The sequence below is a fragment of the Flavisolibacter ginsengiterrae DSM 18136 genome, from assembly GCF_059568575.1.
The window spans coordinates 57,672-115,342 of record NZ_JCANTR010000014.1 but is presented as its reverse complement, the minus strand read 5'-3'; the positions used below and the strand labels follow the sequence as shown (position 1 = coordinate 115,342).

Annotated in this window: 54 protein-coding genes (2 of these 54 cut by a window edge); 23 read left to right on the top strand and 31 right to left on the bottom strand. The window is 40.3% G+C overall.

The genetic code is table 11. From position 1 onward, the window contains the following. The 6 genes from BP74_RS15210 to BP74_RS15185 form a co-directional block, all read right to left on the bottom strand. Positions 1 to 385, bottom strand: partial view of a M1 family metallopeptidase gene (locus BP74_RS15210; protein WP_496375210.1) — the beginning only. It extends 1,625 nt beyond the left edge of the window; the window shows 385 of its 2,010 coding nt (coding positions 1-385); it begins with the start codon at positions 383 to 385; its stop codon lies off the left edge, out of view. A gap of 162 nt (positions 386 to 547) precedes the next feature. Beyond that, positions 548 to 991 (bottom strand): PepSY-like domain-containing protein, encoded by a 444-nt coding sequence (locus BP74_RS15205; RefSeq protein ID WP_496375209.1) that lies wholly within the window; start codon positions 989 to 991, stop codon positions 548 to 550. A gap of 37 nt (positions 992 to 1,028) precedes the next feature. Then, a complete protein-coding gene (rsmI, locus tag BP74_RS15200; RefSeq protein ID WP_496375208.1) occupies positions 1,029 to 1,712 on the bottom strand; it encodes a 16S rRNA (cytidine(1402)-2'-O)-methyltransferase in 684 nt (227 codons plus the stop codon). Between the two features lie 24 nt (positions 1,713 to 1,736). Continuing rightward, the gene (purS, locus tag BP74_RS15195; RefSeq protein WP_496375207.1) at positions 1,737 to 1,982 is read right to left on the bottom strand and encodes a phosphoribosylformylglycinamidine synthase subunit PurS; all 246 of its coding nucleotides are present in this window, start codon (positions 1,980 to 1,982) and stop codon (positions 1,737 to 1,739) included. A 99-nt stretch (positions 1,983 to 2,081) separates the two neighbouring features. Continuing rightward, positions 2,082 to 2,888 carry a CDP-alcohol phosphatidyltransferase family protein gene (locus BP74_RS15190; RefSeq protein WP_496375206.1) on the bottom strand — a complete coding sequence of 269 codons (807 nt, stop codon included), beginning with the start codon at positions 2,886 to 2,888 and terminating at the stop codon, positions 2,082 to 2,084. Between the two features lie 73 nt (positions 2,889 to 2,961). Next, positions 2,962 to 4,251 (bottom strand): aminopeptidase P N-terminal domain-containing protein, encoded by a 1,290-nt coding sequence (locus BP74_RS15185; RefSeq protein WP_496375205.1) that lies wholly within the window; start codon positions 4,249 to 4,251, stop codon positions 2,962 to 2,964. Positions 4,252 to 4,522: 271 nt separating this feature from the next. Between BP74_RS15185 and pckA the strand changes: the two genes are divergently transcribed. Together pckA and BP74_RS15175 are read left to right on the top strand one after the other, a co-directional pair. Beyond that, positions 4,523 to 6,127, top strand: coding sequence for a phosphoenolpyruvate carboxykinase (ATP) (gene pckA / locus BP74_RS15180; protein WP_496375204.1), 1,605 nt, complete (start codon positions 4,523 to 4,525; stop codon positions 6,125 to 6,127). A 313-nt stretch (positions 6,128 to 6,440) separates the two neighbouring features. After that, positions 6,441 to 7,040: a DUF922 domain-containing protein gene (locus BP74_RS15175; protein ID WP_496375203.1), complete on the top strand. Its 600-nt coding sequence runs from the start codon at positions 6,441 to 6,443 to the stop codon at positions 7,038 to 7,040. Between the two features lie 27 nt (positions 7,041 to 7,067). Here the strand turns inward: BP74_RS15175 and BP74_RS15170 are convergent, their stop codons facing one another. Both BP74_RS15170 and trpS read right to left on the bottom strand, forming a co-directional pair. Further along, positions 7,068 to 7,703 (bottom strand): deoxynucleoside kinase, encoded by a 636-nt coding sequence (locus BP74_RS15170; RefSeq protein ID WP_496375202.1) that lies wholly within the window; start codon positions 7,701 to 7,703, stop codon positions 7,068 to 7,070. A gap of 91 nt (positions 7,704 to 7,794) precedes the next feature. Beyond that, positions 7,795 to 8,796, bottom strand: a complete 1,002-nt coding sequence (gene trpS, locus BP74_RS15165) for a tryptophan--tRNA ligase (protein ID WP_496375201.1) — start codon at positions 8,794 to 8,796, stop codon at positions 7,795 to 7,797. A gap of 230 nt (positions 8,797 to 9,026) precedes the next feature. Between trpS and gatC the strand changes: the two genes are divergently transcribed. Genes gatC through BP74_RS15150 form a run of 3 tightly spaced genes read left to right on the top strand, consistent with a single transcriptional unit; the run spans position 9,027 to position 10,606 of the window. Continuing rightward, complete coding sequence (gene gatC / locus BP74_RS15160) at positions 9,027 to 9,323, top strand: Asp-tRNA(Asn)/Glu-tRNA(Gln) amidotransferase subunit GatC (protein WP_496375200.1); 297 nt, start codon at positions 9,027 to 9,029, stop codon at positions 9,321 to 9,323. A gap of 8 nt (positions 9,324 to 9,331) precedes the next feature. Beyond that, positions 9,332 to 10,033, top strand: a complete 702-nt coding sequence (locus tag BP74_RS15155) for an ABC transporter ATP-binding protein (RefSeq protein WP_496375199.1) — start codon at positions 9,332 to 9,334, stop codon at positions 10,031 to 10,033. A gap of 9 nt (positions 10,034 to 10,042) precedes the next feature. Next, positions 10,043 to 10,606 (top strand): cob(I)yrinic acid a,c-diamide adenosyltransferase, encoded by a 564-nt coding sequence (locus BP74_RS15150; protein ID WP_496375198.1) that lies wholly within the window; start codon positions 10,043 to 10,045, stop codon positions 10,604 to 10,606. A gap of 28 nt (positions 10,607 to 10,634) precedes the next feature. On the opposite strand, the gene BP74_RS15145 is transcribed toward BP74_RS15150, so the two are convergent. After that, a complete protein-coding gene (locus tag BP74_RS15145; RefSeq protein ID WP_496375197.1) occupies positions 10,635 to 11,306 on the bottom strand; it encodes an ABC transporter ATP-binding protein in 672 nt (223 codons plus the stop codon). Between the two features lie 208 nt (positions 11,307 to 11,514). Between BP74_RS15145 and BP74_RS15140 the strand changes: the two genes are divergently transcribed. Then, the gene (locus tag BP74_RS15140; RefSeq protein ID WP_072836228.1) at positions 11,515 to 11,736 is read left to right on the top strand and encodes a DUF2795 domain-containing protein; all 222 of its coding nucleotides are present in this window, start codon (positions 11,515 to 11,517) and stop codon (positions 11,734 to 11,736) included. A 93-nt stretch (positions 11,737 to 11,829) separates the two neighbouring features. Here the strand turns inward: BP74_RS15140 and BP74_RS15135 are convergent, their stop codons facing one another. The 5 genes from BP74_RS15135 to BP74_RS15115 form a co-directional block, all read right to left on the bottom strand. Beyond that, positions 11,830 to 13,782: a protein-disulfide reductase DsbD family protein gene (locus BP74_RS15135; protein ID WP_496375196.1), complete on the bottom strand. Its 1,953-nt coding sequence runs from the start codon at positions 13,780 to 13,782 to the stop codon at positions 11,830 to 11,832. Positions 13,783 to 13,849: 67 nt separating this feature from the next. After that, positions 13,850 to 14,305 (bottom strand): protein-disulfide reductase DsbD domain-containing protein, encoded by a 456-nt coding sequence (locus BP74_RS15130; RefSeq protein ID WP_496375195.1) that lies wholly within the window; start codon positions 14,303 to 14,305, stop codon positions 13,850 to 13,852. A gap of 71 nt (positions 14,306 to 14,376) precedes the next feature. Further along, a complete protein-coding gene (gene purQ / locus BP74_RS15125) occupies positions 14,377 to 15,054 on the bottom strand; it encodes a phosphoribosylformylglycinamidine synthase subunit PurQ (protein WP_496375194.1) in 678 nt (225 codons plus the stop codon). A gap of 48 nt (positions 15,055 to 15,102) precedes the next feature. Beyond that, positions 15,103 to 16,086 (bottom strand): hypothetical protein, encoded by a 984-nt coding sequence (locus tag BP74_RS15120; RefSeq protein ID WP_496375193.1) that lies wholly within the window; start codon positions 16,084 to 16,086, stop codon positions 15,103 to 15,105. 12 nt (positions 16,087 to 16,098) lie between these two features. Further along, positions 16,099 to 17,619 carry a hypothetical protein gene (locus tag BP74_RS15115; protein ID WP_496375192.1) on the bottom strand — a complete coding sequence of 507 codons (1,521 nt, stop codon included), beginning with the start codon at positions 17,617 to 17,619 and terminating at the stop codon, positions 16,099 to 16,101. Positions 17,620 to 17,867: 248 nt separating this feature from the next. Here BP74_RS15115 and BP74_RS15110 point away from each other — a divergent pair, with 248 nt between their 5' ends. The 4 genes from BP74_RS15110 (at position 17,868) to BP74_RS15095 (ending at position 22,835) form a co-directional block, all read left to right on the top strand. Continuing rightward, entirely contained in the window at positions 17,868 to 19,838 is a 1,971-nt protein-coding gene (locus tag BP74_RS15110; RefSeq protein WP_496375191.1) for a KUP/HAK/KT family potassium transporter, read from the top strand. 32 nt (positions 19,839 to 19,870) lie between these two features. After that, a complete protein-coding gene (locus BP74_RS15105; protein ID WP_496375190.1) occupies positions 19,871 to 20,659 on the top strand; it encodes an alpha/beta hydrolase in 789 nt (262 codons plus the stop codon). 145 nt (positions 20,660 to 20,804) lie between these two features. After that, positions 20,805 to 21,941, top strand: a complete 1,137-nt coding sequence (locus BP74_RS15100) for a hypothetical protein (RefSeq protein WP_496375189.1) — start codon at positions 20,805 to 20,807, stop codon at positions 21,939 to 21,941. A gap of 132 nt (positions 21,942 to 22,073) precedes the next feature. Further along, positions 22,074 to 22,835, top strand: a complete 762-nt coding sequence (locus BP74_RS15095) for an alpha/beta hydrolase (protein WP_496375188.1) — start codon at positions 22,074 to 22,076, stop codon at positions 22,833 to 22,835. On the opposite strand, the gene BP74_RS15090 is transcribed toward BP74_RS15095, so the two are convergent. Beyond that, positions 22,829 to 23,743, bottom strand: a complete 915-nt coding sequence (locus BP74_RS15090; protein ID WP_496375187.1) for a S66 peptidase family protein — start codon at positions 23,741 to 23,743, stop codon at positions 22,829 to 22,831. The two genes, BP74_RS15095 and BP74_RS15090, sit on opposite strands and share 7 nt — an antisense overlap. A gap of 152 nt (positions 23,744 to 23,895) precedes the next feature. Here BP74_RS15090 and metG point away from each other — a divergent pair, with 152 nt between their 5' ends. The 8 genes from metG (at position 23,896) to BP74_RS15050 (ending at position 32,523) form a co-directional block, all read left to right on the top strand. Further along, complete coding sequence (gene metG / locus BP74_RS15085) at positions 23,896 to 26,055, top strand: methionine--tRNA ligase (protein WP_496375186.1); 2,160 nt, start codon at positions 23,896 to 23,898, stop codon at positions 26,053 to 26,055. 157 nt (positions 26,056 to 26,212) lie between these two features. Continuing rightward, positions 26,213 to 26,932, top strand: coding sequence for a c-type cytochrome domain-containing protein (locus BP74_RS15080; RefSeq protein WP_496375185.1), 720 nt, complete (start codon positions 26,213 to 26,215; stop codon positions 26,930 to 26,932). A 2-nt stretch (positions 26,933 to 26,934) separates the two neighbouring features. Then, a complete protein-coding gene (locus BP74_RS15075; protein ID WP_496375184.1) occupies positions 26,935 to 27,300 on the top strand; it encodes a hypothetical protein in 366 nt (121 codons plus the stop codon). A gap of 95 nt (positions 27,301 to 27,395) precedes the next feature. Beyond that, on the top strand, positions 27,396 to 27,833 hold the full coding sequence (locus BP74_RS15070) for an OB-fold protein (protein WP_496375183.1): 438 nt from the start codon (positions 27,396 to 27,398) through the stop codon (positions 27,831 to 27,833). Between the two features lie 21 nt (positions 27,834 to 27,854). Further along, positions 27,855 to 28,409 (top strand): YceI family protein, encoded by a 555-nt coding sequence (locus tag BP74_RS15065; RefSeq protein WP_496375182.1) that lies wholly within the window; start codon positions 27,855 to 27,857, stop codon positions 28,407 to 28,409. Between the two features lie 7 nt (positions 28,410 to 28,416). Next, positions 28,417 to 29,292 carry a DUF5777 family beta-barrel protein gene (locus BP74_RS15060; RefSeq protein ID WP_496375181.1) on the top strand — a complete coding sequence of 292 codons (876 nt, stop codon included), beginning with the start codon at positions 28,417 to 28,419 and terminating at the stop codon, positions 29,290 to 29,292. Between the two features lie 167 nt (positions 29,293 to 29,459). Further along, positions 29,460 to 31,841 carry a 3-hydroxyacyl-CoA dehydrogenase NAD-binding domain-containing protein gene (locus BP74_RS15055; RefSeq protein WP_496375180.1) on the top strand — a complete coding sequence of 794 codons (2,382 nt, stop codon included), beginning with the start codon at positions 29,460 to 29,462 and terminating at the stop codon, positions 31,839 to 31,841. 22 nt (positions 31,842 to 31,863) lie between these two features. Continuing rightward, the gene (locus BP74_RS15050; protein ID WP_496375179.1) at positions 31,864 to 32,523 is read left to right on the top strand and encodes a zinc metalloprotease; all 660 of its coding nucleotides are present in this window, start codon (positions 31,864 to 31,866) and stop codon (positions 32,521 to 32,523) included. 2 nt (positions 32,524 to 32,525) lie between these two features. Here BP74_RS15050 and BP74_RS15045 read toward each other — a convergent pair whose 3' ends face one another. Further along, the gene (locus BP74_RS15045) at positions 32,526 to 33,446 is read right to left on the bottom strand and encodes a TIGR01777 family oxidoreductase (RefSeq protein WP_496375178.1); all 921 of its coding nucleotides are present in this window, start codon (positions 33,444 to 33,446) and stop codon (positions 32,526 to 32,528) included. Between BP74_RS15045 and BP74_RS15040 the strand changes: the two genes are divergently transcribed. Both BP74_RS15040 and BP74_RS15035 read left to right on the top strand, forming a co-directional pair. Continuing rightward, on the top strand, positions 33,394 to 34,467 hold the full coding sequence (locus tag BP74_RS15040; protein WP_496375177.1) for an ABC transporter ATP-binding protein: 1,074 nt from the start codon (positions 33,394 to 33,396) through the stop codon (positions 34,465 to 34,467). The genes BP74_RS15045 and BP74_RS15040 overlap by 53 nt on opposite strands. Positions 34,468 to 34,514: 47 nt before the next feature. Then, the gene (locus BP74_RS15035) at positions 34,515 to 35,330 is read left to right on the top strand and encodes a DUF2705 family protein (protein ID WP_496375176.1); all 816 of its coding nucleotides are present in this window, start codon (positions 34,515 to 34,517) and stop codon (positions 35,328 to 35,330) included. A gap of 825 nt (positions 35,331 to 36,155) precedes the next feature. Here the strand turns inward: BP74_RS15035 and ftsZ are convergent. The 13 genes from ftsZ to mraZ all read right to left on the bottom strand — a co-directional run bounded on the left by ftsZ (position 36,156) and on the right by mraZ (position 53,071). Beyond that, entirely contained in the window at positions 36,156 to 38,057 is a 1,902-nt protein-coding gene (ftsZ, locus tag BP74_RS15030) for a cell division protein FtsZ (RefSeq protein ID WP_496375175.1), read from the bottom strand. Positions 38,058 to 38,263: 206 nt separating this feature from the next. Continuing rightward, entirely contained in the window at positions 38,264 to 39,634 is a 1,371-nt protein-coding gene (ftsA, locus tag BP74_RS15025; RefSeq protein ID WP_496375174.1) for a cell division protein FtsA, read from the bottom strand. A gap of 109 nt (positions 39,635 to 39,743) precedes the next feature. Beyond that, the gene (locus BP74_RS15020) at positions 39,744 to 40,856 is read right to left on the bottom strand and encodes a cell division protein FtsQ/DivIB (protein ID WP_496375173.1); all 1,113 of its coding nucleotides are present in this window, start codon (positions 40,854 to 40,856) and stop codon (positions 39,744 to 39,746) included. After that, positions 40,853 to 42,226, bottom strand: coding sequence for a UDP-N-acetylmuramate--L-alanine ligase (gene murC / locus BP74_RS15015; RefSeq protein ID WP_496375216.1), 1,374 nt, complete (start codon positions 42,224 to 42,226; stop codon positions 40,853 to 40,855). Before murC ends, BP74_RS15020 begins: the two co-directional genes overlap by 4 nt. A gap of 127 nt (positions 42,227 to 42,353) precedes the next feature. Continuing rightward, positions 42,354 to 43,457: an undecaprenyldiphospho-muramoylpentapeptide beta-N-acetylglucosaminyltransferase gene (murG, locus tag BP74_RS15010; protein WP_496375172.1), complete on the bottom strand. Its 1,104-nt coding sequence runs from the start codon at positions 43,455 to 43,457 to the stop codon at positions 42,354 to 42,356. 3 nt (positions 43,458 to 43,460) lie between these two features. Further along, the gene (locus BP74_RS15005; RefSeq protein WP_496375171.1) at positions 43,461 to 44,795 is read right to left on the bottom strand and encodes an FtsW/RodA/SpoVE family cell cycle protein; all 1,335 of its coding nucleotides are present in this window, start codon (positions 44,793 to 44,795) and stop codon (positions 43,461 to 43,463) included. Positions 44,796 to 44,853: 58 nt separating this feature from the next. Further along, positions 44,854 to 46,197 carry a UDP-N-acetylmuramoyl-L-alanine--D-glutamate ligase gene (gene murD, locus BP74_RS15000; RefSeq protein WP_496375170.1) on the bottom strand — a complete coding sequence of 448 codons (1,344 nt, stop codon included), beginning with the start codon at positions 46,195 to 46,197 and terminating at the stop codon, positions 44,854 to 44,856. A 115-nt stretch (positions 46,198 to 46,312) separates the two neighbouring features. Beyond that, positions 46,313 to 47,590, bottom strand: coding sequence for a phospho-N-acetylmuramoyl-pentapeptide-transferase (gene mraY, locus BP74_RS14995; protein ID WP_496375169.1), 1,278 nt, complete (start codon positions 47,588 to 47,590; stop codon positions 46,313 to 46,315). Between the two features lie 39 nt (positions 47,591 to 47,629). Further along, entirely contained in the window at positions 47,630 to 49,096 is a 1,467-nt protein-coding gene (locus tag BP74_RS14990; protein WP_496375168.1) for a UDP-N-acetylmuramoyl-L-alanyl-D-glutamate--2,6-diaminopimelate ligase, read from the bottom strand. Beyond that, positions 49,097 to 51,205 carry a penicillin-binding transpeptidase domain-containing protein gene (locus BP74_RS14985; protein WP_496375167.1) on the bottom strand — a complete coding sequence of 703 codons (2,109 nt, stop codon included), beginning with the start codon at positions 51,203 to 51,205 and terminating at the stop codon, positions 49,097 to 49,099. A 38-nt stretch (positions 51,206 to 51,243) separates the two neighbouring features. Continuing rightward, entirely contained in the window at positions 51,244 to 51,570 is a 327-nt protein-coding gene (locus tag BP74_RS14980) for an FtsL-like putative cell division protein (RefSeq protein WP_496375166.1), read from the bottom strand. Between the two features lie 89 nt (positions 51,571 to 51,659). Beyond that, the gene (gene rsmH, locus BP74_RS14975; RefSeq protein ID WP_496375165.1) at positions 51,660 to 52,565 is read right to left on the bottom strand and encodes a 16S rRNA (cytosine(1402)-N(4))-methyltransferase RsmH; all 906 of its coding nucleotides are present in this window, start codon (positions 52,563 to 52,565) and stop codon (positions 51,660 to 51,662) included. 35 nt (positions 52,566 to 52,600) lie between these two features. Next, entirely contained in the window at positions 52,601 to 53,071 is a 471-nt protein-coding gene (gene mraZ / locus BP74_RS14970) for a division/cell wall cluster transcriptional repressor MraZ (protein ID WP_496375164.1), read from the bottom strand. Between the two features lie 253 nt (positions 53,072 to 53,324). Here mraZ and BP74_RS14965 point away from each other — a divergent pair, with 253 nt between their 5' ends. After that, positions 53,325 to 54,542, top strand: a complete 1,218-nt coding sequence (locus tag BP74_RS14965; protein ID WP_496375163.1) for an S-adenosylmethionine:tRNA ribosyltransferase-isomerase — start codon at positions 53,325 to 53,327, stop codon at positions 54,540 to 54,542. A gap of 59 nt (positions 54,543 to 54,601) precedes the next feature. On the opposite strand, the gene BP74_RS14960 is transcribed toward BP74_RS14965, so the two are convergent. Next, positions 54,602 to 55,939: a sensor histidine kinase gene (locus BP74_RS14960; RefSeq protein WP_496375162.1), complete on the bottom strand. Its 1,338-nt coding sequence runs from the start codon at positions 55,937 to 55,939 to the stop codon at positions 54,602 to 54,604. A gap of 107 nt (positions 55,940 to 56,046) precedes the next feature. On the opposite strand from BP74_RS14960, the gene BP74_RS14955 reads away from it, so the two are divergent. Both BP74_RS14955 and BP74_RS14950 read left to right on the top strand, forming a co-directional pair. Beyond that, positions 56,047 to 56,598, top strand: coding sequence for a YqgE/AlgH family protein (locus tag BP74_RS14955; protein WP_496375161.1), 552 nt, complete (start codon positions 56,047 to 56,049; stop codon positions 56,596 to 56,598). A gap of 64 nt (positions 56,599 to 56,662) precedes the next feature. Then, the gene (locus BP74_RS14950; protein ID WP_496375160.1) at positions 56,663 to 57,097 is read left to right on the top strand and encodes an RDD family protein; all 435 of its coding nucleotides are present in this window, start codon (positions 56,663 to 56,665) and stop codon (positions 57,095 to 57,097) included. A gap of 49 nt (positions 57,098 to 57,146) precedes the next feature. Here the strand turns inward: BP74_RS14950 and BP74_RS14945 are convergent, their stop codons facing one another. Continuing rightward, on the bottom strand, positions 57,147 to 57,671 hold the end of the coding sequence (locus BP74_RS14945) for an amylo-alpha-1,6-glucosidase (RefSeq protein ID WP_496375159.1). 1,641 nt of this gene lie beyond the right edge of the window; 525 of the gene's 2,166 nt are visible here — the last part of the coding sequence; its start codon lies beyond the right edge, outside the window — the gene reads right to left on this strand; it ends in the stop codon at positions 57,147 to 57,149.

Sequence of the window (57,671 nt, the reverse complement as noted above, 5' to 3'; positions counted from 1 at the left end):
TTTTTATAATAGAAACTTTCTCATACCCTATCTCCTCCGGTGTAAGATTCAAAATTCGGTCTTCTACCCTGGGATCCCAATCTGGTATTTCGTTTCCATTCCTGTCCCTTCCAATGATAATGCTTCCCTGCCTGCGACTGCGCACATCCATCATGCTGTTTGGTTGAAAGGCGTTCCAGTATAAATGAAAAAATACCCTGTGAAGTGTGTCCGGGGAGTTGTTCCAATATTCGACATTCTGCTTCCCCTTATATTGATTGGTTTGTACGTTCATATCAATATTCATCGTGTATTTCACACGCTGCTGCCATCTATCAGGCTGGGCAAAAAGGGAGGAGGTAATAAATAATAAAAAGGTGAGTAACGGAAAAGAGGGTCTCTTCATGTTTATTGATTGTCTATTGATTAAGCATAAGGTTACAAACTGTTACCATCAATCACATAATACAATGGTGATCAAGGGCAATAGCGGTAAATTTCGCCAAATGAGTGTTATAATAAAAATAAAAACCCTACATCATGCAGGGTTCATTTATTTATATAAGTATCAGAGAGCTATTGAGTCTTCCACCAGTTGACCATTTTCATTGAAATACAGGTATTTCTTTTGAAGATCATTCTTCCGTGTTTTCAGGCGATACCTTTCTGTTCCCCCGGCCCTATAAATGATCCTGGTTTCTTCCACTTCCCTATCAGCGTATTTACTTTTTGCAAATCCATCTTTAACTGTAGGGGGTAATTGATCAAATGTTATCGTTTTCTCTGTATTTTCCCAAACACCTTTTTTAGTATAATTAGCTTTTAAAGTATCTCCATTCAGTGTAAAATTTACCCAAACCTTCAAAAGGTTGTCCTTGTATTCTACATTTTCGGCACCAGGGTATTGTCTGGTGAATGTTTCTTTAACCGCCTGGGGAACATTTTCACTTTGAGCAATAGCTGAAGCCCCAAGGGAGAATAGAATAATCAGCATTAACAACATTCTTTTCATAGTTTATTTTACAAAACCAAATGAAATTTTAATGCCATTATGCTTCCTGGCCTTCAACAATTATTACAATTTCACCTTTTACGGTTTTAGATTGAAAATGATCATGGACTTCCTGCAATGTGCCCCGTGCATTTTCTTCAAACATCTTTGACAGTTCCCTGCTTACCGAGCATAGCCTTGAAGCACCAAAATAAGAGATAAGGTCGGCCAATGTTTTTACCAGTCTTAACGGTGACTCGTAAAAGATCATCGTTCTTTCTTCAGTTGCCAATTTGGTGAGCAGGGTATGCCTTCCTTTTTTTAAAGGCAAAAACCCTTCGAATACAAACCTGTTGGTGGTCAAACCACTATTGACCAATGCAGGAACAAATGCTGTAGCTCCCGGCAAGGTTTCCACTTTTACAGCATTGCGAATACATTCCCTTACCAATAAAAAAGCAGGGTCAGAGATACCCGGGGTACCCGCATCGGTAATCACTGCCATGGTTTTACCCGCCAACAGTTGGTCAACAAGGTGTTGCAATATTTTATGTTCGTTGTGCTGGTGATAGGGAGACAGGGGTTTGTTGATCTGGTAATGGTTCAAAAGTTTAGATGACGTCCGGGTATCTTCAGCAAGAATCACATCCACCTGCTGTAATACCTCCAGCGCTCTTAAAGTAATGTCTTTCAGGTTGCCGATAGGCGTAGGTACAAGATAAAGCATGCCGGTTGTTGCCATTATATCTTAATTGGGATACCGGTATCAGGAAGCAGTGATCTCAAAATATTCCATAACAGGATTGGCCAATAATTTTTTACTGGCTTCTTCAGCTATTTGCCTGGCCTCTTCTGCTGAATTGGCTTCAACCTGTAGACTGATATTTTTGCCGATACGTACATCCTCAATAGATTTCAATCCTAAATTTCCGAGCCCTGTCATAACAGCTTTCCCTTGTGGATCGAGCAATTCTTTTAAGGGCATTACTTTAACCTGTACGGTGAACTTCATTTCTCAAAAAATTTATCCGGCAAACCTAAGAAAAAGTTTGGCTACCCATGTTTATTGTACTGAAGGAACTCTTTTTTGTAATTATAAGCGCTACGCATGTTATACTGTCACATCCAGCGTTTGCCTGTGAATGTCAGAAACCATAGGAGGAGGTTCTTTGGAAAACATAGAGAAAACAAGGTATAAAACAAAAATAACAGGTACGGCCAGCCACTTCAGCCAAATAATGCTTATCACTGATATTACCAGCAAGGTGTACTTAACAGCATTATTCTTGAATGTGTAGTCAGTGAATTTAAAAGCCATAAAACTCCTGTTGCTTACCATTAAATAACTCACTGCGACTATAACAAAATAAAGGAACCAAACATTGATAAATAATTGTTGAAGACCAAGTGTTTGGTACCATATTATCAGGGGAAAAGATGCTATAAGCAAGCCGGCGGCGGGACAGGGAACACCTTTGAAACTGTAAGTTTGATTAGTGCTGATATTAAATTTAGCCAGTCGCCACGCCACAGCAGCAGAAAAGATAAACGCGGGTAATAAAGCCATTAATGAAACATCAAGACCATTTTCTTCCTTTGCAAAGCCTATACGTAATAACTGGTACAAAATCATTCCGGGTGCAACGCCAAAACTGACCACATCGCACAATGAGTCCAGTTGTTTTCCTTTTTCAGAATTCGCTTTTAGCATGCGGGCCAGGAAGCCATCAAGAAAGTCAACTATAGCAGCCCCAAAGAGAAAAAGTGAACCTTGCCAGATCTTCTCAGGTAAGGTAACCTGGGAAGCACCCATATTATCCAGAACCACTATGGTTTCACCTGTTTGAAGTATGAGCACTATTGCGATACAACCAAAGATCAGATTGATAAGCGTAAAAATATTAGGTATCTGTTTCATGCTCTTTCCCCCGCAGGGTATATTATTAGTCAACAAATATATAAGAAAGCCCCACTTCCGGTGGGGCCAAAGATCATTTTGCCATTATAGCTTCTATTTCTTCAACAGTAATTGGAATGCCCTCAAAAAGATCAATGTTTCCATTTTCAGTGATCCATAAGTTGTTCTCGATCCTGATTCCCATTCCTTCTTCTTCAATATAGATTCCTGGTTCAGCAGTAAAGAGCATTCCAGCTTTAATAGGTTCAGTACGTGTGCCCAGATCATGCACGTCAATGCCCAGGTGATGGGAAATACCATGGTAAAGATATTTTCTGTAGGCCCTGTTTTCAGGGTCTTCGTTCTTTACATCACTTTCTTTTAATAGTCCTATATGGATAAATAGCCTGGTAGCCTCATCCCCTACTTTTTCGGTATAATCATTAATAGTAATGCCGGGTTTCAATAATGATTTGGCATAATTATGCAATTGGAGGCAGGCATTATAAACTTCTTTCTGACGTGGTGAGAATTTTCCATTTACCGGTATAGTGCGTGTGAGATCAGCATTATAACCACCATAAGAGGCTCCGAAATCCATTAAAACCAATTCACCATCTTTACATTCCTGGTTATTGGACACATAATGAAGTGTCCTGGCCCTGTCACCACTGGCTATTATGCTGCCATATGCTTCCCCTGAAGCTCTCTGGGAGAGAAAAGAATGGATGATCTCCGCCTCAATTTCATATTCCATTACGCCAGGATGAATAAACTTCATTACCCTTATAAAGGCATTATGTGTTATTTCAATTGCTTTCTTTGTTACTTCAACTTCATATTCAGTCTTAATGGCCCTTAATTCCTTCATCAGCTTTGCAGCCCTTTCGTATTGGTGCAAAGGATACCTGCTTTTCATTTCATCCACAAAGCGGTAATCCCGGGAGCGCACTAAACTTGATTTGCGATCATTTTCATTCGTATCCAGGTAAATGATATCAGCCAGGTGTATCCAGGTTTGTAACAAGGCATCAATGGAATCCAGCCAGACTATAGTTTGTATACCACTCATTTCGATGGCTTCTTCCTTACGCAACCGTTTGCCATCCCATTTTTCCTTTAGTTCCACGGGCCTTACAAGAACCAGCACTTCCCGGAATTTGGGATCGGGGTTGCCCGGAAATAAGACGACCATTGTATCTTCCTGCGTAACCCCGCAAAGCCAATAAAGATCACTGTTTTGTTTGAAAGGATGCAATGCGTCGCCATTGCTGGGCACTTCATCATTACTCACAAAAATGGCAATAGAATTGGGCTTCATCTTTTCTATAAAGCGTTTCCTGTTCGTTTTGAATAACTCCGGATTTAATGGAAGATTTTTCATGAGCGTTTTATTTTAACACGGGGCAAAGTAACCGAAATGATGAATCTTATTTACTGACCACCTTCTTTTTTTTCATTTTTAGCCAATTGGGCCTCTTAAAAAAAGCTAAATAATTAATAAAATTGAGGATAGCGTTTCCATGGTTGTGCAATTGTCTCAGCATTTTATGCAATACGTATTGCATTGTTCAATGTGTATATAAGACACGTGTGGAAGGCATGAAATTATTATAGACTTAACTTTGTACTTTATTTAAAACGATTGCTATTATATGTCAGTACCTACAATTACTATCTCGAAAGAGAAGTTAGTGAAGCTTGGTTTGCAAAGAACTGAAAGCGTTCACTACCAATCCACACCCGAAGAATTGATACAGGACACACTTCGCTTAGGAGAAGGCCAATTGACCGACACAGGAGCCCTGGCCATTTGCACAGGTGAATTCACCGGACGATCACCCAACGACAAATTCACAGTAAAAGATGAGATCACAGAAAACACTATCCATTGGAACAATTTCAATATCCCAATTGAAGAGAAGTATTTTCTTGTCATCCATAAAAAGATGATGGATTACCTGAATGAGAAAAAAGAAGTGTGGGTTCGTGATTGCTTTGCCTGCGCAGATCCCAGCTATCGGCTGAATATCAGGGTCATCACGGAGAGACCTTCCACTAATTTATTCGCTTACAATATGTTCCTGAGGCCAACAGAGGAAGATTTGGATAGTTTTAAACCGGAGTGGCATGTTATATCTGCCCCTGATCTGCGCCTGGACCCAAAAGAATGCGGGATCAGGCAATACAATGCAGTAATCGTTTCTTTTAAACACAGAACCGTTCTGATAGCCGGAACCGGATATACTGGCGAAACCAAAAAAGGAATATTTGGAGTTCTTAACTACATCCTACCACAGGAAAGAAATGTTTTAAGCATGCATTGCTCGGCCAATATTGGCGAGAATGGAGACACTGCGATATTTTTTGGTTTAAGCGGCACAGGTAAAACTACGCTCAGTGCCGATCCCAACAGGAAACTTATAGGCGATGACGAGCATGGCTGGGCACCTGATTGTGTATTTAATTTTGAAGGTGGGTGTTATGCCAAGCTGATCAACCTTTCACCTAAGAACGAACCAGAGATCTATAATGCTATCAGGCCAGGTGCTATTGTGGAGAATGTAAAATTTTATGAAGGGACCAATCAAATCAATTTTGAAGATGGCTCCATAACTGAAAATACAAGGGTATCTTATCCAATTGATTTTATAAGCAACGCCCAGGAACCTTCCATTGGAAATATTCCCAAAAACCTTTTCTTTTTGACCTGTGATGCCTATGGTGTGTTGCCTCCCATCGCTAAATTGACCAAAGAACAGGCGATGTATCAATTCATTTCTGGTTATACCGCCAAAGTTGCTGGCACCGAAGAAGGTGTAATTGAACCCAAACCCACATTCAGCGCCTGTTTCGGAGCCCCATTTTTACCCTTGCACCCAGGTAAATATGCCGAAATGCTTGGACAGAAAATGGAAAAGCATGATGTTAATGTGTGGCTTGTAAATACCGGTTGGAGTGGTGGTCCTTATGGCATTGGCAAACGAATGAAACTTGCCTATACCAGGTCTATGATCACCGCGGCCATATCTGGAGCACTAGACAATGCCGAAATGCAAGTAGATCCTATATTTAATTTAGCCATTCCAAAGGAAGTACCCGGAGTGCCTTCAGGGCTTTTATTCCCGAGAAATACCTGGGGGGATAAGGATGCTTATGATGAAAAGGCCATATTCCTTGCCGGGCTATTTAAAAAGAACTTTGAGAATTATGCATCCGGTGTAAAAGAAGAAGTAAAAGCTGCAGGACCGAAAATCTAACACTCTGTCTTTATAGTACTAAAGAACCCTCCCGATAGAGGGTTTTTTAGTACCAGGGAATGATATAATTCCTGTTTCAAAAATTTCAAGGGTTTATTTTAGATAAACCTGTCTGGTCATAACATGGCACCATAACCTGGAAATCGAAGGAATCACAAACGCTTTTAACTATAAAATTGGGGGGTAGAACGATTCCCCCTACCCTTTTCATCTTCATTTAACGTAGGATACAAATACTCTTTTTTATTTTTATTTTAACCTAATTGCACTAAGCCCATCATAATTTTTAGAATCTGATAAGCGTTAGACTACTATGAGCTACCACCACCTACTTTTTGTTTTAATCCTTGCTCTAAACTTTTCCGGTAAACCTGCACCGGTTCTGAAAACTAAAACAGTTAGCCCCCGCATTGAAAAGATATCCAGTCCAAGAGAGGAGAACGAGGAGTTTATCCCCTGGACGTTTAGCCGTCGCCTGGAATGGGAAGACTTTTTGTGCGCACCCAAAAACAATTCTGACGCTGTGGCTTCAACCAGCACTTCATTGGGAATTGCTTACCAGGTTGAAGACGGACAACTTACTTATTCCATTAGTTGTAATTTTTCAAAGCATAAGTCCTGGGGATTGCTTAAAACAGAATATATTTTAGCTCACGAACAAGGCCATTTTGATATTACAGAGATCTATGCCCGCAAACTTTATAAAGCTCTTTCAGAGTACCAATTTAACCGAAGAACTTATCGCAGGGACGTCAACGAGATCTATAAGGCCATAGTGGAAGAAAAGGAAAACATGCAGGCGCGGTATGATGGAGAATCCGATCATAGCCGTAACAGGAGGATCCAGTATGACTGGTTACAAAAAATAGATCAAATGCTGGATGAAACAGCCCCTTACGCCAATTACCCGTAAAAGAATATGGACCTGCCTCCAGATTACTTAGAAGAGGCCATATAACTGTGCGTCTATTTTGCTCATAATAATTCCCAGGTCTTCTTCTTTTTCCCCGAATTTATTTTCATCTACATTAATAATGAGAAGTGGTCCTTCTTTGTAAGTATCGATCCACTTTGTATAATATTCATTGAGACGCTTTAAATAATCGAGGCGAATGTTTTCCTCATACTCCCGCCCTCTTTTCTGAATCTGTCCCACAAGGGTAGGTACAGAAGCCTGCAGGTAAATAAGCAGATCGGGAGGCTGAACCATCGTTTTCAGGGTTTGGAAAAAACTATAATAATTTTCGAAATCCCTTTTGGTCATCAATCCCATTTCATGAAGGTTGGGAGCAAAAATATTTGCATCCTCGTAAATGGTCCTGTCCTGGATAATGGTCTCGCTGCCTCTATGTATCTCTAACAACTGGTTGATGCGGCTATTTAAAAAATATATCTGCAACTGAAAACTCCAGCGAGGCATGTCTTCATAGAAATCATTCAAGTAAGGGTTGTGGTCCACGTCCTCGAAATGTGGTATCCACTTGTAATGCTTACTAAGAAGTTCCGTAAGCGTAGTTTTTCCTGCACCAATGTTTCCAGCTATTGCAATATGCTTTGGTTTTTTAGATTTTGCCATAATAAAAGGTGGGGACTGATTATTTCAGTTATTCAAGGCGCACAAAATAGAATATAGTACCGAGATTTATAAGGTAAAGTTTATTTTTTGTCTAGTAGTATTTCAGCCCTGCTAATTCCCTGGCAGCTTCAATTGTTTTATTGGCACTGATGCGGGCTTTTTCCGTTCCTTCATTCATCAGTCTTTTTAAAAAACTTTCATCATTCCTGATCTCGTTTGCTTTTTCCCGGATAGGGGCAATGAAACTGACCATATCTTCAGCCAACTGTTTTTTCATATCTCCATACCGGATACTAGCTGAATTGAAATCTTCCCTGAATTTATTTACTGTTTGCTCCTCGCTTACCAGGCTCATGATCTGGAAGATATTTCTTATATAATCAGGCATTTCAGAATTGGGTTCTGTGGGCCCACTGTCTGTTTTAGCCTTCATTACTTTTTTCCGTATCAGGTCATCGTCATCAGCCAGGTACAAAGTAGCATACTGGTTCTCGCTTTTACTCATTTTACCTGCACCGTCAAGGCTGGGAACTTTTACCAGTTCAGCCCCGAAATTGAAAGCCTGCGGTTCAGGAAACAAATCACCATACCTGTGGTTAAAGCGTTGTGCAAAATTTCTTGCCATTTCAAGGTGTTGTTCCTGGTCTTTGCCCACAGGCACATATTTAGCCTTGTGTATCAGGATATCAGAGGCCATTAGTACCGGGTAAGTCAACAGCCCGGAATTTACATTCTGGGGATTCAGGCGCACTTTATCCTTGAAGGTTACTGTTTTTTCTAATTCTCCTTTGTAAGCCAGCATGTTCAACAGAAGGTATAATTCTGCGATCTCTGGAACAGAGCTTTGAACATACAAGCTGACTTTGGAAGGATCAAGGCCTGCTGCAATGTTTTCGGCTATTACCCTTAATACACTTTCCCGTAACCCTTTTGTATCGGGGTGAGTAGTAAGGGAGTGCCAGTCGGCAACAAAAAAATAGCATTCATAGTCTTCCTGCATGCGCACATAGTTGCGCATGGCACCAAAATAATTTCCCAGGTGTAAAAAACCAGTAGGTCTTATTCCACTTACAACGATCTCTTTTGCAGCCATAAATCCTCATTTCGGACCGCGAAGATAAGGAGTCTATATAGTCAATGAATCTTCTTTGGCCCTATAGGTGAAGAGATTCAACCAACTTGCGCTTTCAACTATTTGAAAGCCACGGATAGATCAAAAAACAGCTAACTGGCATTACATAATGTAAAACAAGGGGCAGTGATTACATTACCAGCTATCCAAAAGCATAAATTCTAAAGTCAATCTGTACTTATATTTGTTTAATGCAGGTAGATGATGCCCTTATTACAAAATTATCCCGTCTGGCTATGCTTGATTTCAATGAAGCAGAAAAAGAAGAGATCAAGGCAGATCTGGAAAAAATGATCGGGTTTGTGGACAAGCTCAGAGAACTTGACACTACTGGTATTGAGCCCTTACTGCATATGACAGGAAACAATAACATGCTTCGTGAAGACGAAGTAAAGAACATGTTGTCACAGCAGGAGGCTCTAAAAAATGCGCCTTTGCATGACAACCAGTTTTTTAAAGTACCCAAAGTGATCAAAAAACCAGAATAATCTTACACATGGAGGCTATCATACACCTTGAAAATATCACAAAGAACTATTACCTGGGTAAACAAGTAATTGAAGTATTAAAAGGGATCTCTTTTGATATTTTAAGGAATGAATACGTTGCTTTAATGGGACCTTCAGGATCTGGGAAAAGCACCTTAATGAATATCCTGGGCTGTCTTGACACACCTACTGGTGGAAGGTATATATTGAATGGCCATGATGTCAGCTCCATGGCGGATAATGACCTGGCTGATGTAAGAAATAAAGAGATCGGTTTTGTGTTCCAGCAATTCAACCTGCTTCCCAGGCTGACAGCGGCGGAAAATGTAGCCCTACCCTTAGTTTATGCCGGCGTTCCCCGGAAACAGAGAATAGAAAAAGCACTGGAGGTGCTTTCCAGAGTAAACCTGGCTGACAGGAGTCATCATAAACCTAACGAAATGAGTGGGGGACAGAATCAAAGAGTGGCCATCGCGAGAGCCCTTGTAAATGATCCATCTATCATCCTGGCAGATGAACCAACAGGTAATCTGGACTCAAAGACCTCTCACGAGATAATGGAGATTTTCAGTAAAATACATGAAGGCGGCAATACAGTAATCCTGGTAACCCACGAGGTAGATATTGCTGAATTTGCACATAGAATAGTGCGTTTAAAAGATGGCATCATTGAAAGTGATGTACGGAAAGAGCAATTGCTGGTTAAATAATTAAATAAAATGTCATTTAAGATCTACACTAAAACAGGAGATAAAGGAAATACTTCTTTGATAGGCGGTACTAAAGTGCCTAAAAGTGACATCCGCATAGAAACTTACGGGACAGTTGATGAATTAAATTCCTGGATCGGACTGGTAAATGACCAATTGCATGATGAAGAATTTACCAGTGAATTAAAGGAGATCCAGGACAGGCTTTTTACCATTGGATCTGCCTTGGCAACAGATGCTGAGAAAGAAACCAAAATGAGATTACCTGGTCTTTATCAATCAGATATCACCAATCTTGAGAACAGCATTGACCGCATGACATTAAGATTGCCCGAGATGAAATCTTTCATTCTTCCCGGGGGCCATCCCTTTGTATCATCTATTCATATTGTACGCTGTGTTTGCCGCCGCGCTGAAAGGCTGGCCGTAAATATGCAACAACATGAATTATTTATTGATGAAAAAGTAATCCAATACCTTAACCGGTTAAGCGATTATCTTTTTACCCTGGCGAGATATGTAGGTCAGAAGCTTGGTGTAGAAGAAATTAAGTGGACCGCAAGGATCGACTAACAAGTCTCTTAATAAAGAATATTACTATCTAGCTTTCAAGGTCAACCTCTGAAACAATCTTCCCATCTTTCATTGTGAGTTTGCGATCGCTTAATTGGGCCAGTTCTTCATTATGGGTAACTATCAGGAATGTTTGATTGAACTCCTGTCTTAGTTTAAAAAAAAGCTGGTGAAGTTCGCGGGCGTTAGCGGTATCAAGGTTACCGGTTGGTTCATCGGCAAAGACAATGTCCGGGTTATTGATAAGTGCTCTTGCCACAGCCACCCTTTGCTGCTCACCTCCGGAAAGTGCGCCGGGCTTATTTTGCAACCTATGGCCAAGTCCCAATAGCTTAAGCAGGTCCTCGGCTCGTTTTTTTACACCGTTTTTATTATTTCCGGAGATCCACCCTGGGATACAAACATTTTCCAGTGCGGAAAATTCTGGCAACAAATGGTGAAACTGGAATACAAAGCCGATATGCGTGTTGCGAAAATCAGCTAGTTTTTTACCTGCCAGGTTGGTTACGTTGATATCATGCAACATAACTTCACCTTTGTCGGGCTTATCCAGTGTGCCTAAAATATGTAATAAAGTGGATTTGCCAGACCCAGAGGGGCCAACAATACTTACAATTTCACCAGCATTTATAGAGATTTCAACACCTTTCAATACTTCTATAGTCCCGTATTTCTTATGTATATCCCTAGCTGTAAGCATCTTTAGAATTGTTCAAATATCTATAAACAATACGTCCCGGCAAAGTTCATCCCCTGTTTTTAACCATATAATATTCAACATTTGGAAAATTGGTTATTACACCTACATTTGCGAAAAATTTGAGGGGTTCGGTATAATCTCCTGTTGCAGGAAAGTGGCATGGAAATTATACTTCACCATTTCAATAAATCATCAAAAACTTACAAAGATGTTTTGGACGTTAGAATTAGCATCCTACCTGGAAGAAGCACCCTGGCCAGCGACTAAGGACGAATTGATCGATTATTCAATCCGTTCAGGGGCGCCTATTGAAGTAATCGAGAACCTCCAGGAGCTTGAAGATGAAGGAGAGGTCTATGAAAGCATTGAGGATATCTGGCCTGACTACCCTTCCCAGGATGATTTCCTTTTCAATGAAGACGAATATTAATTGCACTTCTATAAACAGGAAAGCCACTCCAAAATGAGTGGCTTTCTTATTTCTAATCTATTGATCACTACAAGGTTGGATCAAAAGATTGATCTACTTCTTAGTTTTTTTATACGCATCAAGTCCGCATTGCAACCAATCCCTGAACTGGCCGGCAGAAGGCGTATAGGCCTTGGTTTTAGTTAATGCCACTTCATCTGCACTAATAATGGCATACTGCGGCTGTGATACGGCATTGAAATTCTCCGATTGGAATGTAGCCCATTTATCGCCCACTGTTATAATTGGCTTGTCGGTACCTGACTTGGTTTTGTATTCAAATTGTTCTGAAGCTGGCAGTTTTTGTCTTTCATCCACATAAAGAGAAACGACAATAAATTCATTTTTCATTAATTCCCTTACGCCCTGATCTGTCCAGACATTTTCTTCCATTCTGCGGCAATTGACGCAAGCCCATCCAGTGAAATCTATCAAAACAGGTTTGTTTTGCTCCCGGGCCAGTTGTAATGCTTTCTCATACTGGTTATGAAGCGGCTCTACGCCTGTTTCATAATTCACGGGATGCTGGTATATACTATATCCATAGGGAGGCGGAAATCCACTGATAAGAGTAAGTCTTGCCCAATTGGTATTTGTTACCCCTGGCATTAAGTATAGGGTAAATAATCCGAATAAAGCAATGAAAAAGATCCTTGCCTTTGAAAAACGGGGCTTACTATCATGCCCAAACCTGATAACACCCAACAGGTAAAGGACGATAGCGATACCAATCAATACCCATAAAGCAATGAACACTTCTCTTTCCAAAAGGTGCCATTGTTTTACAAGGTCCGCATTGGAAAGGAATTTAATGGCCAAAGCTAGTTCCAGGAATCCCAGTACTACTTTAACGGAATTAAGCCACCCTCCAGACTTGGGAAGCGATTGAAGCCAATGGGGAAATAAAGCAAAGAGTGCAAATGGAAGCGCCAACCCCAACCCGAAACCTGACATGCCAAAGGTCAATTGTGTAGCACCATTATCACTGGTGAGGACACCCGCAAGTAGAGAACCTAGTATAGGACCTGTACAGGAAAAACTAACTATGGCAAGGGTAAGCGCCATAAAGAAGATCCCCCAGAAGTTACTCATACCGGCTTTGGAATCTATTTTACTGGCAAACCCACTGGGCAGGCCAATTTCATAAAGACCAAAGAAAGAAAGTGCGAAAAATATAAATACCACGAAGAAGGCCAGATTTAACCACACATTGGTTGATATATTATTTAATATCTCCGGATTTACACTATTTAAAAGATGGAATGGTACGCTTAATAATGCATAGATCAGAAATATGCTAAGCCCATATAATAATGCATTTTGTATGCCTTTTTTCCTTGTTCCGGATTTCTTTGTAAAAAAAGAAACCGTCAATGGTATTAAAGGAAATACACAGGGAGTAATTAGTGCAATCAATCCCCCGATAAAACCTAATAGAAAGATCGAAAACAAACTTTTGTCGGCTGTATCATCATCACCGCAATTATTCACCGGGTTTTTAAGGTCAATGGAGGACACTTTTATTTTGGTAGTTGTGCTAACACCACCTTCCAATGAAACATTGAATGGGACTGCAGTAGAAGGGTAAAATTCTTCGCCCTTACCATATGTGTATAAGAAAGTTCCTTGTAACTGGCCCGGAATAATACCCGGTATAGTTATGGTCCGCTTCCAGGAAGTAGGCCCCTGGTAGACTTTTACAATGGTATCAAATAAGGCACTTTTAGCTTTTTTGAACGAACCAGAATCAGTAAAAGCATTTGCCATTTGTATGGCTGAATCAGTTAACTGTAATTCGGTTGTTGGCACTTCGCTCAAGATCTGATCCGGAGCGTATAGTTCCCAACTTTTATTTCCATCAGTAGAAAAAACCAATTCGTATTGGTTGGCACTGATCTTTTTGCTGGTAATTTTCCATTTAAATGGTTGGATGGAGTCCTGCGCCTGGCTTAAAAATCCTGTCAGTAGAAAGAAAAGTATGAACCCGGTCTGAATAATTGCTTTCATCTTCCTGTTTTTAAAGCAAAACGAGTCCTTTGAAAAAGAACTCGTTTTACTGAACTATTGCTTCATATTATTTTAGGGCAATTGAGAAATTCACAGATTTAGGGGGAAGACATTTTTCATCGTTGCAAGTCTGAAACTCAAGCTTACCCGTTACGTTGGTCTTTGCCTTTCCTTTTATTTTCACTTTCTGCACAAATAAAACTTTGTTACTGTATTGATTAGCTGAAACATCAAGTGTTTTATCTTTAAACTTTTCCAGTTTTCCCACTTCCTTTACTTTCCCATTCATATCCAATAAAGGGTTTTTATTGAATTGAAAAGATGTGGGCTGTGCTATGGCATCTTCTGGCTGTGATTGCGAATACAAATGCCAACCTTGCTGAATAGTTGCCAGCATCTGGATCTCATATTCCTTATCACCCAATTTTTTACTGGTAAAAGACCAACTAACAGGATTGATGTTTTGAGCTGAGGCGATAGCTACTGTAAGGAAAGCTGCTATAATTAATGAAAATCTTTTCATGTACCGGTTTTATGTCTACAAATTTCCCATATAAAACTTTGAGAACTTGTTAAAGTGGGGATAATGAAACCTTAAATGACGCCTTCCATAACCTGGGAAAATAATATCTCGAATATTTTCCTGCCATCGGTATTTCCTAATAAAGAGGAACACGCCCTTTCAGGATGTGGCATCATTCCAAATACATTCCTTGCTTCATTGCATATGCCGGCAATGTTTCGGACTGAACCATTTGGATTTGCTTCAGGTACTACATTACCTTCCTCATCGCAATAATGAAAGAGTACCTGGTTGTTCTTTTCAAGCCTGTCAAGGGTGGCTTCGTCGGCGTAATACCGGCCTTCTCCATGTGCAATCGGTATTTTAAAAACTTTGTCCTGTGCGTCTTTTATAAATAAATTCTTACAAACATATTGCTGGTTGTTATTGCGCAATAAAGCCCCGGGCAATAAATGTGATTCGCATAAGATCTGGAAACCATTGCAAACTCCCAACACCTTTCCACCATTCCGGGCAAATTCTATAATGCTTTGCATGATGGGGCTAAAACGTGCAATGGCGCCCGTGCGCAAATAATCTCCGTAAGAAAATCCCCCTGGGAGAACAATGCAATCTTCTGTGGTAAAGCCAGAAAGGTCGCTGTCCTTGTGCCACAACATTGTACATTCCTGCTTAAGGTCATCAACCAAAGCGTTGTACATATCTCTATCGCAATTGGAGCCCGGAAAAACAACAACACCAAACTTCATATAATCAAATTTGAGTTACAAAGATAGTTTTCAGAGATCATTTTTCTGTTAATGCAGTGTTGCAGTGCCATATTGCATATAAAGAATATAGCCTATAGCCATAATGAACAACAGCGAGGAAATGATCTTTCTCGTCTGGTAAAAGTAGGCACAGGCGTGAAACATGGCAAAAGGGGCAGCAATTAGCACCCAAGCCTGTAGGGTATGGTGACTATTAATAAAAGGAACAAAAAAGGATAATAAAAGATAAAGCAATATTATACTCCAGTTCTTTCTTACCTGAATCAGCATTTTTCTTAAATGTGTCTGGATATAATAACCACCCATAACGAAAGGAATGGCGATAAGAAAGGTGCTGATAGCCAGCCACAGGGAATTTTTAAGCTGGGGAATGGTAAAAGTTATTTCAGGAACAAAGTTTTTAAAGCTCAGCCTGTCAGTTAGAAATAAGTAGATCCCGTAAAAATAATATGGGGTGATACAACCCAGGAGGAACAAAATGATCTCGTTGAACTTAAAGGGTTTCAGGATCATTAATCCTAACAGTATGCAAATGATGAAACAGGCCGAAGGGAAATAGATATACGAGCTGATACCTGTTATTAATCCTATATTATATACCTGGGCTTTTGCAATGGGGGAATTGTATAAACGGAAAAGGGTTATGAATATCCAGATAATAAAGGTGGTACTTAATAAGGGTGCAGATAAATAACTCCACTCAGGCAACAAGGATGTTATGATCAGGTAGGACATACCTGGAAGGAAGTTCTGCCTGGCCATCATCCGGTATTCATTAGCCAGGTATGTAATCAATAATGCCTGCAGGTATAATAAACCAAAGGAAATAAAAGCACAAAGCACGGCATTATTAGATGGCAGCAGTCCAATAAATCCCTGGTACAAGGGACCATCCTTTTCAGAAACAGTAATATTCTGTGGAAACAGGAATAGAGGCAGTTTTAACAATAGGCCAAAGATCATCAGGACAACAACGTTTCCTGGAGATTTTTGTTTAAACAGTCCAATCACATCGCAATGCTATTAATTAAATTCGATTTTAGCAAAGCAAATGTAATTACGATAATAACATGGAATGATCAATTGATAGCTACTCACCTGCTTGCCATACTTAGGTAGAAACTCATATCCCCTGTCAAGATTTTTTAAAGTAGGATTATGATTCAATTCACCACCGGGAGACAAGGTGTAATCATTTAATAATAAAGCTCTCCTTTCATCCACGTTAAAAAGGTAGTGGATCTGGCTACCTGTATTGGCCATGAGATATGATATCCTGTCATCAGACTCATCGTCATATTGTTCCTTATGTATCACGCCGCTCCATTCCAATTTACCTGTTTTGTCAAAGGAAAGGATGGTAACATTATCCGCATGTCTTCTTACGTTCTGATTGTTGTAATACCTGTCCCTCCAATACCAGTTGCTGTAATAAGGTGAATAAAGGCTGTAATAATCGTAGCTGGATAAGGGGTAACCATATAGATAATTATACCTGTTCCAGTTATTGTTCCTGGAAGTAGTATAGTATGATTCTGCATTTATGACAAACCCTCCGTCTTTCTTAATCACTATATTCCTGACAAAATAATCATTGAAAGCCATTTTTATATTAGCATCTCCCCTGGCATCATTTCTAATATCCTCACCTAGCGCTACAGCATTCTGAAGAACTGGCTGCTTTGATAACTTATCCCACACATAAAAGTAAAATCCTTCTATATTTCCCCTTTTTTTGGTGTAATAAAAGGAAGTGAGAAAATACCGTTTATTGGCATTATCTACTTTAATATGCAATTCGTCCAGCAGGATCTTATCCTGGGGCACCTCGATGGCCGTTACAGTATCCACCGCAGCAGGCTTCCAGAATAAAGTAGTGCTGTTAATGGTTTCATTGTTATTCCTGTTGAACCTGACGAATACAAGATCCCCATCATTATCTATATTGAATTCATCCAGGTTATCATCCCTTTCGTCCATGGCCAAATAAAAGCGGTCGCGCTTCTGAAGCATTAGCTCGGCGTCAAAAAGCATGGTCGTTATGATAAACTTTGATTTGTTTTTGGAATTGATCTTAAAGACCATAAGTTTCGACTTGTTCTCGTTCGTTATGGTGGAGTATATCTTATTGTTAGCCGTAAATCCTATATGTGAAGTATCCAGGGTGAGAATGTCGGATATCCTCTTACCATTTCCATCCACTTTGACTGCATTGCAATACACCACATTCTTCTTCTGGTACTGGTAAATGATATAACTAAAATCGCTGTAAGGAAAGAAATCGACATTGATCAACTTGTCTTCAGGTATATAATCCTGCTCAATTTTACTGACTTCTTCCATTTCATTGTTATACACACTCACATAGCTTTTATTGCGGCTATTCTTGTAGATAAGGAAATTACCGGATACCTTTCCAATCACCTCAAAATTCATTCTTCGGGTATCGTCATTACCCGGTTGGGAATAAATGATCTTTTGTGCATTGGTAACAGTGCCGGATGCAAGGAGTAAAAAGATAAATACAAAATTGGCAAATCGCATAAAAGCAAAATCTTTAAACTATTAAAGTTAATAGTTGTATTTTATTTTATTAAGACGTATAAAATATAACTTGGATGCACAGGTGAACCGTTAAAAGTTCACAAGCTTACATTTATAATACAATAGGATCCCCTTGTGAACCCGGTCAAATTTCAAACTAATGGCGTGTTTCTCATTGTGCATCTATTAATTTTAACATATACCTTTGTCAATTCGCCTTCGAACCAATAAAACATAACACGGGTACAGTGAAAGCACCACTTAATAAGGTTACAGTTGCGGGATTAGTTGTAGCGTTAGGCATTATTTATGGAGATATCGGTACATCACCCTTATATGTTTTCAATGCCATCATTACCAACAGGATTATCTCGGAAGAATTGATTATTGGAAGTTTATCCTGTATAATCTGGACGATCACCCTTCAAACAACGATCAAATACGTTCTATTAGTATTACGGGCGGATAATCGGGGTGAAGGCGGAACTTTCGCACTCTACGCCCTTGTAAGGCGACAACGAAAATGGCTTGTGATCCCTGCCATGATTGGTGGCTCTGCCCTTCTTGCAGATGGAATCATTACGCCACCCATTTCCATCACTTCCGCTGTTGAAGGATTAAAGAAGATCCCGACCTTTCACAATATTGAAGAATACGTTGTTTACATAGTCCTTGTCATTCTTGGACTATTTTTCTTTTTACAGCAATTCGGCACAGCCTCCATAGGCAGGTTCTTCGGTCCAATAATGTTCATATGGTTTAGCATGTTAGCCGTGCTGGGCATTGTTCACCTATCTGACGACTGGACAATTTTCAGGGCTTTTAGCCCAACCTACGCCTTCCATTTTTTAAGATCATATCCTAATGCCTTGTGGCTTTTAGGTGCTGTATTTCTTTGCACCACCGGAGCTGAAGCACTGTACAGTGATCTTGGGCATTGTGGAAGGGGAAATATCCGTGCTTCCTGGGGGTTTGTCAAGATATGCCTGATCCTGAACTACCTGGGGCAGGGTGCCAGCTTATTAAGCCATCACAGGGGCTTAACCATCACCGAATCAGTAAGGGAAACACTAGGCATCAATGCTTTTTATGACCTTATGCCACAATGGTTTATCATCATTGGGGTAATAATAGCCACTACGGCGGCGATAATAGCCAGCCAGGCCATGATATCCGGATCTTTTACGCTTATCAGTGAAGCCATGCGCCTGAATCTTTGGCCTAAACTGAAGATCCGGTACCCTTCAGAAGCAAGAGGACAATTATTTATTCCTTCTTTGAACTTCTTGATGTTTATGGGTTGTGTAGGCGTGGTACTATATTTCAGAACATCCCAAAGGATGGAGGCTGCTTATGGTTTGGCCATTATTGTCACTATGCTGATGACCACCATCCTGTTTTCTAACTTCCTGGTGGCCCGAAGGGTAAAGCCCATCTATATATGGATATTTCTGACGGTGTATTCCCTGGTTGAAATATTATTCCTTTTCGCCCTTTTACAAAAGTTCACTCACGGGGGTTATATCACCCTGATGATAGGTGGTTTGATGTTCCTGGTGATGTATGCCTGGTACAGGGCACGTAAGATCAAAAACAGGTATGTAGAATTTGTACGCCTGGAGCATTATATTCCAAAGATCCAGGAGTTAAGCAATGACCGATCCATAGTCAAGTATGCTACGCACCTTGTGTATTTGACCAGTGCTGATAATCCTAAAGAAATAGAACATAAGATCATTTATTCCATTCTCAATAAAAAGCCTAAACGGGCAGATATATACTGGCTTGTTCATGTGGATACTTTGGATGATCCTTATACCATGGAGTATAAAGTAGATCATATCATACCTAATGATATCATACGCATTGAGTTCAGGCTTGGTTTCAGAGTAGAGCCCCGCATTAACCTCATGTTCAGGAAGGTGGTCGAGGACCTTGTAACCAACAGGGAGGTAAATATTACCAGCAGGTATGAAAGCCTGGAAAGAAGCAATATAGTTGGAGATTTTTCCTTTGTGGTCATGGAAAAATACCTAAGCCAGGACAATGATCTCCCATTCCTTGAAAGGGTGGTAATGAAATTCCACTTCTGGCTTAAAGAAATATCGCTTTCCGAAGAAAGGGGCTTTGGATTGGATCCCAGCAATGTCACGGTGGAAAAGTTCCCGCTTATTGTAGCACCTGTTACTAACCTGAAATTGAAACGCATCGAAGACTAGGGTATAATCAATTCAAGGCTTAAATTATTTATTTGCCTCATTTCGTCTATTATATTGCCGGGAGCATAGTACTGCTCACTGCTGCAGTGTACTTTCTGCAGGATTTTCTCATCTTTAAACCTGAAAAACTTAAAGCTGATTTTCAATTCAAGTATGACATTCCATTCAAAGAATTAAATTTTGAAATAGAGCCAGGCGTACGTATCAACGGGCTACATTTTTTCCGTAGTGATCCTAAAGGGCTTATACTTTATTTTCATGGTAATACAAGAAGCATCAAGGGTTGGGCAAGATATGCCAGGGATTTCTATCGTTTTGATTATGATGTGATCCTGGTCGATTATCGCGGATTTGGCAAAAGCACCGGACCAAGAGGAGAAAAAGAGATGCTTCTTGATATGCAGTTTGTTTATACTTCCCTGGCAAATCAATATGGAGAAAATCATCTGATCGTTTATGGAAGAAGCCTGGGAAGCGGATTTGCAGCCAAGGTAGCCTCTGACAATCATCCCAGGTACCTGATACTGGACTCCCCATATTATAACTTTAAAAAAGTGATAGAACGTTTTTTGCCCATGCTTCCCATCAGGTTTGTCTTACGTTATCATTTGCGTACTGACAGGTGGATTGTCAAAGTCACCTGCCCTGTTTACATATTGCATGGAACCAATGACAGGTTGATCCCAATATCTCATAGTGAAGCCCTCCAAAAGATCAACCCCAAAAGGATCACTTTGATCAGGATACATGGAGGAAGGCATAATAACCTTCCCAAATTTGATGAATACCACAATTTTATCAGGGATATTTTGAAGCATTGACCCTCCTGGCTGGATTGCTTTCACCATTCCTTTTTACTATATTGTTCCCCAAAATCAATCCTGTCGCCAGTGTTAATATAGCTTTAAATTCAATTTTTGCAGTAACATTCCAGGGTATTTTGAATCCTATATATAAAACCAGACTATGTCGAAATTCTACTTATTACTGATTGCTTGTTCCATTTATTTTGCCGGTTGCAAATCTGCCAACAAATCTTACCAGAAAGGCGATTATGCTGATGCCATTGAACTCGGGGTTAAAAAACTCCAAAAGGACCCAAATGACTATGAAACAAAAGAGATCGTTCAGAATTCCTATACCTATGCAGTTAATGAAGGTGAGAATCAAATAAGAATATTGTCTAATAGTAGTGATGACAACCGGTACGAGAAAATATACCAGTCTTATTTAAGGTTACAGGATCTTTATCAAACCATTCATGCTTATCCTGTACCAACAAGGCTCATTAAAACAAAGGATTACTCCGGATATGTAGAAACTTATCGGAACAAGATTGCAGATACACATATCGAAAGAGCTGAAAAGTGGATGACCACTGACAATAAAGAATCCTATAAGGAAGCATATAAAGAACTGGCCATAGCAGTTCGGTACAGACCTAATGATTTTGAACTTCAAAGAAAAAAGGATACGGTATATAACCAGGCTGTGACAAAGGTTTTAGTGTTGCCAATGCAGAACTATGGCGGGTACCAGTATGCAAGCAATAGCCAGGTTCAAAACTTCCAGAATGAGATCATCAGGACCCTTAGCTATAGTATGAATAATGAATTTGTGAAATTTTATTCAGAATGGGAATCCAGGAATAAGGGCATAAAACCTGACCAGTCATTGGAATTGAACTTAAGCCGCATTTCCATAGGACAGCCTTATGATAATAAAACTTCAAGGGAAGTATCAAAAGAAGTAGTGGTTAAGGAAACAGTGTATAAACCAGACTCCGTAATTAAGCAATACGGTACAGTTAAGGCCCGGATAACCAGTATAAAAAGAACCCTGGTCTCTGAAGGTGATCTTATGCTTACTATTCGTGATGCGCAGGGTAAAACCATTTGGAATGACCGCTTTACGGGAGAATACAACTGGAAAACAGAATTAGCCTCCTATACCGGTGATGAAAGGGCTTTAAGCGACAGTGATAAGACCATACTCAATAAGACTGAAACAACTCCTCCAACGCAGGAACAGATAACCAAAGAACTATTTAAACAAATACAAAACGACCTGTCCTCCCGTCTTCGGAATTATTATAGCAGGTAGGATGAAGATTTATTATTTCAATGAGAATGCCCGGAATAACCGGGCATTCTCATTGGTACAATTTTATTCTTCAATTTTGCCACCATGAATGCCAAATGGAAAAGGGGTGCGTTGCGGGCCTTAATACTACTTATGGTTATTTATACCCTGGCAGGTATCCTATTGTATTTTACACAAGATCTTTTCCTGTTTCATCCCAGGAAATTATCCAGGGATCATCAGTTTCATTTCACACAACCATTTAAGGAAGAAAACATATTGATAGATGGAAGAAATCTAAATATTATACAGTTTCAACCACTTTCCAAACCAAAAGGAGTAGTTCTTTTTTTTCATGGCAACATGGAAAACGTTGAGCATTACAGGCAGTATGTCCCGATTTTTACAGCAAAAGGTTATTCTTTATGGATGGTGGATTACCCGGGTTTTGGAAAATCTACTGGTAAAAGATCCGAGGAAAGAATGTATAAGGATGCCATATTTATGTATGAGCATGCTATCCAACAATTTGACCCCTCTCAAATTTCAATCTATGGCAAATCCATTGGTACAGGCGTAGCATCATACCTGGCGTCAGTAAAAAATGCAGACCAGTTAATACTCGAATCGCCATACTATAGTATTGAAGCCCTGGCCAAACATTATCTCCCAGTTTACCCGGTTTCCTGGTTAACGAATTATTCCTTTCCTATTCGTGCCTATTTACATGGATTAAAAATGCACACAACTATTTTTCATGGCACTGACGATGAAGTAATCCCTTACACCCAATCTGTACGATTGAAAAATGAAAACCCTGATATTGAATTAATAACTATCAAAGGGGGGAAACATAACAATCTTGCAGGTTACCCATCCTATATTGCTTCATTAGACAGCCTTTTCAATCATTGAACTTCGATCAATCTTACCGCACCTGGTTGTACAGATAACTGGTAATTCACCCCGATCTTCAAAGCAAAATTCTCTGTGCTATGGCTTACCGGGAAATCATAACATATGGGGAAAGTATATTCTTTAACCTGTTCATTAATTATTTCATGAATGGTTTTGCCAAATGGTCTTTCAGTGTCTTTCATGTCTGTGAATCCACCAATGATCAAACCCGCCAATTTATCCAGCTTTCCACTTCTTTTCAGTTGAATGAGCATTCTGTCAACATTATAGAGGTATTCACCAATATCTTCTATAAACAGGATCTTATTCTTTGTTTTAATATCTGAAGGAGTTCCAATCAGGTGAGCCATGAGAGATAAATTGCCCCCTATCAAAGAGCCCTCAGCTTCACCTGACTGGTTATTTATATGAACAGGGGCTTCATAATGGGCAGGCAGACCTTCCAATGCATTCTTTAATGATTTGATATAGGCATTATTAAAATTGCCGTCATTAAATGCTGCGGCCATGGGTGCATGCAAAGAAGCTATTCCAAAACGGGTATAAAGGTGGTAATGAAGAACGGTAATGTCACTGAATCCAATGACCCATTTTGGATGTTTTCTGAATTTTTTAAAGCTGATATCGTCTATGATCCGACTCATCCCATACCCACCCCGGGCACATAAAATGGCATGAACTGACTTGTCATCCATCATTTCCTGGAGATCTGCACATCGTTCTTCATCTGTGCCGGAAAAGTAATTTGCAGACTGGCTGTTAGTTGTGGCTCCAAGGCGTACAGTATACCCCCAGTCCTGCAGGGTGTTAATACAGGTTTCCATTTTTTCTAAAGGCATATACCCTGCGGGTGCCACTATCCCAATACAATCACCTTTTTTTAAATAGGGAGGAATTTGAATCATAATGCTTAATTGCCAGCACAAAATAAACCTTGTTAGCTCAAATAAAAAGCAGTTGCTGGCTTTGCGGTATTTTTGCAAACTTCCTGTATATGCAAAATCAATGAAAAAAAATTGTACAGGAAGTTTCAGGAATCAAAAGCCGAGTTAATACAATGAATCAACCCAAAAGATATTTAATTACTTCTGCCCTTCCTTATGCTAATGGTCTCAAACATATTGGCCACCTGGCGGGAGCATATATTCCAGCTGATATTTATGTGCGCTACCTCAGGGCACAAAAACGAGATGTAGTATTTGTTTGCGGAAGTGATGAACATGGTACTGCTATACCAATTCAGGCCATGAAAGAAGGTACTACGCCCCGTGAGATCATTGATAAGTATCATGTGATCATGAAACAGAATTTCGATGACCTGAGTATATCTTTTGATATTTATGATCGAACTTCAAATCCAATACATCATGAAACCACCCAGGAATTCTTTACTTACCTGAATGACCGTGAGGAACTGGAAATTAAGGAGACAGAACAATATTACGATGAGCAGGCACAAACCTTCCTGGCCGATCGTTATATAAAAGGCACTTGCCCCAATTGTGGCTTTGAAGGTGCATTTGGTGACCAATGTGAAAAATGTGGAACCTCGTTAAGCCCGGATGAATTGATCAATCCCGTAAGCACTTTAAGTGGGAACGCCCCAATTAAAAAATTGACCAAACATTGGTACCTGCCCCTAAACAGGCATGAAGACTGGCTTCGTAACTGGATACTGAATGAACACCAGAAGGATTGGAAAACAAATGTATTAGGCCAGTGCAAAAGCTGGATAGATGCCGGCTTGCAACCCAGGGCTGTCACCCGTGATCTTGACTGGGGTGTTAAAGTTCCTTTGCCGGATGCAGATGGCAAGGTCTTGTATGTCTGGTTCGATGCTCCAATTGGTTATATCAGCGCCACCAAACAATGGGCGCTCAATACGGGGAATGACTGGAAGCCTTATTGGCAGGATAAAGAAACGAAACTGGTACATTTCATAGGCAAGGATAATATCGTATTCCACTGCCTGATCTTTCCAGTAATGCTTCATCTGCATAATTATATCGTTCCGGAAAATGTTCCTGCCAATGAATTCATGAACCTTGAAGGTGATAAAATGAGCACCAGTAGAAACTGGAAGCTTGATATGCAGGACTACATCGATGACTTTATAAAAAAAGAAAATGGCGGTCCTCAAATGGCAGATGCGCTTAGGTATTACCTGACAACCATTCTCCCTGAAAATAAAGACAGCGAGTTTACATGGAAAGGATTCCAGGATGCAGTAAATGGTGAACTGGTGGCAATATTTGCCAACTTTTTCAACCGGACGTTTGTTTTAATGCACAAACTTACCAATGGTAAAGTTCCCAGGTTTCACAATACCATTATGGACGAAAAGGACAAAGACCTGATAGCAGAAATCGAAAAATCAAAACCAAAAATTGAGAACCTGCTGGAGGAATACAAATTCCGGGATGCATTATTTGAAGTAATTGATTTGGCCCGTAAAGGAAACAAATACATGCAGGAAAAAGAGCCATGGATAAAAGCCAAACAAATCAATGAAGAGGGTATTATCATTCCGGAAATACAGCAGCAAATAGATAATTGCCTGCATGTTTGTTTGCAACTATGCGCTAACATGGGCATATTCATAAATCCTTTCCTGCCAAACACTGCTAAAAAAATGTGTTACATGATGAAGGTGGTTGACAAAATGCTGGAATGGGAAAACGGGGGAAAAACAAAGCTTCTAAGTGTAGGTTATAGCCTAAGAGCGCCTGAATTATTATTCAGAAAAATCGAAGATGCCGAAGTGCAATACCAAATTGAAAAATTAAAAAAAGGTTTAGCCCAGTCAAAAATGGAACAGGAACAAAATAAACTCCAGGCAGCCATACCGGAAATGTCTAAAGAAACCAAGGAAACAGTTGTGACTAGTAAACAGGAGATCCAGTATGACGATTTTGCAAAACTAGAGTTGCGTATTGGCACTATTACGCAGGCAGAAAAAGTAGAAAAAGCGGATAAGCTTTTAAAACTACAGGTAGACCTTGGTCATGAAACCAGAACTATCGTCTCTGGAATTGCCCAGCACTTCAAACCTGAGGAACTGGTGAATAAACAGGTCATAGTTGTCGTTAACCTTGCACCCCGTAAAATGAGAGGTATAGAAAGCCAGGGTATGATCCTTTCCGCTGAACAACCTGATGGAAAGCTTATACTGGTCAATCCGGATACACTTACAGCAAATGGATCCGAGGTAAGATAAAATTAAACGCAGGCAACCCTTTGTAATTTTACTCGTTTTAGGAAATATAGTTATTTGTTAGCCTTTTTATAATGATCTCTGTCATAGAAAGGCTGGCAAAATATTCTTTTTCAGGAGGCGTTTTGATTATACTTTTTGTACAAATCAGGAAGCTCCAATGAAAAAGAAATATTTAATATATCTGGTATATACATTGGCAATATTGGCGTTTATACAATCCTGTAAGCATGAGTTTCCGGCCCCTAACCCTCCAGGTACAGGTGGAGAAAATCCTCCTGTCATCACTACAAGTTGTAGTACGGATACAGCTTATTTCCAACAACAGGTGCTGCCAATATTTGTTTCCAATTGTTCATCAACAGGATGTCATGATGCCGTTTCGCATGAAAGCGGGATTGTATTGACAACTTACAATTCCATAATGACTACAGGCAAGATTCAACCTGGTCAGCCAAACAGGAGCAAGATCTGGGAAAAAATAGTGGAAAATAATTATTCAGACCGGATGCCCCCTCCCCCCTACAATCCCCTGGCACAGGCACAAAAGGATATTATTTATAAATGGATTATGCAGGGAGCCAAAAATAATTCCTGCCAGGACCTTCAATGCGATACCTCCCAGGCCACCTATGGTGCAACTATAAAGACTTTGCTATTGAATTACTGTATAGGTTGCCATAATGCTACCAATGCATCCGGTGGTTATGATCTTAGCCAGTATAGCGTGGTAAAGGCACGGGTAGATGATGGAAGATTATGGGGATCAGTAAATTTTTCACCAGGGTATGTTGCAATGCCTAAAAATGGATCTAAACTATCAGATTGCCAGTTAACCCAATTGCATAAATGGATTTCGAACGGTGCACCAAACAATTAAAAATGGATAAGAAAACAACCCTGCTTTTTATTTTAGCCTTTTGCATGCTTGGCATTGCCGGATGTTATTACGATGTAGAACCTAACCCAGGCACCTGTGATACTTCCAATGTTACTTATTCAGGAACTATAAATGGAATCATTCAGTCAAATGGTTGCCTTTCAGCAGATTGTCATGGTGGTACTAACCCTCTCTCCGGCATAAAGTTAACAGACTACAACTCCGTAAAAGCCATGGAAACCAGGTTATATGGTGCTCTCAACCATTCTTCCGGTTTTGTTGCTATGCCTCAGAATACAGGAAAAATAAGCCAGTGTGAGATCAATAAAGTGCAGGCTTGGATCAGTGCCGGCGCTCCCAATAATTAAAGCAGGATAAACATTTTCTTTTATATAACAATTTGTAAGGACTGTTAGAAATAGATTTGATTACACAATGTATCTGGAAAACTAAACAGAAAGAAATGAATAAAAAGGTCCTTTTAATCCTGGTAATTCTGATTGTTATAGGGGTGATTTATGCATTCATGGAATATAATCGCACGAATAAAGACCTTAAAAATGTGAACCCGGATTTCACGACAAATATGAATTCCCTGGTTGCAGCCTTTGACAAAGATTCTTCATCCTTCTATAAGAAATATATTGATAAGGTCATAGCAGTATCAGGGGTAGTGAAAAGTATTGATCCTGATGGAAGCCCGGTAATCATTTCCCTGGGAGAAAGTGGATCCATGTCTTCGGTGAAGTGCAGTATGGACTCCAGTTATGCCAATGATTATAAAACAGTAAAAGAGGGTAGCCAGGTATCAATCAAAGGCATCTGTTTTGGCGCAAGCTCAGATGAACTTTTTGGGACTGATGTCTCTATGAACAGGTGTATTCTTATCGAAACCAAATGATCATACTCTAAATAAAACGCAATGTTGAAATTCAAATGTTTACTAGTTATTGCTTTCATTATTTCATTGAATGCCCGCGCACAGGATAAATTTTTTACAAAAACAGGGAAAATTGAATTTTCCTCCAAAGCTCCTATGGAGGATATCGAAGCAAAAAATAAGACTTTGGCTGGCATTCTTGATACCAAGACCGGGATGTTGCAATTCACAGTGTTGATGAAAGGATTTGAATTTCCAAAAGCATTGATGCAGGAACATTTTAATGAGAATTACATTGAAAGTGATAAATACCCCCGCGGAGAATTTAAAGGTTCCGTTAGCAATAACCAGTCTGTTAATTATGCAGTTGATGGATCTTATCCGGCTGAAGTTAGCGGCAAACTTACGCTTCATGGTGTTACCCGTGACTTAAAAACTAAAGGTCTTATCAAAGTTGAAAATGGCAAGGTTCAAACTACAACATCCTTTACCGTATTGTTATCTGATTATAATATAAAAATCCCATCTGTAGTAAAAGATAAACTCTCCAATAAGATCAGCGTGTCGGTAGATTGCAAATTAGACCCGCTCAAATAAACCAAAAATGAAACCAAAATTAACCTTACTAATTCTTGTACTGGCTTTTGGCATACACGGCCGGGCACAGGACACCACAGATCTCTTGAAACAACTGGGTGTAGAAGAACCACAGAAAGAATTGGTGTATGCTTCTTTCAAATCATCACGTGTTATAATGTCCCATAGCATTGAAATGTTGCGTGCAGGCGTATTGGATTTCAGGATATTACACAGGTTTGGAAAAGTTAGTGGAGGCACTTATGAATTTTTTGGACTTGATGGTCCTGCCACCGTCCGTTTAGGCCTTGATTATGGATTGACTAATAATATATCTTTCGGTATTGGTCGGAGTGCGTATAAAAAAGAACTGGATGGCTTTTTAAAGTTCCGCCCTCTTCAACAGTCTTCAGGCCCGGGTTCATTTCCCATTTCTGTAGTAGCTGTTGCTGGTGCTACCTATGCGGCTGATACTATCACAAAAAGATACCACAGTTCTGACCGTTTTGCATTTTACTGGCAGGCATTAATTGGCAGAAAATTCAATGATGCCATTACTATTCAAATCATGCCTACTGTATTGCATAAGAACATTGTGGCACAAGGTGAAAAAAATGATCTTTTTGCCGGGGGCGTTGGTGCACGTTTCAAATTAAGCAAGCGCATTTCATTTAACCTGGATTATTATTATGTTCTTAACCAGGTACAGGGAATCTCCAATCCATTATCTGTTGGATTTGACATTGAAACCGGTGGCCACGTTTTCCAGCTACATTTTACCAACGCAAAAGGTATTAATGAACGCGCCTTTCTTGCAGAGACTTCAGACCATTGGGATAATGGCGACATACAATTTGGATTCAATATTTCCAGGTCCTTCCAGATAAAAAAGAAAAAATCATAGGACAGGCATTTCATTTTTACCTTAATAACATATTCTCTTTTATTACTCCACTTCACATCAGCGAGAAACCACGATAAATAATAGCATTGCAGGGAGTTTTATCTCCTCTTTTCTATTCCCTTTTTGCAGTATCTTCACTCTAAATAGTTGTTTAACTAACTAATTTTATGAGTAAGAGAATTATCAAAAAGGTTGCGGTATTAGGGAGTGGAGTTATGGGTTCAAGAATAGCATGTCATTTTGCCGGCATTGGTGTTCAGGTAATATTGTTGGACATAGTTCCCTCCGATGCTAAAGCATCCCAGGAAAAGGCTGTACGTAATAAGATAGTTAATGACTCATTGCAGGCAGCCCTTAAAAGCAATCCTTCTCCTGTATATTCTAAAGAGGTGATTAAAAGGATTACTACCGGGAATTTTGATGATGATCTTAAAGAAACAGGTTCATGTGACTGGATCATAGAAGTGGTAGTAGAACGGTTGGATATCAAACGCTCATTATACGAAAAACTGGAAGGTTTCCGTAAACCCGGAACACTCATCACTTCCAACACTTCAGGCATACCCATTCATTTATTAAGCGAGGGAAGATCTGAAGATTTTAAAAGACATTTTTGTGGAACCCATTTTTTCAATCCTCCCCGGTACCTTAGATTACTCGAGATCATTCCTACACCAGAGACCGACCCTTCAGTAGTTGATTTCCTGATGCATTATGGTGATCTGTACCTGGGAAAGACAACGGTACTTGCCAAAGACACCCCTGCTTTTATTGCGAATCGTATTGGCGTTTATGGCATGATGGCCATATTTGGGTTAATTGACAAATTAGGATTGACAATAGATGAAGTAGATACCTTAACCGGCCCCCTGATCGGCAGACCTAAATCTGCTACTTTCAGAACTGCAGATGTAGTGGGCATAGACACATTGGTAAAGGTAGCCAAGGGGGTTTTTGATAATTGCGAAGTTGATGAACAAAGAAATGTGTTTCAAATTCCTTCGTGGTTAAATAAGGTAGTAGAAAATAATTGGCTGGGAGATAAAACAGGTCAGGGATTTTTTAAAAAGGTTAAAGGACCTGCTGGAGAAAAAGAGATCTTTAATCTTGACCTGAAAACCCTGGAATATCAACCAAGGCAAAAACCCAGGTTTGCATCATTGGATGCGGCCAAACCAATTGAAGACCTGAAGCAGCGCATAAAGATGTTGGTTAGTGGGCAGGATAAAGCTGGAGAATTCTACCGACATTTCCATTATGGCCTTTTTTCTTACATATCTCACCGCATTCCTGAGATCAGTGATGAAGTGTACCGCATTGATGATGCCATGAAAGCAGGTTTTGGATGGGAAATTGGAGCTTTTGAAAGTTGGGATACTTTAGGCGTTGAAAAAACGGTACAAGCTATGAAAACCGCTGGCTATCCTGTTGCACCATGGGTAGAGGAAATGTTAGCTGCAGGAAATAAAAGTTTTTACAAATTAGAAAATGGAAAGACCTACACTTACGACCCTTCTTTTAAAACATACAAACCTATTCCGGGTTCTACAGATTTTATAATTCTTAGCAACTTCAAGGATAAAACCATTTGGAAAAATGGCACTACCAATATTTACGACATTGGGGATGATGTGATTGGAATTCAATGGAACACCAAAATGAATAGTATTGGTGGAGATGTGTTGGCAGGAATCAGCAAAGCCATAGAAATGGCTGAAAAGAGTTTTAAGGGAGTTGTAATTGCCAATGAAGGTGCCAACTTTAGTGCCGGCGCCAACGTAGGCATGATTTTCATGTTTGCTATTGAGCAGGAGTACGATGAACTTGACTTTGCTATCCGGGCTTTTCAAAATACAATGATGCGTTGCCGGTATTCTTCTGTACCAGTTGTTGTGGCGCCGCATGGACTTGCGCTTGGCGGAGCCTGCGAGATGAGCCTTCATAGCGATAAAGTGTGTGCAGCTGCCGAAACTTACACCGGCCTGGTTGAATTAGGGGTCGGTTTAATACCAGGTGGTGGTGGCACAAAAGAGTTTGTAGTTAGAGCTTCGGATGAAATGCATGAAGACGAACCCGAGACTATTACCTTGAAAAACAGGTTTCTCACCATAGCAACTGCTAAGGTAGCCACATCGGCATATGAAGCTTATGACCTGGGTATTTATAGAAAAGGACTTGACGAAGTGGTTGTCAATCAAAACCGCAGAGTGATGGAAGCTAAAAAATCTGTAATAGAATTCTACGACAGTGGTTATAGCATGCCCGCACAACGAAAAGATATACGGGTATTGGGAAGAAGCGCACTGGGGGCACTGTATTCGGGTATACATGGCATGTGGCGCGCCAACTATGCCACAGATCATGATGTTACAGTGGCTAAAAAACTGGCCTATGTCATGTGTGGTGGAGATCTGAGCGAACAGACTTTAGTAAGCGAACAATATTTGCTGGACCTGGAAAGGGAAGCGTTTTTATCGCTATGCGGAGAAAAGAAGACCCTGGAAAGAATTCAGAGCGTACTCAAAGGTGGAAAACCTGTCCGCAATTAACCTTGCTTAGAAAAACAATAATATGGGAGAGGCGGAATTAAGGCTGGAAGAAAGATCAATTATCATACGCTCTCATATCATTACCTATGGTTCAGTGGCTGACGTTATGCTCACTGAGCGCATCCGTGCTGAAATAGAAACTATGTGGAACGAGCCTGCTGCTTTCTGCCAGGTCAACAATATACCATTGCAAGTGATCTTCCGCATCAGTGCGGAACTTAAAAAAGACATTGAGCAACTGGAAGTTTTACAAAATACTGACCCTCTCAATAATTATTTCCGTATTGAATCCTTCGTGCATGGCAACATTTCATTTGTAGATGGATTGGGTTCCAATTCAGGCTACTTTTTGCAGGAAAACTTATACGAAGGATCCACAACTGCTGCGCATGAGTATGGCCATACGCTGGGACTTGACCATCCAATTTTCCTTGATATTCGTGGACAAGGAGTGCCTGGAATCATGTACCCCCGGGGAACACTGGTTGATCCTCCATTTCAGTATGATCCATCTAAACCAGCTGGTGTTACCGGTGGCACCATGCATCCCATGTATCGTAAGGTGAGAAGGGAAGATGTGGAACAATTAAAACTACATAAGTTGCGCTATCAGAATAACAAAGCAATTATAGGAGGTTTCACCAATATTTTTCATTGGAATCATGCGGAGATCAATCTCTGATCCTATTTTTTCAACAATTGACCTACAGCTTTATCTATTGTAGGATATAGAAAAACAAACCCTTTCTGTTCCGCTTTAGCTGAACTTACGGTGGTACTTTTCAGTACCTCTATACTCATTTCACCCAATAAGGCTTTTAATAAAAATGAAGGTACAGGCAATGGCAGGAATACCTTATTCTTTTGCCTTGCTATAGATAATATCAACTCTTTATTAATAATAGGTACCGGGGCTACTGCATTGTAAGTACCCATCCAGCTATCATCTTCCAAAGCTGTTACATACATTCGCACAAGGTCTTCAATGTGTATCCAGCTAACTACCTGTTTACCATTACCAAGTATGGATGCAATCCCAAAATGCAAAGGTTTTTCAAATTCCCTGAATGCACCTCCATCACGGCTTAATACAATTCCCGTCCTGAAAATTACAATCCGCTTGCCCAAATCTTTAACAGGGGAAATAGATTGTTCCCATTGGTTTACTGTCTGGCCGAGAAAATCTGTATAAGGTTCAGCCGTTTCAGCAAATGACTTCTTTGTGCTTTGGTCTGGACCATAATAACCAATAGCTGAGGCGCTCAAAACCGTAGTTATATTATTTGGAACTTCTTTTAAAGCCTTAACTATCAATTGGCCACTTTTTACGCGACTGTCACCAATTAACTTTTTACGGTCTGCAGTCCAACGCTTCTCCGCAATGTTTGCTCCTGCCAGGTTTATGATGGCATCTGCTGACATAAAATGGTGGGCATTGTAAGATCCTTTGGACGGGTCCCATTCCGAATACGATATGTTACCTGTCTCTTTTTTGTTGGTTCTGTCCCTTGTTAATATAATTACCTTGTATCCTTTTTCAACCAGTTTTTTTGTGATTGCTGAACCTATCAGGCCTGTACCACCCGTGACCAATATTGTAGCCATACAATTCATTTGTTCTATCAACAAAGGAAAGCAAAAGATGGTTCGTATAGGGAATATTCCTCTTGGTGGAAAACCAATTGCTGAAACAAGGATTACCGGTTATCTTCAAAAAAATTATGGAATAATGAACGCTGTTCTTTCTCTTAATAGCATTTCGAAGTCATATGGACGAATACAGGCTTTGAAGAATGTTTCTTTTGACGTTCCCTCCGGAACTGTCTTTGGCATATTGGGACCTAATGGCAGTGGCAAAACCACATTGTTAAGCATTATCCTGGATGTACTAAAAGCCAATAATGGAAATTTTTTGTGGTTTGGTAATCCAGGTTCACCAGACGTAAGAAAAAGAATTGGTTCTTTGCTTGAAACGCCCAATTTTTATCATTACCTCACTGCTGTTGATAATTTAAAGATCACGCAAAGTATACGCGGGAGGGGAAACCGGGAAGATATAGATATAGCCTTAAAAAAAGTAAACCTGTTTGACCGGCGCAACAGCCGCTTCAATACGTACAGCCTGGGCATGAAGCAAAGGCTGGCAATAGCTGCAGCACTTTTAGGCAGTCCAAAAGTGTTGGTGCTGGACGAGCCCACAAATGGCCTTGATCCTGTTGGTATTGCAGAAATCAGGGACCTGATAGTGGAGTTGAAAAATAATGGCCATACCATTATCATGGCCAGTCATTTACTGGATGAAGTTGAAAAAGTATGTACACATGTTGCCATATTAAAATCCGGAACATTGCTCACCACCGGTAATGTGGACGATGTTTTAATGGATGAAGACCTGGTAGAATTAAAAGCTCCTGATTTGCAGGCATTGGCCTCGGCCCTGAAACAATTTGGAACTGATATCATTGTAAATATGGAACAGGGCACAGTGCTCCTAAAACTTCCAAAAGGGAACGCGCATCCTGAAGAAATAAATAAGTACTGCTTCAGCCAGGGGATCGTTCTATCACATTTAATGCTCAAAAAGAAAAGACTGGAAGCACGCTTCTTTGAGCTAACCAATAATTAATATTCTTTCTCAACTATTAAATAGAATAATTCTTAATACTGCTTATTATGAAAGGTCTTTTATATACTGAATGGCTTAAACTTCGAAAGTATCCGGCGTTTTGGTGGATGACAGGCATTATAGCCCTTTCCTACCCAGGCGTTAATTATATATTTTATCACATCTATCAGCAGGTTGTAAGCAAAGGCGATACAACTAGCCAGATGGTTAAGATGCTTGTTGGTAATCCTTTTACATTCCCGGAAGTATGGCATACTGTTGCTTATGCTTCTTCATTATTCATTTTTATCCCTTCAGTGGTTGTGATTATGTTCATTACTAATGAATATACATATAAGACTCACAGACAAAACATCATTGATGGCTGGAGTAGAAAACAGTTTATTACCAGCAAGTTTATCGATGTGTTATTATTAACGGTTTTGATAACCGGCATTTACTTGCTTGTTGCTTTGGTACTTGGGTTATTTAATAATGGTGAATCCACTTCAACCATCTGGGCAGGTTCTAAATATATTGGGCTATTTGCCTTGCAGGCTTTTTCGCAATTATCTATCGCATTTTTAATTGCCTTCCTGGTAAGAAAAGCTTTTGTATCATTAGGGATCTTTATATTTTATTTTATTATCCTTGAACCGGTCATTGTAGGTATTGCAAAATTTAAGGCAAATGACATAGCTCGTTTTATGCCCCTGGAAGTATCTGACAGGTTAATACCAGTACCAGCCTTCCTGGCACGCCTGGGGGAAACCAGTTATAAGTCCTCATTGGCAGCTATAAATCCCCATATCATTTATACCATTATTCTCACAACGTTGTTATGGGTATTATGTTTTCGTATTAACAGCCGCCGGGATCTTTAACCCAATTTTCTGCCACTCATTTCAACCTATCAATATCCAGGTCGCCTCCTTGTCAATTGCTATCTGGTGTATTGCTACCGGGGCTAACGCATATCTATTCCCTGTCTGCGGTATAAATACTTCATGACGATCAGGGCACTACGGTAGGCGTAGATAGGAAGTAGCTACAAAGTAGATAGGTCGGAGCTGGAAGAAAAATAAAATAAGAATTGTAGTTATTTGATTAACATCGGATAGATACTTCAAGTTTATTCGTGCACGTTAGAGCCATTGAATGCCAATGCGTTATTAAAAAACACCTATCACCATTTACTAAAATTTTCATACTGTGAACAAAAAAGTACTTACTTATAGGTATTTTTCTTAATAAACTCGCACTTTATATTGCAATCAAAACTTACTGAAAAGATCTGTTCATGCATAAAGTGTATTCACCTTCTGTACTCCTATCCCCGAATATAACCTGCCCGAAATGTAACTGGCAGGGAAAAGGAACCGATATAAAACAGGAAGAACTTATTCTTACCGATGCTATAGAGTTATACTGTCCAACCTGCAACGGGTATATGGGCTTTGTCAGTAACTCTGACGAGGATTGATCCATTGTATTTATTTGATAGGCATAAAATTTTTTACTTAACTCCTATTACCCTACAGAGAATTATTGTTTTATTCAAAACCGATAGCATAAAAAACCCCCATCGTAAACGATGGGGGAACAACTAAAAACACAAGCCTTATTCTGGTGTCCTAAACAACGGAGGACAGTGGCTTCATTGGAACAGATAAGGTCATAATCCTTTACAGGATGAATGACCATGAAAATCAATCAGGCTTTTTACCATCTAAGAAACTGTTGATGGTACTGATGGTAGCACTATTCTTACCATCATCTTTAACTGTATAATTGCTATAGAAATTTTCAACAGAGGAGACTGTGTTGTATAATTCCATATTGCGGCGGATATACGCCGGAACCGCTTCAAACTCATTGTTAGGATCCGCAGCATTAATGTTGAACGACAAGTTGCGCAACTTTTGTAATCGTTCTGCTGCTCTCCTTTTTTGATCCTCCGTCCCGTCCTGCATAGCAGGTTCCTCGACTGGGGGAATGTTAGGTGTTTGAGTATGGTGGCTCGCAGTAGTATCCGCCGCTTTCGGAATGTCGTTACGTATCACCAGCTGCATGTCGAAGGTTTCCGGATCTTCAATTTTTGCAACAGGTGTCGGAACCGGTTTTTCTTCTGGAGGTTTGGAAGTTGAAACTTCCGGTTTGGACTCCGCATAAATATTGGATGGTCTGGCCAGATATCCTCCCGACGCTGCAGACGCCTGGGAAGTATTTTGTGCAGGCTTGGTAGCCTGGTTATCGGTAGATAATATAGATTGGCGAAGTCTTTCGAAACGGTCGTCAAGCTCTTGTTTCCTGCGCTCCAATTCCTTTTTTTCTTCCTCCGCAACTGCACCTTCATCCTTGATCTTTAATTGCAGATGAACAGGAGCCTCTGGCTCTTCTTCTTTCTCTTCAACCATGTTCAAGGAACCTAAATGTAAATCAAAATCTGCATCCTGCAATTGCGGCATTGGAATTTCTTCAGCAATTGTATTTTCATCTATCAGCCTGGGGGCCAAAAGATCTTCTTTGGTGGTAGTGGTGGTGGCTTCAGGCTTTGGGATGGGCTGCTCTCCAAGTGTCATAACTATCCTTTCAGGTTGCTTAGGAGCTTCCTGGCGAGGTGCCTCCCTGCGGGTAAATGGATCCTTATGCTGGAAGCCTGTTGCAATTAAAGTAATACCTATCTGGCTACCCAGCGTATTATCATACCCCAATCCCAGGATCACATCCGTATTCTCACCTGCCTGGCTTAACAAATGATTTTGAATGATCTCAACTTCATCCATGGTAAACTCGTGCTCGCCTTCAGCTGAATTGATGTTGATAAGGATCCACTTAGCACCACGGATCTCGTTATCATTCAGCAATGGTGAGTTCAATGCATCCTCAATGGCACGTTGCGCACGGTTTTCACCTTCACAAGCTGCATTACCCAGTATGGCAACACCACCATTTTTCATAACTGTGCAAACATCTGCAAAGTCAACGTTGATCTGGCCTGTGCTGTTGATCACGTCCGTGATGCATTTAGCTGCAGTAGCCAAAACATTATCAGCCCTTGAAAACGCTTCGCGCATTTTGAGATTGCCAAACTGGTGACGAAGTTTGTCATTACTGATAACCAGCAATGTATCTACATACTGCTTTAAATTTTTGATACCTTCTTCTGCCTGCTGTTGTCTTTTTTTGCCTTCGTAAGAAAAAGGTGTGGTAACAATACCAACAGTAAGGATGCCAAGATCCTTACAGATCTTTGAAATTATGGGAGCTCCTCCGGTACCGGTACCACCGCCCATTCCGGCAGTTACAAAAGCCATTTTAGTATTCACTTCAAGAATACGCTTGATCTCTTCCAGGCTTTCTTCAGTAGCCTGGCGGCCGATCTCAGGATTAGCACCAGCACCTAAGCCCTGTGTCAGGTGTGGTCCAAGCTGCACTTTATTGGGCACATTGCTTTGTGCAATAGCCTGGGCATCTGTATTACATATTATAAAGTTGACACCCTCTATGTTTTGAGAATACATGTGGTTCACAGCATTGCTGCCTCCACCACCAATGCCGATAACTTTTATTATCGATGATTTCTCTTTAGGGAGATCAAAATGTATCATAAGATTTTGATTTGTGTCGTTACTGATTGGGCAACAACGGATGAATGAATTTTAGATGGATGATGATTTGTTTCTGATTTAAAACTTCCGTTTGTTTTTCGAGGCTATTCTCCAGTCAAAAAGCTTACCACTTTTCCTCTTTTATTAATTCGTATAAGTCTTTTTAAAAAATACAACACCAGAGAATAATGCTCAATTACTAAGAACTAGAAGTTGTGATCTTCCTCCTCACGGAAAATTTCAATTAAACTTGTTTTAAACTTTCCCCAGAAGTTACTCATGCCTTTACGTCTTTCAGTAGTTACTATGCTACCATTAGCTTCTACTTCTTCAGGCAATTCTTCAGCTTCCGTACGCAATGCATCCGGAACGGAAACAGATTTGAAAGTTTGTTCAAATTGCTTTCTGTTATGCTCATAATCATCGTATCCCTTTAGTATCAATCCAAGACAGGTTGCATACGTGGGCTTAGCCAGTTCTTCTATATGCCCGGCTGCCAGGTGCTCTGTTGGCAATCCTATGCGGCAGTTGAGTCCCGTAACATATTCTGTTAATTGTATCAAATGTTTTAACTGTGATCCACCTCCTGTCAGAATGATACCTCCATTCAACATTTTATTATCTAATCCAACTTGTTTCAAATGATAAGTTACAAAATCGAGAATCTCGCTCATACGCGCCTGGATTATATTGGCCAGGTTCTTTACACTGATCTCTTTAGCCGGCATACCACGAAGCCCCGGAATGGTAATGTAGGCATTTGCTTTGGCTTCATTTGAAAGCGCACTTCCAAACTGCACCTTCATTTGCTCGGCCTGTGTCTTTAATACTCCCAGTCCGGTTTTAATATCATTGGTAATATTTTCACCAGCAAACGGAATAACGGCAGTATGTTTTAATATGCCTTCATAAAAAACGGCAAGGTCGGTTGTGCCACCACCAATATCAACAATGGCCACACCTGCTTCCATATCTTCCTGTGCCATTACGGCCGCCGAAGATGCAAGAGGTTGTAATACCAGGTCTTTAGTGATCAACCCGGATTTTTCAACAGAACGGTTGATATTGCGAATCGCATTCTTATCACCGGTAATAATATGGAAGTTGGCTCCCACCTTCACACCGCCATAACCAATTGGATCGGCAATGTTTTGAAAATTATCAACGGTGTATTCCTGTGGAATTACATCGATGATCTGATCGCCGGCTGGTATGTACGTTTTGTACTGATCCGCTATCAGCTGGTCAATTTCCTTTTGGGAGATCTCATTCTCCGTGTCATGACGTACAATATCGCCACGTGTTTGCAAACTCTTGATGTGGTGACCGGCAATACCTACGTATACCTCGTTCACTTCAAGGTTAGGGTTGGACGCATAGCAGGCATCAAGTGCTTGCTTAATAGCCTTGATGGTTTCATCAATGTTCAATACCTGTCCGTGTTTAACCCCATTTGAGTTGGACTTGCCAAAGCCAAGGATCTCAAGCTTGCCCCATTCATTCTTTCGTCCTGCAATGACGGCAATTTTGGTGGTTCCAATGTCAAGCCCCACAATAATTGGTTGCTCGTTGTTCATGTCTATGTTGTTTTTAGTTGTTTGCGTTTTGGTCGAACAGTTGAATGGTTAAGATCATGAACTGCCTTTCTTTTTAAGAACAGCAGGCAAATACTTAACAGGACAACTATCAAACTTTTCTTTTCATCACAGCTTTTGGCCTTTGATGCGTCTGTTGTTCTTTTTTCGGTTTTACCGGGATACTGATTTCATTTTTGTGTGCACTTGCAACCGTTTTATTTGCAGCAGGCACATCAATTTTTTCGGGATCAGTGTTTTTAGCAGGGATAGGATTGGGTTTCAAAGGCTCAGTGCTGGCATCGGCCTTTGCAAAAGTTTTCAATGAATCTGTAGCACTCATTGCCCGGGCTTCCGGCAACATTTCTTCAGACACATTCTGAATAGTGCTCTTTTCCAAAAGCTCACGTATATTTTTCTGTAATTGTATAGAATCAACTTTGGAAACAGGACCTTTATTTACACCCACTACTTGTCCATCAAATTGAACATCCACTGCACTGTACTTATTGAACCCCACTTTGTTTAACACATGTTTGTAAAATAAAAGTACACGCGACATCTTGTTCTCCAGGTTGTCCGCATTTCCAAGCCGTATAATGTGGTCACCAATAACGGGTATCAATTCAAACTTTCTTTCAGCGGTAATATCTACCTGGCCTACCTGGGCATTCCAGAACTCATTGCTGTAAACAAACCAGGCTATTTTCTTTACATCGGCCAGCAATGCACTATCTTTTGAATTGAATTTTTTTGAATTGACAAAACCTGTGATCACAGGAACCCGGATACCTGTTTTATCCAATACAGGCATCTGATGACCTGAACTATCCATATAGAATGTACGGCCGCCAACAGTAAACACCCTCGCAATCGGAACTCTTTCTTCAATGATCACATGCAATACATCTTCCCTGTCAAAATATAATTCAGCATCTCCTATCCATTGGTCTTTCTCCAGTGATTTCTCCAGTGTAACCAGTGAAATTGATTTTAAAGGCTTGTTCAACAAACTGGCATGGTATACACCTTCCAACTGTTTCAGAATATCAATCTTATCTATATAATATTTCTCACCTGAACCTTTTATAGAAACGTTCACACTTTTGCAAACATGTTCAGTTTGCTTTCTGTTTGCAGCAACCAGTAATGTGGTGATACCTCCTATCACCAGCAACCAGGCTGCCAATACCAATATTCTTTTTATGATCAGCTTCTTTTTCAACTTCCTTCTTCAATAATATTTTTAACGGATGCTACCAGTGCATCAATATCACCGGCACCAGCCATTACTATCACTTCACCAAATTCTTTATTTAAATGTTGCACATGTTCTCTCATCCAATCCAGAAGTCCCTCTTTCGATACCAATACCTTTTCTTCAGTGTTGATCTTCTTCAGTATAATCTCACTAGTAACACCTTCAATGGGTAATTCACGCGCAGGGTAAATGGGCAATAACACCACGGTATGGGCAATAGATAATGCTTCAGCAAAACCATCTGCAAAATCCCTGGTCCTTGAAAATAAATGAGGCTGAAATATAGCTGTCACCAGGCGTTGAGGGAAAAGGCTCTTCACACTTGTTAATAAAGCTTTTAATTCTGCAGGGTGATGCGCATAATCATCTATCAATACAGGAGCCACATATCCCCCTTCCTGCTTTTTTACCGGAGGAATGCTATATTCAAACCGCCGCCTCACACCTTTGAAAGCGCCAATAGCATCAGTGATCTTTCCTGGCTCTATTTTCAATTCATTAGCCACCGCAATGGCTGCTATGGCATTTTCAACATTATGCATACCACCAATATTCATATGAATGGCAGGTATGATTTTATCCTCGAGATGGGCATCAAAAACATAACCACCATCCTGTATCTTAATATTGCTGGCAAAAGCATTAGCCGCTTCATTCTGAAGGCTGTAATTTTTCTTCCGGGCTGTCTTTACTTCTTTTATTCGTTTTAATCCAAACTTGCTAAGCAGCAAACCACCTTCTTTTACTTTATCACCGAAAGCGATAAAAGCATCCTCCATGGATCTTTCATCTCCATAAATATCCAGGTGGTCTGCATCCATAGAAGTGATCAGTGCAATATCAGGACTGAGTTTAAGGAAGCTACGATCATATTCATCGGCCTCTATTACACATACATCTTTATCACTACTCCAGAAATTAGTTTGGTAATTGACAGCTATGCCACCTAAAAAAGCATTACATCCAAAACCACTATGGCGTAAAATATGAGCGATCATGGTAGAAACCGTTGTTTTGCCATGAGTACCGGCCACGCAAATGTTGAAGGATTCATTTGTGATGGCGCCTAAAACTTCACTCCGTTTTAATACTGTATACTTATTCTGTTGGAAGAATACCAGTTCTTTATGGTCTTTGGGCACAGCTGGTGTATACACTACCAGGTCAGCATTTGTAGGAATGCTGTTGACATCTTCAGTATAATGAATGGCAATACCTTCTGCTTCCAACTCAATGGTCAAAGCGGTATGGGTCTTGTCATAACCACTTACCTGTATGCCACGGGAATGGAAATAACGGGCTAAGGCACTCATACCTATTCCTCCTACACCAATAAAGTATACAGACCTGATACCTCCACTTTTTAATAAAGATGCAGGTACAATGCCCGCCCCCTGGTCATATGTTTTGTTTTCTTTGATAAGCAGTTTGTTTAAAATATTTATATCCTGTCTATTATAATTACACGCCTATTGATCTAATGATCTCGCGGGCTATTTGCTCATCTGCATCCACGACTGCGTGTTTGCTGATATTATTTTTCAATTCTGTTTGTTTTTTCTCATCACTGGCCAAAGCAATAATTGCCGGCACCACTTTATCTACGGCTTCATTATCTCTGACCATGAGTGCCGCTTGTTTTTCAACAAGGCTCATAGCATTCATAGTCTGATGATCTTCCGCAGCAAATGGGTAGGGTACGAACAAAACGGGCTTTTTTACAACACACAATTCGGCAATTGCCATTGCACCTGCCCTGGATATTACCATATCCGAAGCTGCATAGGCCAACTCCATTCGTGTAATAAAATCATTGACCCAGACGGTTGGATGGTCGGCTGTTTGTTCTTTCCATTTATCTGCGTTCATCTTTCCAGTTTGCCATATCAATTGCAGGCCGGCATTTATTAAGTTTTCCAGTCCTTTTGAAATTGCAGTATTGATGGATTGGGCGCCTAAGCTTCCTCCTACGACCAATACTGTTTTCTTTCCCGGTTTCAAGCCAAAGAATTCCAATGCTTCATTTTTATCAATAGTTGAAACATTTACAATTCCAGGCCTGACAGGATTACCGGTAATAATGATCTTTTCAGGTGGAAAGAATCTTTGCATGCCATCGGTTGCCACAAATACTCTTGTGGCTTTTTTACCCAAAAGGATGTTCGATTTACCTGCAAATGAATTCGACTCGTGTATGAAGCTGGGAATATTCCTTGCCTGCGCTAAACGAAGTACCGGGAAAGAAGAATACCCACCAACACCAACAACTGCATCCGGCCGAAACTGGTTAAATATCTTTCGAACCTGCAAAAAACTTCTTACAAGTTTAAATGGTAATCCAATATTTTTTATCAAAGAACTCCTGTTAAATCCTGCAATATCCAACCCTTCGATCCTGTACCCCGCTTGCGGCACTTTCTCCATTTCCATTTTCCCTTTGGCCCCAACAAATAATATATCAATTCCAGGCTCCAGCTTTTTAATGGCATTGGCAATTGCTATCGCTGGGAAAATATGTCCACCTGTTCCTCCACCAGCAATGATTATCTTTTTCGCTTTTGCCATATACTATACTTCTTCGGGCTCCTCTTCCAGTTCTTCTTCTGTTTCCTCTTCCGATTCTTCTTCCTTAGCCAGTGCTTCCATTTTTTTACGCCCTTCCAGTTGCTCTACATTCCTTGCCACACTTAATATGATCCCTATTGAAAGACAGGTAAACAGGAAACTACTTCCTCCCATACTTACCAATGGCAAGGTCACTCCGGTTACAGGGAAAAGGTTCACATTCACAGCCATATTGGCCATAGCCTGAATAACCAGGGTGAAACTTAATCCTAATGCCAGGAAGGCTCCAAAAGCATACGGGCATTTTTTAAAAAGCCTGATACTCCTATAAAGAAATACCAGGTATATAAAAATTATAAAAGCTCCCCCAATCAATCCGTACTCTTCAATAATGATGGCATAAATAAAATCGTTGTAAGCCTGTGGCAGAAAATTCCTTTGTTCGCTGTTGCCAGGCCCTCTTCCAAAAGCCCCACCTTTGGCAATAGCTATCTTAGCCTGGTTGGTCTGGTAGGAATTATCATTATCTGCTTCCTTACTGCCATACATAAAGTTTTCAACCCTGCTGATCCAGGTATCCACCCGGGCAAAAAGTTTAGTTGATTTTTCCTTCTTGGTTGTTGTTGCAGCTACCTCTTCCCGCGCAGAAGATTTATGTTTTAGCACAGCAGCCATCACCAGGAACACAACAGGTATCATTGCGCAACTGATGGTTAACATTAAATGTTTGGTGCTTACCCGCCCAATGAATAATAGCAACATGCAGCTGGCACCCAGCAACAAGGCAGTTGATAAATTGGCCGGTGCTATCAACATGCAGGTTACGGCAACAGGAAGGATAACAGGGAGAAACCCTTTTTTAAAATCTTTTATTTTGTTCTGCTTGCGGCTTAACAACCTTGCCAGGAACATGAACAGGGCCAGTTTGGCCAGGTCAGAGGTTTGCATGGTCATATTAATGATAGGCAACTTTATCCAGCGACTACCTTCATTCAATGTTACCCCAAATAGAAGTGTATATAATAAAAGGGGGATGGACAGCAGGAATAATATTTTAGCTACCTGAGAATAAATAGTATAGTTGACCCGGTGTGCAAAATAAATGACACAGAAACCAACAGCAATAAATGCTATTTGTTTAAACAAATAAACTTCTGTGTTCCCCTTATACATTTTATAAGCCAATGATCCTGTGGCGCTATACACCACCAGCAGGGAAATCAACACCAAAAGAAACACAAGTGCCCATATGGTTTTATCACCCCTTGTTTTTGTCAGGAGCCTGGCGGTTTTAATACCCGCGAGATCAGAGAATTTTATGTCAGCTTGTTGACTCATTTCAGCTTTATATACTCAGCACAATTACTCAATTACCAATTTGATCAATGACAATAGATCATAGATTCCTTACAGCTTCCTTGAATTGCTTTCCCCTGTCTTCATAATTTTTAAACAGATCAAAGGAAGCACAGGCAGGGCTCAATAAAACTATATCACCAGGTTGGGCCAGTGAATAAGAACTCAGAACAGCATCATTGGCATTATCAGTATCGATTACCTTGACCATTTGGTCAAAAGCTTCATGGATCTTTGTATTATCCAAACCCATGCAAACAATGGCTTTAACCTTTTCCTGAACCAGGTCTGCAATCAACGTATAATCATTCCCTTTATCAACACCACCAAGTATCAGGATGGTAGGCTTGGACATGCTTTCAAGGGCATACCAGGTAGAATTTACGTTGGTTGCCTTGCTGTCATTGATAAACTCAACACCTCTTACTGTAGACACCGATTCCATTCGGTGCTCAAGGTTCTCAAAAGTTTGCACCGCTTCCCGGATCTTATTCTTGCGAATATCCATGGTTGCACCCGCCACACTTGCTGCCATTGTATTAAATTGATTGTGTTTACCCTTCAGGGCAAAATCATAAATGCTCATTTGTTGTTCATCGCCAGAAACATTCACATGCATCTGGTCGTCCTTTATGTACCCGCCTTTTTCTACTTTCTGCTTCATACTGATCGGTAATTGAATTGAGTTAATCGTATTTCTTTCTATATAATTCATGATCACCTCATCATCCAGATTGTAGATGAAATGATCTGATGGTGTTTGGTTTATCGTAATTCTGAACTTGCTGCTGATGTACTTTTCAAACTGGTAATCATACCTGTCCAGATGATCTTCAGTAATATTCAGCAACACTGCAATGTCTGGCCTGAATGTCTGGATATCGTCCAGTTGAAAAGAACTGATCTCCGCTACATACCATTGTTTTGGATCTTCCGACACCTGCCTTGCAAAAGAGTATCCGATGTTGCCAACCAGTGCACAATCCAAACCTGCATGCCTGCAGATGTGATAAATAAGAGAAGTGGTTGTTGATTTGCCATTACTCCCTGTAATAGCTACTATCCCGCTATTTCCTTTATGCCGGTAAGCGAGTTCTATTTCGCTGATAATGGCAATTTTTCTCTGCCTCAACGCTTTCACCCACTCATTCTTTTCAGGAATGCCAGGGCTTTTTACCACTTCATCTGCACTGAAAAGCCTTTTGGAATCAATTGATCCTTCAAGAAAATCAATACCTGCCTTTTGCAATTCATTACGATAAACATCTTTCAAAGAGCCTTCATCCATTAACACTACATCATAGCCTTCTTTTTTACCAAGCAAGGCCGCGCCTACGCCGCTTTCTCCGCCTCCTAATATGACCAAACGTTTCCCCATCATCATTTTTACAGTGTACGGAAGGAATGGTTCTTCATCAGCATTACATTTGTTCGCATCTCAATAATCTTGCGGACATCCTGGTTTTTCATAGTCCTCTAGGTGGTTTTTCAGAAATCTCTTACCTGAGTTTTAATGTTACTATCGATAACACAAAACACAATATGGTGACGATCCAAAAACGGGTTACGATCTTGGACTCATGGTATCCTAACTTTTGATAATGGTGATGAAGTGGACTCATTAAAAAGATCCTTCTTCCTTCACCATATTTCTTTTTGGTGTATTTGAAATAACTCACCTGGATCATTACACTCAGGTTCTCTACCAGGAATACACCGCATATAATCGGTATCAACAGTTCTTTATGAACGATAATGGCTATAGCTGCTATCAGGCCACCCAGGGTAAGGCTTCCTGTATCGCCCATAAATACCTGGGCAGGATAAGCATTGTACCAAAGAAAGCCCACGCAGGCACCAATCATTGCACCAATGAATATGGATAGCTCCCCCAGGTTGGGTATGTACATGATATTCAGGTAGTCGGCAAAGACCAGGCTGCCGCTTGCATACGCAAAAATGCCAAGACAGGCGCTCATGATTGCAGATGTACCTGTTGCCAGCCCGTCAATTCCATCTGTTATATTCGCTCCATTGGATACTGCTGTAACAATGAAAATGACTATTAGAATATACAATACCCAGGTATAGTCGCGTAAACCTGCAGGCAATAATTTGGCGTAATTGAATTCATGACCTTTTACAAAAGGGATAGTGGTCACAAAGGATTTGGCCGGTACAAAAAATTTATCCTTTTCATTTACTCTTTTTGTTATCACCGTGGTATCGATGGCTGAAGGTGCTCCCTGGTATTCTCTCCATATCTTCACATTAGGATTGAAATATAGTGTGGCTCCAACAACGATCCCAAGCATTACCTGCCCAAATATTTTAAAGCGGCCTGCTAATCCATCCGCATCTGTCTTTTTATAGCCAACGCCTTTTTGCTGGGCCATCTTCTTTGCCTTCAGTTTCAGGTAATCGTCAATAAAGCCGATGGCACCTAACCACAGTGTACAGAAGATCATCAGGCGTACATATACCTTGCTTAGATCTGCTAATAACAAGGTTGGGATAAGAATAGCCAATATGATTATGATACCCCCCATTGTAGGCGTGCCCTTCTTTTGCTGCTCACCCTGCAGTCCCAGGTCACGCACTGACTCTCCTACCTGTTTTTTAATAAGGTAGTTGATCAGCATCTTCCCAAAAAATGTGGTGATCAATAACGATAAAATAACTGCCATTAACACCCTGAAGGTGATAAAGCGGAATAGTTCACTTCCCGGGAAGTGTATATCCTCAGCTCTTAACCATTCAAAAAAGTGATACAGCATTGTTATTTAATATTTAATTTGTAATACCTATTCAGTTTCTTATTTTCCCAACACTTCAAACATTTCTATTAAAACTTCTTTATCATCAAAGTGATGTTTCACTCCTTTGATCTCCTGGTATTTTTCATGTCCCTTTCCTGCGATCAACAAAATATCTTCCGGCTGCGCCATGCTTATTGCTGTTTTTATAGCCTGCTTCCTGTCGGCAATAGAAATAAACTTGCGTCTTGCAGCGGTGTTCAGCGTTGCTTCCATTTCCTTTAAAATAGCTTCGGGATCTTCACTGCGGGGATTGTCACTCGTAAAAATTACCTTATCACTGTTTTCACAAGCCACTTCTCCCATCACCGGCCTTTTGGTTTTATCCCTGTCACCTCCGCAGCCAACTACAGTGATCACCTGTTCGTACCCTTTTTTTAATTTCTTTATAGTATCCAGCACATTAACCAATGCATCTGGTGTGTGTGCATAATCAACAATGCCTATTATTTTATCTTTTGAAGAAATGATGTAGTCAAATCTGCCTTCAGCTCCGGTAAGATTGCTCAGGGCCTGCAGCACATGCGATTTGTCTTCTCCAAGGTTAATAGCTGCTCCATATACCGCCAGAAGGTTGTAGGCATTAAATTCTCCAATCAGCCTGAAATGAACTTCCTGGTCGTTGATGATCATGACCAAGCCGGTAAGACTGTTCTCCAGGATCTTCCCTTTAAAATCAGCCATGGTGCGAAGGCTATAAGAAAGCTTTTTGGCGACAGTATTTTGCAACATCACCGGTCCTCTCTTATCATCAAGATTGGTGATAGCAAATGCCTGTGCTGGCAATCCATCAAAAAAAGCTTTCTTAACCCTTATATATTCATCAAAAGTTTGATGATAATCCAGGTGATCGTGAGTGATATTGCTGAATATTCCACCTGCAAATTCCAATCCCGCAATCCTTCTCTGGTGAACGGCATGTGAACTGACCTCCATAAAAACAAAAGTGCAGCCTTCATCTGCCATTTGTTGTAACAAAGCATTCAGACTGACGGCATCAGGAGTTGTATGCGTCGAGGGAATGGTCTTTCCTGCTATAATATTTTCTACAGTACTTACTAATCCACATTTATAACCAAGAGAAGTAAAAAGTTTATATAACAGGGTGGCAATGGTTGTTTTACCATTTGTGCCTGTAACACCTACCAACTTAAATCGGGTTGTTGGGCTATCATAAAAATTATGAGCAATCAACCCTGCAGCTTCTGCACTATTGCCCGTTTGAACATAAGTAACATTACCATTTCTCTCTGAAGGAAGCACCTCGCACACAATAGCCACAGCACCTGCTTCAATTGCTTTGGCAATGAATAAATGCCCGTCGGCAACTGCACCTTTGACAGCGATAAAACAAGTTCCTGGCTTCACTTTGCGGGAATCGATCTGGACATCCGTAATATCCATATCGGTTTTTCCTGCCAGTGCAGTGGTTTGAACCTTATATAATATGTCGCTTAATTTCTTCACTTAATTAAATAAAAGTGTTACCGTTTGATCTTTACTGATGGCTGTTCCGGGGGCAATATCCTGTGCTACTACTTTTCCCCTTCCTTTAACCACCACTTTCATATTCCTGTTCTCCAGTTCATACAATGCATCTTTCATCGTCATATGATAGAGATCGGGCATCTGGTTTTTAAAAACAGGATTACCTTTAATAACAGGTTTATAATTATTACTGTAAATGATGCTCCAGTCATTTTTGCTGGCAGAATCCACAGGCTTCATATTTACCTGCTCAAATACATTTCTTACATCAGGTGTATAACCTGCGTAGGAAAACAAAGAACTATCGGCAGTAACAGGAAGGGTCATTCCTTTTTTCCCCTGTACATACATAGCATAAATCTTATTGGCAATCTCTTTAAAAACAGGTGCTGCCAATTGTCCTCCATAGTGCAATGGAGCATGAGCACTGGTCTTGATCAGGACGACGCATGTATATTCAGGCTTGTCGGCAGGAAAATAACCGGCAAATGATGCCTGGTAAACGCCGTCATAATATTTAATATCCCCACCTGCCACGTGTGCGGTTCCTGTTTTCCCAGCCACCGGGAATGGAGAATCCTTAAAAACATCTTTCGCGGTTCCTTCGGTGGTTACGGCTTCCATGCAGATGCGGGCGGCCTTTACCACTTTTTCCTTTGCAATATTTTCATCCAATACAGTTGGTTCAAATTCTTTAACTGTTACGCCATTATTGCGAATGCTGTTAACCAGGTAGGGCTTCATCATCCTGCCATTATTGGCAATAGCATTATACAACATCAAGGTATGGAGCGGACTCACTTCTATGGCATATCCGAAGCTGGCAGTGATCATGGCATGAAGACCTTCCCTGTTACGTTTCAGGCGTGGCAACACCGGTGCATCCTCTCCCACCAGGTCAATACCAGTTCTTTTATCTAAATGAAATTTGTGGAGGTAGTTCTTGTACAGGTCGGGCTCACTGGCAAAAGCCTTGTAAGCTATTTTGCTCATACCAACATTAGAGCTGTGCGCAAAACATTCTCTAACAGTCATAACAGGCTTGGGCGCCCGTTCAGCATCATTTACATTCCTTACACCAACATAGGCATTTCCCGTAGATCCAACTTCAACCAGGTCAGTGATATTTGAAGTGCCATGATCCAAAACCGCTAATAATGTTGCCAGTTTAATAGTAGATCCGGGTTCCGTTGTTTGGAGAGCGTAATTCAGGTTTTCACCATAATCGCCATTCTTATCTCTTCCCAGGTTGGCGATGGCCTTGATCTTGCCTGTTTTTGTTTCCATTACCAGGCAGGTTCCATACTGTGACTCACTTTGAACCATCATTTTCATCAATGCTGATTCTACAATATCCTGCATCTGGATATCCAGGGTAGTAATTACATCCCTGCCATTTTCAGGATCTATTTCATATCCTTCCACCGGAACAGCTGCACCACCTGCAATAAAACGAACCAGCCTTTTACCTGTGGTCCCTTTCAGCAGGCTATCAAACCTTCGTTCAAGACCCACATTCTGGGCATTATCCCTTGAAAGGCCAATAGTCCTCTTGGCCAATAATCCAAATGGATTCAAACGCCTGCTTTTTACTTCTGCGATAATGCCGCTTTTATTTCTGCCTAATCTTACTAATGGGAAAGCCCGAAATTCTTTGTATTGTTCAAAGGATAGGCCTTTCCTGATAAGGTAATACCTGTCCTTTACATTGTAAGCCTGCTTCAGTTCTTTCTTATATTCCGAGGAGGTTTTTTCCGGGAACATACCCGAGAGAGATATAGCAAATGAATCCAGGTTGTCTTTAAATCTTTTACCATTCTTTTCCCGTAATCCATCTGCACCAAAATCCATATAGAGGTCAAAATAAGGAACAGATGTACTTAACATCTGGCCATCCTCACTATAAATAGTACCCCTTTCTGCGTCCAGTTCCACAAAACGCTGGTGCATACTGTCTGACATGCTACGCCAGTGGTCACCCTCAACATTCTGAATGTAAAATGCACGACCTAACACTATGAAACTCAGCAGTACCACGCCAAGAAAGCTTAAGTACACCCTCCACAGTATGTCGCGTTTTATCTCCACTCTTTCAGTTGGACCGTTGTTACGGAATTGGTTTTTAATTAATTAGTGCTATCAATCAATATCATTGGTTCTGTGGTAAGTTCCTTTAATCCTAAAGGCTTAACCGCTTCTATCAACTCACTTTGCTTACTCCTGAACAAAACATCTCCTTTAACAGATTTGTATTCGTATTGGAGCTCTTTCAATTCTTTGCTTGTTTTATTGATCTCCCTGATGGTCTTATCTGCATAATGCCCGTTATAGATATAAACCACCGCCAACAGGGCAAGGAAAACAAAAAAAGGAACCTGCTTTACAATGGATTGATAATTCAACCATTTTTTCCAGCGGTACTTTTTTTCACTTCCTTTTTTGAGCTCTGGCATCAGTTACTTTTTTTGATCATCAAATGACCATTCGATATTTATTAACCTGGGCGGCCATCATTCCCCGCCCTTTATTATTCTTTTTCTATTCAAACCCTTTCCGCCACTCTTAGTTTAGCACTCCTCGACCTCGGGTTCCTTTTCAATTCTTCCTGTGAAGCCACAATTGGTTTTTTATTCACCTGCTTCAGCGTAACTTCCTTTTCACTCATGGTAAAAGGATTTTCTTCCGGAAGCTCAAAACTGTTATCCCTGAAATAGATCTTCACCAACCTGTCCTCAATAGAGTGAAAAGTGATGATCACTGCTCTTCCTCCTGGTTTTAATACTTCAGGCAATTGAACGAGTAATTCCTTAAGTGCCCCCATTTCATCATTCACTTCTATGCGCAGCGCCTGGAAAACCTGCGCAAAATATTTGTTCGGATTTCCCTTTACTATAGCGCTTACCCCAGCCTTGAATCCATTGATACTTTTCAGAGATGTTGTCTTTCTCACCTCAGCAATGGTCCTTGCCAATGTTTTAGCATTGGTTACTTCGCCATATTGCTCAAATAACTTGTGTAATTGTTGCTCACTGTATTCATTCACTACATCATAAGCTGTTTTTGCCTGCCGCTGATCCATCCGCATATCCATCGGCGCATCAAAACGGGTTGAAAAACCCCTTTCTCCCTGATCAAACTGGTGGCTACTTACTCCAAGGTCTGCCAAAACTCCATCAACCTTTTCTATCCCATTAAGCTTTAGAAATCGATGTAAATGCCGAAAGTTGTGTGGAACGAACAGTACCCGGTCATCGTCCGGGAGATTCTGTTTGGCATCGGCATCCTGGTCAAAGGCCACCAACCTGCCATTTTCCCCTAATTTTTCCAAAATCAGCCGGGAATGTCCGCCACCTCCAAATGTGCAATCGACATAAATTCCTGCGGGCTTAATGTTGAGGCTTTCAATCACCTCAACAGGCAAAACAGGGATATGGTAAGATTCATTCATAGCAAACAGGAAAGTTTTACTGGTAACATATATTGCTATATCCCCTGTTCTTTATCTGTTTTCTTTACCATTACCTGCTTTGCCAATGAACTAAAGTCACTTGGCGAATAGGATTCAAAGAACTTATTATAGTTTTCCGTGGACCAGATCTCAATTTTATCGACCGCAGATGCCAGCACTATATCTTTGGACAATTCGGCATATTCTTTCAGGTTAGGAGGCATTAAAAGCCTTCCGGCTGAATCAAGCTCAACTTCAATAGCACCATTCAGAAAGAATCTTCTGAATTTTCTCACATCAGGATCAAAATCATCTAAACTGCTAATTCTGGCGAAAAGAGGTTCCCAGCTTTGTATAGGATACAGGCTCAGGCATTTCTCGATTCCCCTGTTGATAACAAAACGTGTATTTTCGCCTTCCGGCAGTTGCTTCTTTAAGCCTGCAGGTAGGAGAAAGCGACCTTTTGCGTCCAGAGTAGCTTCGAATTCACCTAGGAAACCTGTCATTTTCAATGGTTTGGAGGAATGGGGCTCTTTTAACACAAAATAACACTTTTTCCCACTTTGCAATAGCATTTTTCGATTGTTTAATTTTTCCACATGTTCAAACCTTATAAAAGCCAGATGGAATAAGGGTTTCAGCCTGTGGAAATTAATTTTAGCAAAAACAGTGTGGATGGACTGTGGAAAACCCTGAATTAAAGTGCATAACCCGGTGCATATCTTATGATTCCAGATGTTAATACCTAAGGAACAGACTATGAAAATTTCACCTGATTCAATCCTGATCAGTAACTATACTTATGAGCTCCCTTCGGAGAGAATTGCAGAGTTCCCTTTGCCTCAACGCGACCAATCAAAACTTCTGATCTATAAAAATGGAAGTATTATAGATTCTGTTTTTAACCAGCTTCCTAACTTTCTCGAACCGGGCTCCACATTAATACTCAACAATACCCGGGTTATTGAAGCCCGGCTGTTATTTCAAAAAGAAACTGGCGCTATTATCGAAATATTTTGCCTGGAGCCATTTGAACAATCTATTGAACAGGCCATGCAAGAGCATGAAAAAAGTATTTGGAAATGCCTTATAGGTGGGGCATCCAAATGGAAACACGGACAGGTACTTTCCAAAACCTTTGGCGAACATGGAAATCAAACTTTAACTGCCCGGTACATAGAGAAAAAAGAGGATTATTTTTTAATTGAATTCAGCTGGAATAACGAATCATCTTTTGTTGAGGTACTTCATGCAACCGGAGCCATACCTCTCCCACCATATATTAAAAGAAAAGCTGAGCAAATGGATTGGGAACGGTATCAAACAGTTTTTAGCAAAGAGGAAGGATCTGTAGCAGCCCCAACAGCGGCGTTGCATTTTACTCAAAACACCTTTCAGCAACTGGCAGAAAAAAATGTTGCATATGACTATGTTACTTTGCATGTAGGCGCAGGTACTTTTAAGCCTGTTAAATCTGAAACTATTGCTGGTCATATAATGCATGCTGAACCATTCAGTGTCAAAAAACAAGTCATACAAAAACTTGTCAATTCCAGCCGGATTATTGCTACAGGAACCACATCATTAAGAACCCTGGAAAGCTTGTACTGGCTAAGTTTGAAATTAAAATTATCATCATCTTCAGTGCTGAAACTGGATCAATGGGAAGCTTATGCTATTGAAGAGCAATTGCCCAATATTTCAGCCAAAGAAAGTTTTGAATTTTTACTGGAATGGATGGATGAGAAAGGCTTAAATGAACTGCATTGCCAGACAAGTCTCATCATCATTCCAGGTTACCAATTCAGGGTGGCTCATGGCCTGATTACTAATTTTCATCAGCCTCAGTCTACATTACTTTTATTAATCGCAGCTTTTATTGGAGATAATTGGAAAAAAGTATATAGCCATGCACTTGAAAACAATTACCGGTTTTTGAGTTATGGCGACAGTAGTTTGCTATGGAGAAACAATTAAGACTGTTATTGCAAAGACTTAAATCTGAAATATGCTTTAAATACGATTATTAACTCCTTTTATGATTGTTTCAATGGCAGTTCTATTGTAAAACAACTTCCTTTTCCTGGAGTGCTGTCTGCTTTTATAGTTCCTTCATGGCCTTCAACAACGGTTTTAACATAGCTTAGGCCTAGCCCAAAGCCTTTCACGTTGTGAATATTACCTGTATGAGCACGGTAGAATTTCTCAAAGATCCTTTTAACAGTTTCCCTTGTCATCCCTATACCGTTGTCCTCGATCTTGATTATGAATTTTTTGTGGTTTGAAGTAGTAGATATACAGATCCTGGGAGGTACATTTTCCTTGGAGTATTTTACTGCATTATCCATCAGGTTATTTATGAGGTTGGACATATGCACTTCGTCACCTTCTATGAGATCGTTTGGTGCATCGAGATTTATTTCAAGAGTTCCCTGTTTTTCCTGCAAACGCAACATGAAATTATCCGCAACATCTCTTATGATCGTATGAATATGCAAGGGCTTTACATTCAGTTGCACTTCCTGCCTATCCATCAATGCTGATTTCAAAATAGTTTCCACCTGCCGGTTCATGCGTTGATTCTCTTCCTTTATGATCTCGCTGAAATAGGATAATTTTTGAGTATCTCTTTGCACTTTCTCATTCCTGATAGCATCTACAGCCAGTGATATGGTGGCAATGGGCGTCTTGAATTCATGTGTCATATTGTTTATGAAATCATTCTTGATCTCACTCACCTTTTTCTGGCGCAGCATGGTATGAATTGTCAGGTAGAAGGCAGCACAAATTACAAGTGTAAATAATATAGCTATGATAATAGGAAGCCTCAAACTTTTATACACTATATCAGTTACGTTAGGAACTACGATAATGATCCATTCATCGGCAGCAAGGTTCTCAGCAGCTGAAGCACTAAGAGGAACTACAGGAAATACTTTTGGATAGTAATTGGCAGAATCCTCGTACCAGTTTGTGAAATTATTTGACTGTCGTTCTATCTGTCCAATTGCATCATTTTTCAAAGTCACCAATGCAAACTCGAAAGGAATATTTTCTATCTTCTGAGCCACAAACGTGGAACGAATCTTTTCATATAATTCCTGCGTGGTCAGTCTCTGGCTAACGTTATAACTCCTTGGAAAATCCAGGGAAAAATTATTTAAATCCGGAAAGGGTTTAGAATTATTGGGTAAGGGTGCTGATTTATATTGGGCCAGGTCTTCTCCTACCTGTTTGGCAATTTCTTCCACTTTTTGTTCTACCTGGTCCTTTCGCAGAGCCACCATATTATTCAGCCAGGACAACTGAATAAATATGATCCCTAATAAAGAGACCGTTATTAAAACTAATATGATAGGAAATATTCTTTTCACTGACAGCAAGATGGTGAAAAATTCGTGATTGCAAAAATATTGATGTGCTCCTCATTCCCGGTGGCATAAGATTGTTATGTATTATATTTAACACATATTGTCAGCCTATGGTACAGCCAGCAACAGGAGTATTATTAATTGCCGACCCTTTTCTTAAAGATCCCAACTTCATGCGCACTGTTGTTTTTTTGACAGAACACCGTGAAGATGGTACCATTGGATTTGTTTTAAACCGCCAGTATGAAAATACTCTGGATGAACTCATACCCGAAGTGGAAGGTCATAAGCTTCCTGTTTATTATGGCGGCCCGGTACAGATGAATACCATACATTTTCTTCATCGTTACCCTGAGGAAATTCCAGGAGGCGTGGAAGTGATGAAGGGCATTTTCTGGGGTGGTGATTTTGATGCTGTTGTTGATCTGATCAATAGTGGTAAAGCAGATCCTGAAAAGATCCGTTTTTACATAGGCTATTCTGGCTGGAGCTCAGGCCAGTTGGAAACGGAAATGAATGAAAAGACCTGGCTTACTGTAGAAGCGGTGCGAACCCTTGTCTTCCATTCCAATGCAGAAGAGATCTGGAAAGATTCTTTAAAACACCTGGGTGGTGAATACGAAATGATGATCAACTTCCCAATAGATCCCCAACTGAATTAATTATATTATAATTTTACTTTTCGGTTCAAAAAAGAATTCTTTTCTTGGGAAAAATTTATTGATAATGGATTACCAAAACTATTCTTCTCCCCCTCCTTCATCCGACCTGTTCCCTCAGCAAACTATTGTTTATGGAGCATTCTGGGAACGGTTTGCCGCAGCTCTTCTTGATGGATTTATCCTGATCATTCCAACATATGTTTTACAATCTATAATGGGAAACATGTCAGGAAGTGTGGTGAGTATCCTCGTCAACTGGTTATATAGTGCACTCCTTGAATCGGGCGAAAACCAGGCTACCATTGGCAAACGAGCTTTGGGACTTAAAGTAACAGATATGAATGGCCATCGTATCAGCTTTGCCAATGCAAGTGGCCGGTTTTTCGGTAAGTATGTGTCAATGATTATTTTATTTATCGGTTACCTGATGATGTTATGGGATGATAAGAAACAAACACTGCACGATAAAATGGCCGGAACGCTGGTAGTTAAATCATAAATTAACAATAGACTATAAAAAATAAAGCCCATAAAAATGGGCTTTTGCATTATTTCTTAATGATCACCTCCCACCCCGGTGGTTTTTGAATCACATTGAAACCAATATCAAATTGATGGCGATATGCATCAAAACTTAATTCACTCTCACCAACCTTAAGTTTAGAAACATGGATCTTTTCCAGGTAAGCCGGTAGTTCAGGCTTATTAAATACAATCGTTTTTGTACGCGCATTGATACTGATCTTCAAACAGGATTGTAATAGCATAAACAAAACAGTAACAGACCATGCCTGTGGCGAGCAGGCTACCGGGTATGCCGTTGGACCTTCATTGGCCTTTCTTACAAAACCACAATATAATTCCGGCAACCGTTGAAGATCGATGAACAAGGAAGCATCAAATAATGCATTCATGATGCGTAATGACTCATCGTGAAAGCCATACAATGAAAGTCCATAAGCAATCAACGCATTGTCATGGGGCCATATTGAGCCGTTATGGTAAGACATGGGATTATACCTTTTTTCCCCTTCTGCCAGTGTTCTGATCCCCCAGCCACTAAACATATTATC

Excerpts from the sequence above, each read along its gene's own strand:
- BP74_RS15090 (WP_496375187.1), bottom strand. The coding sequence starts at position 23,743 with ATGATTCAAATTCCTCCCTATTTAAAAAAAGGTGATTGTATTGGGATA.
- BP74_RS14980 (WP_496375166.1), bottom strand. The coding sequence starts at position 51,570 with ATGCCAGAGCTCAAAAAAGGAAGTGAAAAAAAGTACCGCTGGAAAAAA.
- ftsZ (WP_496375175.1), bottom strand. The coding sequence starts at position 38,057 with ATGATACATTTTGATCTCCCTAAAGAGAAATCATCGATAATAAAAGTT.
- BP74_RS15055 (WP_496375180.1), top strand. The coding sequence starts at position 29,460 with ATGAGTAAGAGAATTATCAAAAAGGTTGCGGTATTAGGGAGTGGAGTT.
- purQ (WP_496375194.1), bottom strand. The coding sequence starts at position 15,054 with ATGAAGTTTGGTGTTGTTGTTTTTCCGGGCTCCAATTGCGATAGAGAT.
- BP74_RS15190 (WP_496375206.1), bottom strand. The coding sequence starts at position 2,888 with ATGAAACAGATACCTAATATTTTTACGCTTATCAATCTGATCTTTGGT.
- rsmI (WP_496375208.1), bottom strand. The coding sequence starts at position 1,712 with ATGGCAACAACCGGCATGCTTTATCTTGTACCTACGCCTATCGGCAAC.
- BP74_RS15150 (WP_496375198.1), top strand. The coding sequence starts at position 10,043 with ATGTCATTTAAGATCTACACTAAAACAGGAGATAAAGGAAATACTTCT.
- trpS (WP_496375201.1), bottom strand. The coding sequence starts at position 8,796 with ATGGCTGCAAAAGAGATCGTTGTAAGTGGAATAAGACCTACTGGTTTT.
- BP74_RS15140 (WP_072836228.1), top strand. The coding sequence starts at position 11,515 with ATGTTTTGGACGTTAGAATTAGCATCCTACCTGGAAGAAGCACCCTGG.
- BP74_RS15115 (WP_496375192.1), bottom strand. The coding sequence starts at position 17,619 with ATGCGATTTGCCAATTTTGTATTTATCTTTTTACTCCTTGCATCCGGC.
- BP74_RS15185 (WP_496375205.1), bottom strand. The coding sequence starts at position 4,251 with ATGAAAAATCTTCCATTAAATCCGGAGTTATTCAAAACGAACAGGAAA.
- BP74_RS14955 (WP_496375161.1), top strand. The coding sequence starts at position 56,047 with ATGGTACAGCCAGCAACAGGAGTATTATTAATTGCCGACCCTTTTCTT.
- purS (WP_496375207.1), bottom strand. The coding sequence starts at position 1,982 with ATGAAGTTCACCGTACAGGTTAAAGTAATGCCCTTAAAAGAATTGCTC.
- BP74_RS15070 (WP_496375183.1), top strand. The coding sequence starts at position 27,396 with ATGAATAAAAAGGTCCTTTTAATCCTGGTAATTCTGATTGTTATAGGG.
- BP74_RS14950 (WP_496375160.1), top strand. The coding sequence starts at position 56,663 with ATGGATTACCAAAACTATTCTTCTCCCCCTCCTTCATCCGACCTGTTC.
- BP74_RS15080 (WP_496375185.1), top strand. The coding sequence starts at position 26,213 with ATGAAAAAGAAATATTTAATATATCTGGTATATACATTGGCAATATTG.
- murD (WP_496375170.1), bottom strand. The coding sequence starts at position 46,197 with ATGATGATGGGGAAACGTTTGGTCATATTAGGAGGCGGAGAAAGCGGC.
- murG (WP_496375172.1), bottom strand. The coding sequence starts at position 43,457 with ATGGCAAAAGCGAAAAAGATAATCATTGCTGGTGGAGGAACAGGTGGA.
- BP74_RS15075 (WP_496375184.1), top strand. The coding sequence starts at position 26,935 with ATGGATAAGAAAACAACCCTGCTTTTTATTTTAGCCTTTTGCATGCTT.
- BP74_RS14965 (WP_496375163.1), top strand. The coding sequence starts at position 53,325 with ATGAAAATTTCACCTGATTCAATCCTGATCAGTAACTATACTTATGAG.
- mraZ (WP_496375164.1), bottom strand. The coding sequence starts at position 53,071 with ATGACAGGTTTCCTAGGTGAATTCGAAGCTACTCTGGACGCAAAAGGT.
- BP74_RS15130 (WP_496375195.1), bottom strand. The coding sequence starts at position 14,305 with ATGAAAAGATTTTCATTAATTATAGCAGCTTTCCTTACAGTAGCTATC.
- BP74_RS15155 (WP_496375199.1), top strand. The coding sequence starts at position 9,332 with ATGGAGGCTATCATACACCTTGAAAATATCACAAAGAACTATTACCTG.
- ftsA (WP_496375174.1), bottom strand. The coding sequence starts at position 39,634 with ATGAACAACGAGCAACCAATTATTGTGGGGCTTGACATTGGAACCACC.
- BP74_RS15135 (WP_496375196.1), bottom strand. The coding sequence starts at position 13,782 with ATGAAAGCAATTATTCAGACCGGGTTCATACTTTTCTTTCTACTGACA.
- BP74_RS15045 (WP_496375178.1), bottom strand. The coding sequence starts at position 33,446 with ATGGCTACAATATTGGTCACGGGTGGTACAGGCCTGATAGGTTCAGCA.
- mraY (WP_496375169.1), bottom strand. The coding sequence starts at position 47,590 with ATGCTGTATCACTTTTTTGAATGGTTAAGAGCTGAGGATATACACTTC.
- BP74_RS15035 (WP_496375176.1), top strand. The coding sequence starts at position 34,515 with ATGAAAGGTCTTTTATATACTGAATGGCTTAAACTTCGAAAGTATCCG.
- metG (WP_496375186.1), top strand. The coding sequence starts at position 23,896 with ATGAATCAACCCAAAAGATATTTAATTACTTCTGCCCTTCCTTATGCT.
- BP74_RS15050 (WP_496375179.1), top strand. The coding sequence starts at position 31,864 with ATGGGAGAGGCGGAATTAAGGCTGGAAGAAAGATCAATTATCATACGC.
- pckA (WP_496375204.1), top strand. The coding sequence starts at position 4,523 with ATGTCAGTACCTACAATTACTATCTCGAAAGAGAAGTTAGTGAAGCTT.
- BP74_RS15060 (WP_496375181.1), top strand. The coding sequence starts at position 28,417 with ATGAAACCAAAATTAACCTTACTAATTCTTGTACTGGCTTTTGGCATA.
- BP74_RS15145 (WP_496375197.1), bottom strand. The coding sequence starts at position 11,306 with ATGCTTACAGCTAGGGATATACATAAGAAATACGGGACTATAGAAGTA.
- rsmH (WP_496375165.1), bottom strand. The coding sequence starts at position 52,565 with ATGAATGAATCTTACCATATCCCTGTTTTGCCTGTTGAGGTGATTGAA.
- gatC (WP_496375200.1), top strand. The coding sequence starts at position 9,027 with ATGCAGGTAGATGATGCCCTTATTACAAAATTATCCCGTCTGGCTATG.
- BP74_RS15065 (WP_496375182.1), top strand. The coding sequence starts at position 27,855 with ATGTTGAAATTCAAATGTTTACTAGTTATTGCTTTCATTATTTCATTG.
- BP74_RS15095 (WP_496375188.1), top strand. The coding sequence starts at position 22,074 with ATGGTTATTTATACCCTGGCAGGTATCCTATTGTATTTTACACAAGAT.
- BP74_RS15170 (WP_496375202.1), bottom strand. The coding sequence starts at position 7,703 with ATGGCAAAATCTAAAAAACCAAAGCATATTGCAATAGCTGGAAACATT.
- BP74_RS15005 (WP_496375171.1), bottom strand. The coding sequence starts at position 44,795 with ATGAGTCAACAAGCTGACATAAAATTCTCTGATCTCGCGGGTATTAAA.
- BP74_RS15100 (WP_496375189.1), top strand. The coding sequence starts at position 20,805 with ATGTCGAAATTCTACTTATTACTGATTGCTTGTTCCATTTATTTTGCC.
- BP74_RS15205 (WP_496375209.1), bottom strand. The coding sequence starts at position 991 with ATGAAAAGAATGTTGTTAATGCTGATTATTCTATTCTCCCTTGGGGCT.
- BP74_RS15175 (WP_496375203.1), top strand. The coding sequence starts at position 6,441 with ATGAGCTACCACCACCTACTTTTTGTTTTAATCCTTGCTCTAAACTTT.